46 protein-coding genes (2 of these 46 only partly in view) are annotated in these 57,671 nt (G+C 71.1%); 17 read left to right on the top strand and 29 right to left on the bottom strand.

The features are described from left to right. Both AC4F3Q_RS00490 and AC4F3Q_RS00485 read left to right on the top strand, forming a co-directional pair. On the top strand, window positions 1–843 hold the 3' portion of the coding sequence (locus AC4F3Q_RS00490) for an AMP-binding protein (protein ID WP_491038306.1). The gene continues 423 nt to the left of window position 1, outside the view; the window shows 843 of its 1,266 coding nt (coding positions 424–1,266); the start codon falls outside the window, past its left edge; its stop codon occupies window positions 841–843. A 43-nt stretch (window positions 844–886) separates the two neighbouring features. Continuing rightward, window positions 887–1,756: a 1,4-dihydroxy-2-naphthoate polyprenyltransferase gene (locus tag AC4F3Q_RS00485; RefSeq protein ID WP_491038305.1), complete on the top strand. Its 870-nt coding sequence runs from the start codon at window positions 887–889 to the stop codon at window positions 1,754–1,756. A gap of 18 nt (window positions 1,757–1,774) precedes the next feature. On the opposite strand, the gene AC4F3Q_RS00480 is transcribed toward AC4F3Q_RS00485, so the two are convergent. After that, on the bottom strand, window positions 1,775–2,032 hold the full coding sequence (locus AC4F3Q_RS00480) for a DUF4229 domain-containing protein (RefSeq protein WP_491038304.1): 258 nt from the start codon (window positions 2,030–2,032) through the stop codon (window positions 1,775–1,777). A gap of 32 nt (window positions 2,033–2,064) precedes the next feature. On the opposite strand from AC4F3Q_RS00480, the gene AC4F3Q_RS00475 reads away from it, so the two are divergent. Further along, window positions 2,065–2,520 (top strand): PLDc N-terminal domain-containing protein, encoded by a 456-nt coding sequence (locus tag AC4F3Q_RS00475; RefSeq protein ID WP_491038303.1) that lies wholly within the window; start codon window positions 2,065–2,067, stop codon window positions 2,518–2,520. Between the two features lie 95 nt (window positions 2,521–2,615). Here AC4F3Q_RS00475 and ccsB read toward each other — a convergent pair whose 3' ends face one another. From ccsB to AC4F3Q_RS00450, 5 genes are read right to left on the bottom strand one after another with little or no spacing between them, the layout of a single operon-like run. Then, complete coding sequence (gene ccsB, locus AC4F3Q_RS00470; RefSeq protein WP_491038302.1) at window positions 2,616–3,653, bottom strand: c-type cytochrome biogenesis protein CcsB; 1,038 nt, start codon at window positions 3,651–3,653, stop codon at window positions 2,616–2,618. Continuing rightward, the gene (gene resB / locus AC4F3Q_RS00465; protein WP_491038301.1) at window positions 3,650–5,353 is read right to left on the bottom strand and encodes a cytochrome c biogenesis protein ResB; all 1,704 of its coding nucleotides are present in this window, start codon (window positions 5,351–5,353) and stop codon (window positions 3,650–3,652) included. Before resB ends, ccsB begins: the two co-directional genes overlap by 4 nt. Beyond that, window positions 5,350–6,186 (bottom strand): cytochrome c biogenesis CcdA family protein, encoded by an 837-nt coding sequence (locus tag AC4F3Q_RS00460; RefSeq protein ID WP_491038827.1) that lies wholly within the window; start codon window positions 6,184–6,186, stop codon window positions 5,350–5,352. The genes resB and AC4F3Q_RS00460 overlap by 4 nt, the downstream gene beginning before the upstream one ends. Next, on the bottom strand, window positions 6,186–6,788 hold the full coding sequence (locus AC4F3Q_RS00455; protein WP_350308718.1) for a TlpA family protein disulfide reductase: 603 nt from the start codon (window positions 6,786–6,788) through the stop codon (window positions 6,186–6,188). The genes AC4F3Q_RS00460 and AC4F3Q_RS00455 overlap by 1 nt, the downstream gene beginning before the upstream one ends. Before the next feature lie 7 nt (window positions 6,789–6,795). After that, window positions 6,796–7,476, bottom strand: coding sequence for a histidine phosphatase family protein (locus AC4F3Q_RS00450; RefSeq protein ID WP_168446400.1), 681 nt, complete (start codon window positions 7,474–7,476; stop codon window positions 6,796–6,798). A gap of 163 nt (window positions 7,477–7,639) precedes the next feature. On the opposite strand from AC4F3Q_RS00450, the gene AC4F3Q_RS00445 reads away from it, so the two are divergent. Next, complete coding sequence (locus AC4F3Q_RS00445; protein ID WP_491038300.1) at window positions 7,640–8,185, top strand: YceI family protein; 546 nt, start codon at window positions 7,640–7,642, stop codon at window positions 8,183–8,185. Window positions 8,186–8,245: 60 nt separating this feature from the next. Here the strand turns inward: AC4F3Q_RS00445 and AC4F3Q_RS00440 are convergent, their stop codons facing one another. Further along, the gene (locus AC4F3Q_RS00440; protein WP_491038299.1) at window positions 8,246–8,872 is read right to left on the bottom strand and encodes a redox-sensing transcriptional repressor Rex; all 627 of its coding nucleotides are present in this window, start codon (window positions 8,870–8,872) and stop codon (window positions 8,246–8,248) included. Beyond that, complete coding sequence (locus tag AC4F3Q_RS00435; protein WP_491038298.1) at window positions 8,869–9,156, bottom strand: glutaredoxin family protein; 288 nt, start codon at window positions 9,154–9,156, stop codon at window positions 8,869–8,871. The genes AC4F3Q_RS00440 and AC4F3Q_RS00435 overlap by 4 nt, the downstream gene beginning before the upstream one ends. A 38-nt stretch (window positions 9,157–9,194) precedes the next feature. Here AC4F3Q_RS00435 and AC4F3Q_RS00430 point away from each other — a divergent pair, with 38 nt between their 5' ends. Beyond that, a complete protein-coding gene (locus AC4F3Q_RS00430; RefSeq protein WP_491038297.1) occupies window positions 9,195–10,091 on the top strand; it encodes an HAD family hydrolase in 897 nt (298 codons plus the stop codon). Between the two features lie 103 nt (window positions 10,092–10,194). On the opposite strand, the gene AC4F3Q_RS00425 is transcribed toward AC4F3Q_RS00430, so the two are convergent. From AC4F3Q_RS00425 to AC4F3Q_RS00415, 3 genes are all read right to left on the bottom strand, one after another. Next, the gene (locus AC4F3Q_RS00425; RefSeq protein WP_003792170.1) at window positions 10,195–10,293 is read right to left on the bottom strand and encodes a 30S ribosomal protein bS22; all 99 of its coding nucleotides are present in this window, start codon (window positions 10,291–10,293) and stop codon (window positions 10,195–10,197) included. Window positions 10,294–10,403: 110 nt separating this feature from the next. Further along, window positions 10,404–10,610, bottom strand: a complete 207-nt coding sequence (locus AC4F3Q_RS00420) for a helix-turn-helix domain-containing protein (protein WP_168446406.1) — start codon at window positions 10,608–10,610, stop codon at window positions 10,404–10,406. Between the two features lie 140 nt (window positions 10,611–10,750). After that, the gene (locus AC4F3Q_RS00415; protein ID WP_491038296.1) at window positions 10,751–11,935 is read right to left on the bottom strand and encodes an acetoin utilization protein AcuC; all 1,185 of its coding nucleotides are present in this window, start codon (window positions 11,933–11,935) and stop codon (window positions 10,751–10,753) included. A 115-nt stretch (window positions 11,936–12,050) separates the two neighbouring features. Between AC4F3Q_RS00415 and AC4F3Q_RS00410 the strand changes: the two genes are divergently transcribed. Both AC4F3Q_RS00410 and AC4F3Q_RS00405 read left to right on the top strand, forming a co-directional pair. After that, window positions 12,051–13,427 (top strand): TrkH family potassium uptake protein, encoded by a 1,377-nt coding sequence (locus AC4F3Q_RS00410; protein ID WP_491038295.1) that lies wholly within the window; start codon window positions 12,051–12,053, stop codon window positions 13,425–13,427. Continuing rightward, complete coding sequence (locus tag AC4F3Q_RS00405; RefSeq protein WP_168446409.1) at window positions 13,420–14,097, top strand: potassium channel family protein; 678 nt, start codon at window positions 13,420–13,422, stop codon at window positions 14,095–14,097. The genes AC4F3Q_RS00410 and AC4F3Q_RS00405 overlap by 8 nt, the downstream gene beginning before the upstream one ends. A 155-nt stretch (window positions 14,098–14,252) precedes the next feature. Here AC4F3Q_RS00405 and AC4F3Q_RS00400 read toward each other — a convergent pair whose 3' ends face one another. The 12 genes from AC4F3Q_RS00400 to AC4F3Q_RS00345 form a co-directional block, all read right to left on the bottom strand. Next, window positions 14,253–17,663: an immunoglobulin-like domain-containing protein gene (locus AC4F3Q_RS00400; RefSeq protein ID WP_491038294.1), complete on the bottom strand. Its 3,411-nt coding sequence runs from the start codon at window positions 17,661–17,663 to the stop codon at window positions 14,253–14,255. Window positions 17,664–17,773: 110 nt separating this feature from the next. Further along, a complete protein-coding gene (locus tag AC4F3Q_RS00395) occupies window positions 17,774–21,436 on the bottom strand; it encodes an immunoglobulin-like domain-containing protein (RefSeq protein ID WP_491038293.1) in 3,663 nt (1,220 codons plus the stop codon). A gap of 96 nt (window positions 21,437–21,532) precedes the next feature. Further along, window positions 21,533–26,221, bottom strand: a complete 4,689-nt coding sequence (locus AC4F3Q_RS00390) for an alpha-L-arabinofuranosidase C-terminal domain-containing protein (RefSeq protein ID WP_491038292.1) — start codon at window positions 26,219–26,221, stop codon at window positions 21,533–21,535. A 289-nt stretch (window positions 26,222–26,510) separates the two neighbouring features. Continuing rightward, window positions 26,511–27,569: an ABC transporter permease subunit gene (locus tag AC4F3Q_RS00385; RefSeq protein WP_491038291.1), complete on the bottom strand. Its 1,059-nt coding sequence runs from the start codon at window positions 27,567–27,569 to the stop codon at window positions 26,511–26,513. Next, window positions 27,569–28,708 (bottom strand): ABC transporter permease, encoded by a 1,140-nt coding sequence (locus AC4F3Q_RS00380; RefSeq protein ID WP_168446413.1) that lies wholly within the window; start codon window positions 28,706–28,708, stop codon window positions 27,569–27,571. Before AC4F3Q_RS00380 ends, AC4F3Q_RS00385 begins: the two co-directional genes overlap by 1 nt. Beyond that, window positions 28,708–30,252: a sugar ABC transporter ATP-binding protein gene (locus AC4F3Q_RS00375; RefSeq protein ID WP_491038290.1), complete on the bottom strand. Its 1,545-nt coding sequence runs from the start codon at window positions 30,250–30,252 to the stop codon at window positions 28,708–28,710. The genes AC4F3Q_RS00380 and AC4F3Q_RS00375 overlap by 1 nt, the downstream gene beginning before the upstream one ends. Before the next feature lie 114 nt (window positions 30,253–30,366). Next, a complete protein-coding gene (locus tag AC4F3Q_RS00370) occupies window positions 30,367–31,362 on the bottom strand; it encodes an ABC transporter substrate-binding protein (protein WP_491038289.1) in 996 nt (331 codons plus the stop codon). 199 nt (window positions 31,363–31,561) lie between these two features. Next, entirely contained in the window at window positions 31,562–33,067 is a 1,506-nt protein-coding gene (araA, locus tag AC4F3Q_RS00365; protein WP_491038288.1) for an L-arabinose isomerase, read from the bottom strand. 60 nt (window positions 33,068–33,127) lie between these two features. Then, window positions 33,128–33,841, bottom strand: a complete 714-nt coding sequence (locus AC4F3Q_RS00360; protein WP_168446417.1) for an L-ribulose-5-phosphate 4-epimerase — start codon at window positions 33,839–33,841, stop codon at window positions 33,128–33,130. Between the two features lie 32 nt (window positions 33,842–33,873). After that, window positions 33,874–35,469: an FGGY-family carbohydrate kinase gene (locus tag AC4F3Q_RS00355; RefSeq protein WP_491038287.1), complete on the bottom strand. Its 1,596-nt coding sequence runs from the start codon at window positions 35,467–35,469 to the stop codon at window positions 33,874–33,876. A 216-nt stretch (window positions 35,470–35,685) separates the two neighbouring features. After that, window positions 35,686–36,738: a LacI family DNA-binding transcriptional regulator gene (locus AC4F3Q_RS00350; protein WP_491038286.1), complete on the bottom strand. Its 1,053-nt coding sequence runs from the start codon at window positions 36,736–36,738 to the stop codon at window positions 35,686–35,688. A gap of 67 nt (window positions 36,739–36,805) precedes the next feature. Continuing rightward, window positions 36,806–37,474, bottom strand: a complete 669-nt coding sequence (locus AC4F3Q_RS00345; protein ID WP_491038285.1) for a hypothetical protein — start codon at window positions 37,472–37,474, stop codon at window positions 36,806–36,808. A gap of 106 nt (window positions 37,475–37,580) precedes the next feature. Between AC4F3Q_RS00345 and radA the strand changes: the two genes are divergently transcribed. Both radA and disA read left to right on the top strand, forming a co-directional pair. Continuing rightward, window positions 37,581–39,032 carry a DNA repair protein RadA gene (gene radA / locus AC4F3Q_RS00340; RefSeq protein ID WP_491038284.1) on the top strand — a complete coding sequence of 484 codons (1,452 nt, stop codon included), beginning with the start codon at window positions 37,581–37,583 and terminating at the stop codon, window positions 39,030–39,032. A gap of 17 nt (window positions 39,033–39,049) precedes the next feature. After that, window positions 39,050–40,135 carry a DNA integrity scanning diadenylate cyclase DisA gene (gene disA / locus AC4F3Q_RS00335; protein WP_491038283.1) on the top strand — a complete coding sequence of 362 codons (1,086 nt, stop codon included), beginning with the start codon at window positions 39,050–39,052 and terminating at the stop codon, window positions 40,133–40,135. A gap of 145 nt (window positions 40,136–40,280) precedes the next feature. Here disA and AC4F3Q_RS00330 read toward each other — a convergent pair whose 3' ends face one another. Beyond that, window positions 40,281–40,961, bottom strand: coding sequence for a hypothetical protein (locus tag AC4F3Q_RS00330; protein WP_491038282.1), 681 nt, complete (start codon window positions 40,959–40,961; stop codon window positions 40,281–40,283). Between the two features lie 147 nt (window positions 40,962–41,108). Here AC4F3Q_RS00330 and AC4F3Q_RS00325 point away from each other — a divergent pair, with 147 nt between their 5' ends. Next, the gene (locus tag AC4F3Q_RS00325) at window positions 41,109–41,984 is read left to right on the top strand and encodes an HhH-GPD family protein (protein ID WP_491038281.1); all 876 of its coding nucleotides are present in this window, start codon (window positions 41,109–41,111) and stop codon (window positions 41,982–41,984) included. A 29-nt stretch (window positions 41,985–42,013) separates the two neighbouring features. On the opposite strand, the gene AC4F3Q_RS00320 is transcribed toward AC4F3Q_RS00325, so the two are convergent. Next, the gene (locus AC4F3Q_RS00320) at window positions 42,014–42,529 is read right to left on the bottom strand and encodes an amino-acid N-acetyltransferase (RefSeq protein ID WP_168446424.1); all 516 of its coding nucleotides are present in this window, start codon (window positions 42,527–42,529) and stop codon (window positions 42,014–42,016) included. A 77-nt stretch (window positions 42,530–42,606) separates the two neighbouring features. Beyond that, window positions 42,607–43,578 (bottom strand): sugar-binding transcriptional regulator, encoded by a 972-nt coding sequence (locus AC4F3Q_RS00315; RefSeq protein WP_491038826.1) that lies wholly within the window; start codon window positions 43,576–43,578, stop codon window positions 42,607–42,609. Window positions 43,579–43,788: 210 nt separating this feature from the next. On the opposite strand from AC4F3Q_RS00315, the gene AC4F3Q_RS00310 reads away from it, so the two are divergent. The 3 genes from AC4F3Q_RS00310 (at window position 43,789) to glpK (ending at window position 47,999) form a co-directional block, all read left to right on the top strand. Then, a complete protein-coding gene (locus AC4F3Q_RS00310) occupies window positions 43,789–45,543 on the top strand; it encodes a glycerol-3-phosphate dehydrogenase/oxidase (RefSeq protein WP_168446426.1) in 1,755 nt (584 codons plus the stop codon). Between the two features lie 118 nt (window positions 45,544–45,661). Next, window positions 45,662–46,393, top strand: coding sequence for an MIP/aquaporin family protein (locus AC4F3Q_RS00305; RefSeq protein WP_168446427.1), 732 nt, complete (start codon window positions 45,662–45,664; stop codon window positions 46,391–46,393). 88 nt (window positions 46,394–46,481) lie between these two features. Next, window positions 46,482–47,999, top strand: a complete 1,518-nt coding sequence (gene glpK, locus AC4F3Q_RS00300) for a glycerol kinase GlpK (protein ID WP_168446428.1) — start codon at window positions 46,482–46,484, stop codon at window positions 47,997–47,999. A gap of 102 nt (window positions 48,000–48,101) precedes the next feature. Here glpK and AC4F3Q_RS00295 read toward each other — a convergent pair whose 3' ends face one another. Then, a complete protein-coding gene (locus AC4F3Q_RS00295) occupies window positions 48,102–49,250 on the bottom strand; it encodes a matrixin family metalloprotease (RefSeq protein WP_491038280.1) in 1,149 nt (382 codons plus the stop codon). 89 nt (window positions 49,251–49,339) lie between these two features. Between AC4F3Q_RS00295 and AC4F3Q_RS00290 the strand changes: the two genes are divergently transcribed. Continuing rightward, the gene (locus AC4F3Q_RS00290; protein ID WP_491038279.1) at window positions 49,340–50,650 is read left to right on the top strand and encodes an alpha/beta fold hydrolase; all 1,311 of its coding nucleotides are present in this window, start codon (window positions 49,340–49,342) and stop codon (window positions 50,648–50,650) included. Between the two features lie 287 nt (window positions 50,651–50,937). Then, the gene (locus AC4F3Q_RS00285; protein ID WP_491038278.1) at window positions 50,938–51,939 is read left to right on the top strand and encodes a hypothetical protein; all 1,002 of its coding nucleotides are present in this window, start codon (window positions 50,938–50,940) and stop codon (window positions 51,937–51,939) included. 220 nt (window positions 51,940–52,159) lie between these two features. On the opposite strand, the gene AC4F3Q_RS00280 is transcribed toward AC4F3Q_RS00285, so the two are convergent. Next, window positions 52,160–52,894 (bottom strand): hypothetical protein, encoded by a 735-nt coding sequence (locus AC4F3Q_RS00280; protein WP_491038277.1) that lies wholly within the window; start codon window positions 52,892–52,894, stop codon window positions 52,160–52,162. 109 nt (window positions 52,895–53,003) lie between these two features. Next, entirely contained in the window at window positions 53,004–54,431 is a 1,428-nt protein-coding gene (locus tag AC4F3Q_RS00275; protein ID WP_491038276.1) for a helix-turn-helix domain-containing protein, read from the bottom strand. Window positions 54,432–54,604: 173 nt separating this feature from the next. On the opposite strand from AC4F3Q_RS00275, the gene AC4F3Q_RS00270 reads away from it, so the two are divergent. Next, the gene (locus AC4F3Q_RS00270; RefSeq protein ID WP_491038825.1) at window positions 54,605–56,542 is read left to right on the top strand and encodes a phosphoenolpyruvate carboxykinase (GTP); all 1,938 of its coding nucleotides are present in this window, start codon (window positions 54,605–54,607) and stop codon (window positions 56,540–56,542) included. Between the two features lie 108 nt (window positions 56,543–56,650). After that, a protein-coding gene (locus tag AC4F3Q_RS00265) for a M66 family metalloprotease (RefSeq protein WP_491038275.1) crosses the window boundary here: on the top strand, window positions 56,651–57,671 show its start. 2,696 nt of this gene lie beyond the right edge of the window; the window shows 1,021 of its 3,717 coding nt (coding positions 1–1,021); it begins with the start codon at window positions 56,651–56,653; its stop codon lies off the right edge, out of view.

Genomic DNA, 57,671 nt, shown 5'->3' with positions numbered 1-57,671 from the left:
CGTCCCGACGCGTTCGTCGAGGCGGTTCGCCGCATGGACGACGCCGCCCCGATCGGGGGGCAAGCCCTGCTGCGCCTCACGTCGCTCGTCCCCACCCAGCTGCACCGGCTGCTCGACGACAGCACGCCCGAGGGCGACGCGGCGGTCGCGGCGCTCCGCTCGTTCGACGCAGTCCTCGTCGGAGGGGCGGCGCTGCACCCCGACCTCAGGGCGCGCGCCGAGGCCGCAGGCGTGCGCGTCGTCATGACGTACGGCATGTCGGAGACGTGCGGCGGCTGCGTGTACGACGGCGTGCCGTTGCGCGGGGTGCGCGTGCGCACCGACCCGACGGGTCGCGTCCTGCTGTCGGGCCGCGTGCTCGCGCGCGGCTACCTGGGCGAGGACGACGCGGACGGACCGTTCATCGACATCCACGGCGGCCGCTGGCTGCGCACGGAGGACCTGGGCGAGCTCGAGCTGTCCGAGGACACGATGCAGATCACGCTCACGGTCCTGGGCCGCGCCGACGACGTCGTCGTGACCGGCGGCGAGAAAGTCTCCACGGGCGCGGTCGAGGCCGCGCTGACCGGCTGGGGCGGCCTCGGTGAGGTCGCCGTCGTCGGGACGCCCGACGACCAGTGGGGGCAGGCGGTCGTCGCGATCGCGACCGCGCCCGGCGAGGCGCCGACGCTCGACGACGTGCGCGCCCACGTCCGCGAGGTTCTCGGCGCCGCGGCGGCGCCGCGCACGCTGCGCGTCGTCGACGCGCTCCCGCTGCGCGGCCCCGGCAAGCCCGACCGCGCCGAGCTCGCACGCCTCGCCGCCGAGGCGTGGGCCGCGCCGCAGGGCCCGACGCCCCCGTGAGGAACTAGGCTCGTACGGTCGTCCCGCCGACCTGAGGAGAACGATGGCCACCCCCCGCCAGTGGATCGCCGGTGCCCGCCCGCGCACGCTGCCCGCCGCTGCCGCGCCGGTCTTCGTCGGCACGGGTGCCGCCGCCCAGCTCGACTCGTTCCACGCGGGTGCCGCCGCGCTCGCGCTCCTCGTCGCTCTCGCGATGCAGGTCGGCGTCAACTACGCGAACGACTACTCCGACGGGATCCGTGGCACAGACGCGGACCGGGTCGGGCCGATGCGGCTGACAGGGTCGCTCGCGGCGCGCCCCTCCCAGGTGCAGGCGGCAGCGTTCGCCTCGCTCGGCGTCGGCGCGCTCGCGGGGCTCGGCCTCGTGGCGCTGTCCGGACAGTGGTGGCTGCTCGCGGTGGGCGCCGCAGCGATCGTCGCCGCGTGGTTCTACACGGGCGGCAAGCGTCCGTACGGGTACATGGGACTCGGCGAGGTGTTCGTCTTCGTGTTCTTCGGCCTCGTCGCCGTGCTCGGCACGACCTACACGCAGGCCGGCCGCATCTCGTGGGCCTCAGGCCTCGGGGCTGTCGCGATCGGCCTCATCGCGTGCGCGATCCTCATGGTCAACAACATCCGCGACATCCCGACCGACCACGTCGCGGGCAAGCGGACGCTCGCCGTCCGCCTCGGCGACCACCGCGCGCGCCGCGCCTACTGCGCGATGATCTGGGGCGCGATGCTCCTCGGCGTGCTGTGCGCGCTGACGACGCCGTGGGCGCTGTCGGTCGTGCTCCTCGCGTTCCCTGCGACGCTCCTCACGCTGCCCGTGCTCGCAGGCGCTCGCGGGCGCCTGCTCGTCCCTGTGCTCGGCGGCACGGGCCTGTTCGAGCTCGCGTTCGGGATGCTCCTCGGGTTCTCGCTCGCCCTCTGAGAACGGGCGGCGCCTGCCTCAGCCCTCGGCCTCGGCGTCCTCGTCGGCCTCGTCGCGCGACGGCTTCCCTGCTGCCGCGCGGCGGGCCTCGGCGCGCTCGGCGAGGTAGATCGCAGCGAGGTCCCGCGGCTGTCGCAGCAGCACGGGCGACGCGAGCAGCGCGATGATGACCGCCACCAGCAGGAGCAGCCAGCCGCGGAATCCCGCGACGGAGAGCAGGCCGACGCACGCCGCGAGGAGCAGGAGCCGGTAGAGGGAGTACAGGACGACGGGCATGCCTCCCAGCCTAGGCGTCTACCCTGGGAGGCATGCCCCGAGTACTTCTGACGCTCGCCGTGATCGCCCTCACCGTGTACGCGGCGACGGACGCGTGGAACGCGGAGGACGAGGACCGTCGCGGTCTTCCGCGCGGCCTGTGGCTCATCCTGATCCTCCTGCTCCCCGGCTTCGGCGCGATCGCGTGGTTCGCCCTGTCGAGCCAGACGCGGCGCGCGCGGGCCGGCGCGTCAGGTCCGCGGCGCCAGCCCGGCGTTCGCCCGACGGCCGCCCCGGGCGCTGCGCCGCGGTCCGGCGGGCCCGTGGCCCCGGACGACGACCCCGAGTTCTTGTGGCGGCTCGAGCAGGAGCGGCGTCGTGCGGCGCGCGAACGTCGGCGCGAGCACGGTCACGGACGTGGCGACCGGCACGGTCGCCCGTCGCACGAGACCGGCGGGGACGCGTCGTCGGCCGACGACGAAGACCCCGCAAGCCCGCAGGGCTCCTGACGCACCGCCGGCGAGGCTCCTGACGCACGGCCCGACGACGAAGCGCCCGGCTGGACCGTGAGGTCCTGCCGGGCGCTTCGTGTTCTGGCCGCCGCTCAGATCTGCGAGTAGCTGTGCATCCCGTTGAACAGGATGTTGACGCCGGTGAAGTTGAACAGCACGCACGCGAAGCCGACGACGACGAACCAGGCGGCGCGCCGCCCCGACCAGCCGCGCGTCGTGCGCGCGTGCAGGTACGCCGCGTAGACCACCCAGATGACGAAGCTCCAGACCTCCTTGGGGTCCCAGCCCCAGTACCGCCCCCACGCATCCTCGGCCCAGACGGAGCCGCCGATGATCGTGAAGGTCCACATCACGAAGCCGACCGCGTTGATCCGGAAGCTCAGCACCTCGAGCTGCGCAGGCCGGGGCACCGAGTCGAGCCAGTGCCACGACGCGAGCACCCCGGAGCCGTTCGCGCGCGAGTCCTGCAGGAGCTGCAGGACCGAGGTGGCGAACGCGACCCCGAAGACGCCGGTCGCGAGGATCGCGATGCCCACGTGGATGACGAGCCAGTAGGACTGCAGCGCCGGCTGCACGCCCGCTGCCGCGACGTGGAAGGCGTTGAGCGCGACCATGAGCGCCGAGACCGACAGGATCGTCACGAAGATGCCGAGGAAGCGCACCTCGAGACGCTGCTGGATCACGAGGAAGACGAGGACCGTGCAGAAGGCACCGACGAGCGTGAACTCGTACATGTTCGCCCACGGCGCGCGTCCGGCGGCGACGCCGCGGGTGACGATCGCTGCGAGGTTGAACAGGAAGCCGAGCCACAGCGTCGACATCGCGATGCCGAGCGGCTTCGAGCTGCGCCATGCGCCCCAGGGTGTGCCCTTGCCGCGGCCAGCGTTCGCGGACGCGCTCGTGCCGACCGTGGAGTCTGGTCGCGCGGACCACCCGGGGGTCGTGATCGACGTGGGCGTGGTCGCGGTGGATGCGACGCTCATCGCGGTGGCGAGCGCCGGCTGCGGGGCTGCTTCCTCGACGGGCGCGCCCGCGCGGCGCGCCATGTCGATCGCGAACGCGACCATGGCGATCGTGTAGGCGGTCGCTGCACCCCACACGAGGATGTCGCTGATCTCACCGATGGTCATCGGTCGGCTCCTTCGGAGTCGTTCGTCGTAGCCCCGGGGGGCGGGATCGCGGCCGACGCCGCGTCGAGCATCGCGTCGACCTCGCCAGGGAGCCCGGCATCGTCGGTACGGGCGAGGCCTGCTGCGCTCACCACTGTACGTGGCGCGCCGTCGACCGTCTCGGTCCAGGCGCGCAGCCACACGCGCCTGCGCGGCGTGAAGAGCGACAGCATGAGGCCGGCGAGGGAGGCGACGGCGAACGTCGCGATCCAGGTGAGCGCCGGGTCGTGCCGCAGGTCGAGCGCGACGAAACGGGGGACGCCCGTCGCGGTCTGCGTCGGGTCGTCGGGCAGGCCGCCCCGGAACGTGAGGCGGCCGAGGCCGTCAGGCAGGTCGACGCTCTGGCCCGGCGAGAGCAGGATCGTGGCCGGCTCGTCGCCGTCGTCCACCTGGATCATCGCGTCGGTGTCGAGCTCGTAGACGTTCTGCGGGATCCCGGAGTCGAGGCCCAGGTCGCCGCGCCACACGGTGAGCACGAGCACGGGGTTGCGCAGGTCCGGGTGGATCGAGCGAAGGCCGCCCTCGGTCATCTGCGCGGTCGGCAGGAGGTAGCCGACGAGGCCGATCTGGTCGCCCGACGTGACGTCGGGCACCTTGATGACCCCGCGCGACGTGTAGACGGCGTCCTCCGGGATGAACGGGACGGGCCCCGAGAACGCGACGTTGCCGTCGGCGTCGACGACCTCGACGTCAGGTGCGAAGCCGTTGCCCTGGAGGTAGACCTTGGCGCCGCCGATCTCGAGCGGGTGGTTGACCTTGATCGTCTCGGGGCGAGGCGCCTGCTCGTCGTCGCGGACGGTGACGTGCGCCGTGAAGTCCTTCGCGGCGAGGCTCGCGTCCTCGGTGAACTCCGCGTCGAAGTCGTCGAGCGTGATCGAGAACGGGTGCAGCGACTCCGGGTCGAAAGCCGTGCCGGACGAGAACGTGTCGTAGGCGCTGACCGAGTTGGCGAAGCCGCGGCCCTGCACGACGATCGCCTGCCCGCGGTACTCGAGCGCCTGGCCCACGCCGACCGAGACGAGCAGCCCGAGCAGCGCGAGGTGGAAGAGCAGGTTGCCCGTCTCGCGCAGGTACCCGCGCTCGGCGGAGACGGTGTGCGCGACGCCGCCGAGCGCGCCCGCAGGGGCGGGCTCGGTGCTCTGCTCGACGCGGAACCGCGGGAGCCAACGGGGCCCGCGCAGGTGCGCCGCCGCGGCGTCGGCCACGTCGGCGGGCGACGCGGCGACGACCCGCTCGGCGCGTGCCGGGAAGCGCTCGAAGCGTCGCGGCGTGCGCGGAGGCTTCGCGCGCAGGGCGCGCCAGTGGGCGCGCACGCGCGGCGTGATGCACCCGACGAGCGAGACGAACAGCAGTATGTAGATCGCGGAGAACCACACCGACGCGTAGACGTCGAACATGCCCATCCGGTCGAGCCAGGGGCCTGCGGTCGCGTGGTCCGCGAGGTACTGCTCGACTGCTGCGGGGTTCTGCGGGCGCTGCGGCAGCGCAGAGCCCGGGACGGCTGCGACCGCGAGCAGCATGAGCAGGAGGAGCGCGACGCGCATGCTCGTGAGCTGGCGCCACGTCCAGCGGATCCAGCCGACGACGCCGAGCGCCGGGAGGGGCGCGGACCCGTTCTCGACGAACGCGTCCTCGATGCCCTCGGGGCGGTAGCCGCTCACAGCGCCGTCTCGAATCCGCCGACGAGCCCAGCGAGCGACTGCGTGAGGGAACCCCACAGCCCGGTGACGAGCGCGATGCCGACGAGGACGAGGAGGCCGCCTCCGACGCGCATCACGGCGAGACGGTGGCGGCGCAGGAACGCGGTGAGCCGCACGGACGACTCGAGACCCAGCGCGACGGCGAGGAACGGCAGGCCGAGCCCGAGGCAGTAGGCGACCGCGAGGACGGCGCCGCGGCCTGCGGTGCCCTGGTCGAGGGCGAGCGCATTGATCGCGACGAGCGTCGGCCCCATGCAGGGCGTCCAGCCGAGGCCGAAGACGAAACCGAGGAGCGGCGCTCCCCACAGCCCCGCGCGGGGGGCGAGGTGGAAGCGGCGGTCGGTCTGCAGCGGTGCGAGGAGACCGACGAACGCGAGCCCCATGAGGATCACGACGACGCCGAGGACGCGGGTGAGCGTCTCTTGGTGCTCCCGCAGGAGCCCGCCGACGGAGCCGAAGAGGATGCCGTACGCGACGAAGACGACCGTGAAGCCGGCGACGAAGAGCCCGACGCCGGCGAGGACGCGGCCGCGGCCGGAGGTGCGCTCCTCGGTCTGCGCGGGGGCGGTCTGGTCGTCGGTCTGCGCGGTGCCGGTCGGTGCGGCGGCTGCCGCCCCGCGCACGCGCCGCGCGTCGGCGGCACCAGCCATGCCGCCCAGGTACCCGAGGTAGCCGGGCACGAGCGGCAGGACGCACGGCGACGCGAAGGACAGCAGCCCCGCGAGGACGGCGATGGGGAGCGCGAGGAGGAGGGAGCCGCTGAAGACCGTCGTCCCGGCGTCCGCGAGGACGATCACGTCTCGGCCAGGACGTCGTCGATGATCGCGGCGATCGTCGTCGCGTCGAGCAGCCCGAGGACGCGTGCGGCGACGCGACCCTGCCGGTCGAGCACGACCGTCGTCGGGGTCGCGGCGACGGGGACCACGCCCTCGAGGGCCGACGTCGCGGCGCCCGACCGGTCGTCGACCGACGGGAACGGGATCTCGTATGTGCGCTCGAAGGCCTGCGCCGCCCCGGCGTCGTCGGTGCGGTTGATGCCCAGGACGTGCACCCCCTGCTCGGCTCGCGACGTCGCGAGCTCGGCGAGGACGGGCGCCTCGACACGGCAGGGCGGGCACGCGGCGAACCACGTGTTGAGGACGACGACGTCGCCGCGCCACGCGGAGACGTCGACCGCCTCGCCCGTGTAGTCGGTCCCCGTGAGCTCGAGCGCGGGGCCGCGCTCGGCGGCGGCCCACGTGCGCACCGAGCCGTCGCCCGACTGGTAGCCCTGGTCGGCGATCTGGGTCGGCCCGTCGTCCGGTGCGGAGGAGCAGCCGGCGAGCAGCACGAGAGCGGCGACGGCGGCGGCGACCGCGCGTCGTGCGGCTCGGGCGGGGTGGGGGCGGGCGTTCACGGCCGGCTCAGGCTCCTGCGACCTTGGACGCGCCCGGCAGCAGGTCGGCGACGGGCTCGGAGTAGTCGAGGCCGACGAAGCGGTCGCCGTCGAAGCGCAGGGAGGTCACCGACGCGAGCGAGCACTCGCGCTTGCGCGGGTCGTGGAAGTACGGGCGGCCCTCGTACGAGGAGCGCGTGATCCACACGGGGAGCTGGTGGGAGACGAGGACGACCTCGTGACCTTCCGCGAGCCTCCGGGCGTCCTCGATCGCGGCGCGCATGCGGGCGACCTGCTGCTTGTAGGGCTCGCCCCAGGAGGGGCGCCACGGGTTGATGAGGCGGGGCCAGTGCCGCGGGTGGCGCAGCGAGCCGTCGCCGACGCCGAACGTCTTGCCCTCGAAGTAGTTGCCCGCCTCGATGAGCCGCTCGTCGGTGCCGAGCTCGAGGCCGAACGCGGCTGCGATCGGGGTCGCGGTCTCCTGGGCGCGCTGGAGCGGCGACGCGATGACGTGCGTGATGTCTCGCCGCACGGGGGTGGTGCCTGCCGGGGTCGACTCGCTCGTCTCGCCGGCGAAGTGCTTGGCCACGCGGGCGGCCATCTCGTAGCCGCGCTCGGAGAGGTGGTACCCGGGCAGGCGCCCGTAGAGGATCCCCTCGGGGTTGTGGACTTCGCCGTGGCGCATCAGGTGGACCGTGGTCTGAGGCATGGGCCTAGTGTCGCAAACTTCCCGCTCGCGCCGGGTGTGGCGCTCGTCTCTGAGCCGTGTGGTGGAGACCACTTGCGTTCCGCGCGGATGTGGTTGAAGATTAACTTGAAACGGCAATCAATGCAGCCGCATGAACCTCGTCGCACACCCCAGGAGACTCACCATGACCGCTCTGCCCACCGGCCTCGCCCCCGCCACCTACACGATCGACGGCTCGCACACGCAGGCCGGGTTCACCGTCCGCCACGCCGGCATCTCCAAGGTCCGCGGCACCGTCCCCGTCACCGAGGGCACCATCGTCATCGGCGAGGACGTCGAGAGCTCCTCCGTCACCGCCGTGCTCGACGCGACCGCCCTGAGCACCGGCGACACGAACCGCGACGCCCACCTCCAGAGCGCCGACTTCTTCTCCACCGACGTCAACCCGACCTGGTCCTTCACCTCGACCTCCGTCAAGGCCGACGGCAGCGACTTCCTCGTCACGGGCGACCTCACGATCGCCGGCGTCACGAAGCCCGTCGAGCTCGCGCTCGAGTACACCGGCTCCGCCGTCGACGCGTTCGGCGCCGCCCGCGCCGGGTTCGAGGCCTCCGTCACCATCTCCCGCAAGGAGTGGGGCATCACCTGGAACGCCGCCCTCGAGGCCGGCGGCGTGCTCGTGAGCGACAAGGTCGCCATCCTCCTCGAGGTCTCCGCCGTCAAGGCCTGATCCTCGTCACAGACCGAAGGCCCGGCGACCCCCTGCGCCGGGCCTTCGTCATGCCCACCCTCAGACAGGCGGCAGGTAGTACGACAGGATCTGCAGCTCGGCCGCGACGTCCACGCTCCGCAGCGCGACGCCGTCAGGCACCGAGAGCGCCCGCGGCGCGAAGCTCAGCACCGACCGCACACCGCTCGCCGCGACCGCGTCGAGCGCGTCCTGCGCGGCCCCGCCCGGCACCGTCAGCACCGCGAGCGACACGTCCCGCGCCACCACGAGCCGAGGCAGCTCCGCAAGGTCCGCGACCTCGACCCCGGCGACGGTCGTCCCGACCACCTCCGGGTCGACGTCGACGAGCGCGACCACCTCGAAGCCACGCGGCACCAGCCCGGCATGGCTCGCGACCGCCCGGCCCAGGTTGCCGACACCGACCACCACGACGCCGCGACGCCGCCCCACGCCCAGCGCGCCACGCACGTGCGCGCGCAGCTCTGCGACGTCGTACCCCACACCACGCTTGCCGTACGACCCCAGGTGCGACAGGTCCCGACGCAGCTGCGCAGGCTCGACCCCGGCCGCCGCCGCCAGCTCGACCGACGACGCCGTCACGACACCACGCCGCACGAGATCGTCGAGGACCCGGGCGTACACGGGGAGCCGCGTCAGCGTCGGCGGCGGCACCGCCGTCGACGTCATCGCGCCACCCCCGACGGCCCCCCGAGCGCACGGCGCAGCCGCCGCTCGTCGACCCGCCAGAACGCCTGCTGCACGCCGTCCACCAGGACGACCGGCACGTAGTCGGAGAACTGAGCGACGAGCTCCGCGTCGCCATCGACGTCCACCTCGACCCACCGCTCCCCCGCCTCGGCGCACACGGCCGCGACGACCACACGGGCGTCGTCGCACAGGTGGCAGGACGCACGAACGAGCAGCTGGACCCGCGGCGCTGCGCCGGCGGACGAGGTGGTCACCGGTTCCATACGGCAACAGTACGGACTGTCTCGCTAGAGTGGACGACATGTCGACCGCCCGCGAGCCCTCCGCAGACGAGTCGGTCGAGCCGGTTCCCGAGCAGTCGGCCGAGGCCGCCGCCGACGCGGCCCTCGACCTGGCCAGCCCCGTCGAGAGCACGACCGTCGACCCGACACGCATCGCCGCGTTCTTCGACGTCGACAACACGATCATCCGCGGCGCAAGCGCCTTCCACCTCGCGATCGGCCTGTACCGCCGTGACTTCTTCAAGATCCGCGACCTCGTCTTCGCAGCGCTGCAGCAGTGGCGCTTCATCGCGCTCGGCGAGAGCAAGGAGCAGATCAGCTCCGTGCGCGACCGCGCTCTCGGCATCATCAAGGGGCACACGGTCGCCGAGGTCACCGCGATCGGCGAGGAGGTCTGGGACCAGGTCCTGTCGCTGCGGATCTTCCCCGGCACGCGCAAGATCCTCGACGCGCACCTCGCGGCGGGCCATCAGGTGTGGCTCATCACCGCGACGCCCATCGAGATCGGCGAGCTCATCGCCCGGCACCTCGGCGCGACCGGGGCGCTCGCGACGATCGCGGAGCACAAGGACGGCGTCTACACGGGGCGTCTCGTCGGCGAGATGATGCACGGCGAGAGCAAGGAGGCCGGAGCGCGCGAGCTCGCGGACCGGCTCGGCCTCGACCTCGCCCACTGCTACGCGTACGGCGACTCGGCGAACGACATCCCGATCCTCAGCTCGGTGGGCCACCCGTGCGCGATCAACCCGGAGCCGCGGCTGCGGCGCCACGCGAAGGACGTCGGCTGGCCCGTGCGGGAGTTCCGCGGCAAGCGCCGCCTCGCGAAGCGCGGTGTGAAGACTGCGAGCGCCGCGGGTCTCGTGTGGTTCCTGACCCAGGTCGCACGGTCGGTCCGCCGCTCGATCGCCAAGCGGTGACGCAGCGCTGACGCCCGGCCGACGCGCGAGGCCACCACCAGGTACGGCAAGAGCCCCCGTCCCGAGGGACGAGGGCTCTTCGCAGAGAACGCCTGCGGCGTCCTTACTTCTTGTTGCGACGCTGGTGGCGCGTCTTGCGAAGCAGCTTGCGGTGCTTCTTCTTCGCCATACGCTTGCGACGCTTCTTGATAACGGAGCCCACGGGTCCTCGCAATGTCGATCGGTAGCTTGCACGGCACACCGGGAGGCACCGCGCTCGGAAAGTCCGTCCGCCAGTCTAACCCCTGCCGCACCCTGCCCGCGACACAGGTGTCAGGAGGACTTCAGGTCCCGCAGGTCCTGAGCCCCACCGAGGTACTGCTGCAGCGCCTCGACGGGCACGCGGAACGACTTGCCGACCCGGACCGCCGGGATCTCGCCCGAGTGGACGAGGCGATAGACGGTCATGCGGGACACACGCATCTCGTCGGCCACCTCGGCGACGGTGAGGAAGCGAGGCCTCGCGGCGGCGTCAGACATGCAAGCGCTCCTCGTGTCGAACCTGGTCAGGTGGGTGTGCGGACGCACAGCCTGGGCCGCGCGTGCAGCACACTCTAGGCCCTGCGCGACTCACGAGGGAAGATGCTTCACCCTCCCAGGAAGGACACCCCACCTGCCCGTCAGTACGGCTCGGGGTGCAGCCCGAGCAGCGGGAAGACCGCGGACCGCGTCGCCATGACGGCGCGGTCGACACCGTCGGCCGGGTCGTACCGGCCGGACCAGGACGGGTCCGCGTGCTGCTCGTCCCCGTCCTCGTCGATGACCGCGGGCGGCTCGGCGCCGACCTCCCGGCGCACGAGCTCACGCCACTCCTCGGGGAGCGGGGTGTGCGCGGGCACGGGCACGTGCGCGGCCTCGGCGAGGAGGCTCGCCCACACGCGCGGCACGACGTCGACGACCGCGTAGCCCCCACCTCCCAGCGCGACCCACCGGCCGTCGCACAGCTGGTGCGCGAGGGCGTGCATGCGCCGCACGGCGGCGCGCTGCGCAGCCGTGCTGACGCGCAGCGACGAGAGAGGGTCGTGCGCGTGGGCGTCGCAGCCGTGCTGCGTCACGAGGACCTGCGGCCGGAAGTCCATGAGGACCTCAGGCACGACGCCGTCGATCGCGCGCAGCCAGCCTGCGGGTCCCGTGCGCGCCGGGAGCGCGACGTTGACCGCGCTCCCGGGCGCGCCCGGCCCGCCGGTCTCGGTCGGGTAGCCCGTGTGCGGGAAGAGCGTCGCAGGGCTCTCGTGGACCGACACGGTCAGCACCCGCGGGTCGTCCCAGAACACCTTCTGCACGCCGTCACCGTGGTGCGCGTCGAGGTCCACGTACGCGACGCGCTCCACGCCGTCGTCGAGGAGCGCGCGGATCGCGACAGCGGCGTCGTTGTAGACGCAGAACCCCGACGCCGCGTCCGGCATCGCATGGTGCATGCCGCCCGCGACGCTCACCCCGTGCAGGGCGTCGCCGCGCCAGACGGCGCGGGCTGCCGCGCACGTGCCCGCGACGATGCGCGCGGCGGCGTCGTGCATGCCCGCGAACAGCGGGTCGTCCTGCGTGCCCAGCCCGCGGTGCAGGTCGCGCACGCCGCCCGACGCCGCGTGGACCGCTGCGACGTACTCGGGGGTGTGGACCGTCTCGAGGAGGGAGTCCGGCGCGATGCCGGCGTCCGCGACGACGACCCCGTCGGCGTCGAGCACCCCGAGGGCGCGCGCGAGCTCGATCGTCAGGTGCAGGCGCAAGGGCGCCATCGGGTGCCCCGGACCGAAGTCGTAGCCGAGCAGGTCCGCAGCCCACGCCACGTGCACCGTCGCCGCCATGAGCGTCACGCTAGCGCGCGCGGTGCTCGACGGCGCGGCACGTCCAGGTCCCCCACCGCGCAGCCGCAGAGGTGGCACCATAGGCCAGTACGCCGTACGGAGAGGGAGGTGACCGATGGCGCCGAAGCTGTCGGCACCGTTGTGGGCCGGACGGGAGCTCGTCGACCGTATCGCCCGCCGCTCCCCTGCACGCCTCGCGCTCGTGACGTTCGCCGGCGTCATCGCCGTCTTCACGGCCCTCCTCAACCTTCCCGCCGCAACCTCGACCGGCGTACGCGCCCCGTTCGTCGACGCGTTCTTCACCGCGACGTCCGCCGTGTGCGTGACCGGTCTCGTGACAGTCCCCACCGGCACCTACTGGTCGGTGTTCGGCCAGGCCGTCATCCTCGCCGGGATCCAGGTGGGCGGTCTCGGCGTCATGACCCTCGCGTCGATCCTCGGTGCGGCGGTCTCCCGGCGCATCGGCCTCACGCAGCGGCTCCTGACCGCGTCGGAGACGAAGACGACACGGCTCGGCGAGGTCGGCTCGCTCATCCGCGTCGTCGTCATCACGTCGCTCACCCTTGAGTCGGTCATCGCGGCCCTCCTCCTGCCGCGCTTCATGGCGCTCCACGAGACGTTCCGCGAGGCGCTCTGGCACTCCGTGTTCTACGCCGTGTCCGCGTTCAACAACGCCGGGTTCATCCCCACCGCCGAGGGGCTCGTCCCCCACGCGGGCGACTGGCTGCTGCTCCTGCCGATCATCCTGGGCGTGTTCATCGGTTCCCTCGGCTTCCCCGTCATCCTCAACATCGCGCGCGTCGGCCGTCGCGCGAGCCGGTGGAACCTGCACACGAAGCTCACGCTCACCGTGTCGGGCGCGCTCGTCGCGCTCGGCGCGGTCCTGTTCGCAGCGTTCGAGTGGCGCAACGACGAGACGATCGGCCCCCTCGGGTGGCCGGCCAAGCTGCTCACCTCCCTGTTCGCGGGCGTCATGCCACGCTCAGGCGGGTTCTCGGTCGTCGACACGGGCTCGATGAAGGAGTCGAGCTGGCTCATCACGGACGCGCTCATGTTCGTCGGCGGCGGCTCGGCGTCGACCGCAGGCGGCATCAAGGTCACGACGCTCGCCGTGCTCATGCTCGCGATCATCGCGGAGGCCCGCGGTGACCGCGACATCGAGGCGTACGGCCGGCGCATCCCGCGCGACACCCTGCGACTGTCGATCGCGGTCGCGTTCATCGGCGCGACGGCCGTCCTGATCTCGACGCTCGTGCTCCTCGAGATCACCGGCTGGTCCCTCGACGTGCTGCTGTTCGAGACGATCTCCGCGTTCGCGACGTGCGGCTTGTCGACAGGTGTCACCCATCTGCTCCCCGAAGAGGGCAAGTACGTCCTCATCGTGTTGATGTTCGTGGGCCGCACCGGCACCATGACTCTTGCTGCAGCCCTCGCCCTGCGCGACCGCCGTCGCGTCATCCGGCTGCCCGAGGAGAGGCCCATCATTGGCTGACAGGAACACACCGGCGAGCACCCAGGACGCGGGTGTCCTCGTCATCGGTCTCGGGCGCTTCGGCGCCTCTATCGCGACGACCCTCGACCGTCTGGGTCAGGACGTCCTCGCGGTCGAGCGCTCGGCCGCGCAGGTCCAGCACTGGACGGGGCGGCTGCCGCTCGTCGAGGCCGACGCGACCAACCCCGAGGCGCTCGAGCAGCTCGGGGCACGGGACTTCCCGGTCGCGGTCGTGGGCGTGGGCTCGTCGCTCGAGGCGTCCGTCCTCATCACGGGCAACCTCGTCGACATCGGCACGCCGCAGATCTGGGCGAAGGCCGTCTCCGCGGAGCACGGCCGCATCCTCCAGCGGATCGGCGCGCACCACATCGTGTTCCCGGAGGCCGACGCAGGCAACCGCGTCGCGCACCTCGTCTCGGGCAAGCTCATGGACTACATCGAGGTCGAGGACGGCTTCACGATCGTGAAGATGCGCCCGCCGAAGGAGACGCAGGGCTTCACCATCGAGCAGTCGAAGGTGCGCGCACGCTACGGCGTGACCGTGATCGGTGTGAAGCCGCCGGGGCAGGACTTCATCTACGCCACGCCCCAGACCCGCATCTCGGCGAACGACATGCTCGTCGTCTCCGGGCACGCCGAGCTGCTCGAGCGGTTCGCGGCACGCCCCTGAGGGCGCGAGCGAGGGTCAGGTCCGACCTTCGCCATGGTCGGACCTGACCCTCCCGGGGCCGCCGGTTCTCCACTCCGTCGACCCCGGTGCGGCGGGGTGGCACCCATGCGGCCACCCCGCCGCACCGGCGACCTCCGAGGAGGCCGCCGGTGCTTCTAGCGGCGGACGGTGAGGTTGGTGGTCGTCGCGGCCTTGTTCGCTGACGACGAGCCACCGAACGTGACCGTCACCTTGTAGGTGCCCTTGCCCAGCTTCGGCAGCCGCACCGACGCCTTGCCGTTCGCACCCACGCTCACGTTGCGCGTCACCACCGTGCGGTTCTTGCCCTTGACCTTCGAGGTGACCTTCACGCCCACCTTCCCGGCCCGCGAACCCACGCTCGTCACGCTCACCGCGAGCGTCGCCTTCGACCGCGCCGTCACCTTCTTCGGCGCCACCTTCACCGACACCTTCGAGCTCGCCTTGACGACCTCGAGCACCACCACGTCCGACGACCCCGCAAACCTCGCGTCACCGCCGTACGAGACCGTCAACGACCGACGACCCACCGCGACGTCCTTGACCAGACGCACCGTGGCACCACCCTGCTTCAACGTCGCCGACCCGACCACACGCGCACCATCGAGCACACGCACCTGACCCGACGGAACCCCGCCAGCACCAGAGACCCGCACCCGCACGCTCGCAGCCTTGCCGAACGACACCCGCTCCGGAGCAACCACCGCCACCGTCGCCGACGACGCCAGCACCACACCCGCACGAGGCACCACCACCGAGCTCGCCACCTCGACGTTGCCCGCACGATCCACGCCACGGAACTCCACCGTGACCTCACCCGAACCCACCACCACCGGACCCGAGTACGTCGTCCACGCGGTCGGGGTCGAGCCGGTGACGAGGCGGTACTCGATCCGGGCGACGCCCGAGCCGCCGTCCGCGCTGCGCAGCGTGACCGTGCGCGCCACCGCGTCGACGGTCGCGCTCGTCACGGGCGCGGTCGTGTCAGCCGGCGCCGGCACGACGAGCATCCCGGACGTCGAGCTGGCCCCGACCACGTCGTAGCCGAGGTACGCGGCGACGACGTCGACCGACCCGGCACGCAGGGTGTCGGGGAGCGTGACGCGCGCCTTGCCGTCGACGAGGCGGACCGTCGTCGACCACGTGTCGCCGACCGAGAGGCGCACGGAGCCCACGACCTGCCCCTTGTCGCTCGCGACGACCGTGACGTCGGCGCGAGACGCGGTGCCTGCCGGGGCCGGGGTGAGCGTGAGCTGCGTCGTCGACGTGACCGCTGTGGCGGGGTTGCCACGGACGGCGTCGAGCTCAGCCTTCGTCACAGGCGCGACCGTGCCGTGCCGCGGGCTCGTCGGCAGCGTGTACGGCGACGGGATGACCCAGGTCGGGTCGTCGAGGCTCGCCGAGTGCATCGGGATGAAGCCGCGGCCGCCGTACTCGTCGACGAACAGGTAGTAGCCGCCGCCGTTGACGTCACCCTCGTTGGCCTTGAAGATCGTCGGCCCCTCGAGCGCGCGGGTGCTGGCCTTCTGCCCGATGCAGTCGGTCACGTGCTCCCACTCGGACAGCGGAGCGGTGAGCGTGCGCGAACGCTCCTGGATGATGTCCGTGCAGCCGCTCGCCGAGCCCTCGTCCTTCGTGAACCGGTGGTACCAGCCGTCCTCCTTGAGGACGGTCGAGTCGATGAGCGACTTGCCCGAGTCCTGCCAGACCTTCGCCTCGCTGAACGTCACGAAGTCACGCGTCGTCGCATACATCATGCGGTTGTACTGGCTGCCCGTGTGGTCCGGGTCGTCAGCGGCGAACAGCTTGGACGCCCAGAACACGACGTACGCGCCGAGCTCGTCGTCCCAGTACGCCTCGGGTGCCCACGTGTTGCCTGCGTTGTCCGGGGACACCTTGACGTGGCGCTGCTCGGACCAGGTCTGCAGGTCGGTCGACTCCCAGACCTCGATGTACTGGCTGCCGTGGCGCTGCGCGACGTCCCAGTCGCCGTTGCGACCGATCGAGAGGTCGGTCGCGATGAGGTACCAGCGGTCGCCCTGCGGTGAGCGGATGAGGAACGGGTCGCGCAGTCCCTTCGTGCCCTGGGTGGACTCGAGGACGGGGGTGCCGGCGTTGAGCTCGTCCCACCGGAGGGCGTCGTTGCCGCGGCTCGCCGCGAGGTAGATCTTCTCGCCGGCGATCGAGTTGCCGGTGAAGTAGGAGAACACGTAGCCCTCGGTCGGCACCGCACGCGGCGCAGCCTTGACGGTGAGCCGGCGGGTGGACGTCGCGGTCGCGGCGCCGTTCACGACGTGCGCCGTGACGGTGACGACGACGTCGTCCTCGCCGTAGGCGGGGCGTGTCACCTCTCCCGTGGTGGTGACGACGTCGGGAGCGGAGCTGGTCCACGTGATGGCAGAGCCGAGCGGGCCGGTCGTCGGGAGCGTGATGTGGCCGCGGACGTCGTCCGGGGCGACGAGCTCGACGTGCTCGGCGTCCCAGGCGGCCTTCTCGGCCGGGGTGACGTCGGGCAGGACCGTCGCGGCGAAGGTGCGTGCCGTGGACGCGGTTCCCTTCGTGAGGGTCGCGGTCAGCACGACGTCGGACGGGTCGCCGCCGGAGGCGGGACGCGTGACGCGGCCTGTCGCCGAGATGACGTCAGGCTTGTCCGAGGACCACGAGACGGCGACGCCGCCGGCGAGCGCGGGGAGCGTCAGGTCCCCGCTGACGGCGGTCAGGTCGCCGAGGTCGAGGCTCGCAGCCGCGTCCGCGAGGACGTCGTCGATCACACGGTCGGCGAGGTCGGCGACGTCGCCCGCGGGGAGCGCGTGGTCGTAGACGCGGAAGTCGCGCAGGACTCCCTTGAAGGAGCCGTCGGCTGCGTAGGCCGAGCGCCCGAGGACGTTGCGCGTCGTGACGCCACCGCCGATCGAGCCGGGCGTCACGGAGACACCCTCGGTACGCCTCACCTCGACGCCGTCCTCGTAGAGGATGCCGGTCGTCCCGGTCTGCGTGTAGGCGATGTGCTTCCAGACGCCCTGCGTGAGGTTGCGACCCGCGGACGTGACGTTGCCGCCCTCGCCGCCCCACGCGCCCTGGCTGAGCGCGACCCGGTACGGGAACGCGGTCGTGAAGAGGTACCCGTTGCCGCTCTGCGGGCTCCCGACGGCGAGGTTGCCGAAGTTGTAGATGAAGTGGTTCCCCTGGAGCGCTGGGTCCACCCAGACGTCGGTCGCGACAGTGATCGAGTCGAGGCCGGCGAGGATGTTGTCCGGCATCCTGATGGCGTTTCCGCTGCTCGCGGAGCCGCCGGAGAACGTGAAGCCGTCGCGGTCGTTCCAGGTCGTGGGGCCGTCGACGGTCCCGTCGTTGCCGTTGCCGGACGAGTCGACGGCGACGGTGCCGGCGGTCTCGTCGAGCTTGTACCAGGCGACCATGCCCGCGGGTGCGGGGTCGGCAGCCTGCGCGGGCGCTGCCGCGAGGCCGGTGAGCGTGAGGGCGGCGATCGCCGACCAGGCGATCGCCCGGCCGGTCCGGGATGCCGCCCGGGTGGGTAGTGCAGTCATGTCACTCCTTCGTGGGGGTTGGGGTGGGCCCTGGGCAGGGCCCACCCCGGGGACGGCGCGCGGCGCCCGTGGGGGTGGGCGTCGCGCGCCGAGTCCTTCGGGGACCAGGCCTAGCGGCGGACGGTGAGGTTGGTGGTCGTCGCGGCCTTGTTCGCTGACGACGAGCCACCGAACGTGACCGTCACCTTGTAGGTGCCCTTGCCCAGCTTCGGCAGCCGCACCGACGCCTTGCCGTTCGCACCCACGCTCACGTTGCGCGTCACCACCGTGCGGTTCTTGCCCTTGACCTTCGAGGTGACCTTCACGCCCACCTTCCCGGCCCGCGAACCCACGCTCGTCACGCTCACCGCGAGCGTCGCCTTCGACCGCGCCGTCACCTTCTTCGGCGCCACCTTCACCGACACCTTCGAGCTCGCCTTGACGACCTCGAGCACCACCACGTCCGACGACCCCGCAAACCTCGCGTCACCGCCGTACGAGACCGTCAACGACCGACGACCCACCGCGACGTCCTTGACCAGACGCACCGTGGCACCACCCTGCTTCAACGTCGCCGACCCGACCACACGCGCACCATCGAGCACACGCACCTGACCCGACGGAACCCCGCCAGCACCAGAGACCCGCACCCGCACGCTCGCAGCCTTGCCGAACGACACCCGCTCCGGAGCAACCACCGCCACCGTCGCCGACGACGCCAGCACCACACCCGCACGAGGCACCACCACCGAGCTCGCCACCTCGACGTTGCCCGCCTTGTCCACCGCGCGGTACGCGAGCGTGGTCGCGTCAGAACCGACCGCGACCGGCGCTGTGTACGGCTGCCAGGCGCCTGACCCGACCCGCGTCTCGACGCGGGCCACGCCCGACCACTCGTCGGCCGCCACGACTGTCACCGTCCGAGCCTTCGTGTCCACGGTCGCGCGCGTCACGGGTGCGGTCGCATCGATGTCGACGTCGGCGACCGCGACCGCCGACACGTTGTCGGTCGTGTCGATCGCCCGTGCACGCACCTGGTGGCGGCCGTCGGCCGTCAGGGTGACCGTCGCGGTGGCGCCAGCAGTCGTCTGCCAGGCTCCACCGTCGACCGAGACCTCGACCGACGCGATGGCCGAGTCGTCCGTGCCGGACGCCACGACCGTGACCGGCGCGCCGGTCCACCAGCCTGCTGCGCCCGTGGGCGTGGACGGGTTCGTCGTGAGCGTGACCGTCGGGTCGACGGCGTCACGCACGACGACGGTGACGCTCGCCTCGACGTCCGACCCGGCGACCGGCGCCGCCGCGACGGTGAACGAACCGCGCGCAGCGTACTGAGCGGGGTCGATCGTCGGCCAGGTCACGGGCACCGCGCGGGTCGAGCCGTCTCGGTAGGTGACGGTCGCCGTCGTCGGCAGGGTGGGCGCGATGCCCTCCCTGGTCACGACGGTCTGCGCCGCGATCGAGTCGACGAGCAGATCAGGCTGGTATGCCGCGAGCAGGTTCTCGTACTCCGTCTGCGTGATCGGCAGGACGGTTCCGTGCCGGGGGCTCAGCGGGAGGTCCGCCTGCTCGGCGACGCTCGTCCACGTGCCCGACTCGAGGTCCGTCGAGGAGAACGGCACGTAGCCGCGACCGCCGTGGTAGCTCGGCTGGTCCTGGAACAGGTACCAGGTGTCCACGCCGCCCGTGTTGACATCGCCGTCGTTCGCCTTGAAGACGGTCGGGCCTTCACCGTTGGTGAACGCACCGCCCCAGCCGTTCGGCTGGCCGACGCCGACCGCTTCCTTGATGAGCTGCCAACCCGGCGTGCTCGTGGTGGTCGGCAGCGTGCCGTTGATCCGCGCGTGCAGGTCCGTCGACTTCTCCTGGCGGACCGTCATGGACGCCTCGTCCTTCGTGAGGCGGTAGTAGACGCCCTCGTGCTCGACGACGGTCGAGTCGATCATGCCCTTGCCGTTGGCCCGCTTGACGTCGATCCAGGTCTGCGGCTCCGTGAACGTCACGAAGTCCCGCGTGCTGACGACCATCATGCGGTTGTAGTTCGTCAGCGCGTTCCGACCCGTCGGGCTCGTGGAGTCGTAGATGTTGGACGCCCAGTACACGAGGTAGCTGCCCGTCGACTCGTCCCAGTGCGCCTCAGGTGCCCACGTGTTGCCGGCGTAGTCCGAGGAGACCTTGACGTGCCGCTGGTCGGACCAGTTCACCAGGTCGGTCGACTCCCAGATCTCGAGGAAGAGGCTGCCGGTCTGCTGCGCAGTCGTGAAGTTGCCGCCTGCAGCGATCTGCAGGTCGGTCGCGAGGAGGAAGAACTTGTCGCCCTCGGGCGAGCGGATGATGAACGGGTCGCGCAGGCCCTTCTCACCGTAGGCGGAGGTCAGGACGGCCTTGCCGTCGTTGAGCTCGTCCCAGTGCAGCGCGTCGTTGCCCTTGCTGGCCCCGAAGAAGATCTTCTCGCCGCCCGCCTGCTCACCCGTGAAGTACGGGAAGAAGTAGGCGGTGGGCTCCTCGGCGGCGCGTGCCGGGAGGACCCGCGTCTGGAAGGTGCGGGTCCCCGCGGCCGAGCCAGCCGCGACCGACGCCGTGAGCGTGACGTCGACCGGGTCGCCGTCGACGGCGGGGCGGGTCACCTCACCCGTGGGGGTGATGACGCCCGGCGCGCTCGACTCCCAGGTGACGGGTACGCCGCCGACCTGCGCGGGCAACGTGATGTTGCCACGCACCTCGTCGGCGTTCGGGATGCTCAGGCCTGCGAGCACCTCGTCGACCTGCTGCTGCAGCGAGCGGACCGTCACGACGAAGTCACGGCTGACGGACGCTCCTGCGAGCGTGACGGTCGCGGTGAGCGTGACGTCGACGACGTCGTCCACCGGGACGACCGCGCCCGACGCCGACACGACCGCGGGGTTGCTCGACTCCCAGGTGATCGCGGAACCGCCCCCTCCGCGGGCCGGCAGCGTCAGGTCGGTCCCGACCGAGCTGAGATCACCGAGGTCGATCGCCGCAGCGTCCGCGGCGCGCACGGCAGGCGCGTCGAGGAGGCCGTCGTAGACCTTGAAGTCACGGATCCGGCCCTTGAACGAGTTGTCCGGGTAGGCCGAGTGCCCGAGGACGTTGCGCGTCGTCGTGCCGTCGGGTTCGCCCAGGTCCTTCGGGGAGATCGTGAGCCCGCTCGTCGAGGCGACGAGCTGGCCGTCCTCGTAGAGGCGCGCGGCGCCCGGCGCCGCCGCGGACCCGCCGTCGACGACGTACGTGACGTGCTTCCACGTGCCCGTCGCCAGCCCGCCGGCCCGGGCTACCGACTGCTCGGTGCCGTGCCCGCCGGACGCGATGGTCGCGCGGAAACGTGAGCCGTCGTCCTTGCCGGTGACGAACAGGTACCCGGTTCCGGCGGGGTAGACGGCGGGGTTGCCGAAGTTGAAGATGAAGTAGTTGCCGCTGAGCGAGGCGTCGACCCAGACGTCGAAGTCGATCGTCACGTCATCGACGCCCGCGAGCATGTCGTTCGGCAACGTCACGGCGTTGCCGCTGTTGTTCGCGCCGCCCGAGAAGATGAACCCGTCGCCAGCGTTCCAGGTCGCCGCTCCGGTGACCGTGCCGTCGAGGCCGTTGCCGGACGAGTCCGCGGCGACCGTGCCCTCGGTCTCGTCGAGCTTGTACCAGGCGATGAGGTCCGGATCCGCGTCCGCCGCCTGGGCAGGCACTGCTGCGAGCCCTGTCAGGGCGACCGCAGTCGCTGCCGTCCATGCTGTTCCGAGCGCGAGCCACCGGCTGAGCGCTGTCCTGCGTGTTCTCATGTCACTCCTTCGTGAGGGGGTGGGGTGGGCCCTAGGGGGCGAGAGCCCACCCCGGGAGGGGACGCCGGGCGCGGCAGTGCGCCCTGCGCCAGGTCCTTACCTGCGGACGGTGAGCTTGACGGTCTTCGTGGCCTTCTCCGCCGACGACGACCCCGAATAGGTGACCTTGACCGTGTAGGTCCCCTTCTTCAGCTTCGGGAGACGCACCGTCGCCTTCCCATCCGCTGACACGCTCGCCTCGCGCGTGGTCACCGTGCGCGACCTGCCCTTGACCTTCGAGGTGACCTTCGCGCTCACCGTCGACGCCTTCGCGCCCGCACTCGTGACCGTCACCGCGAGCGTCGCCTTCGACCGCGCCGTCACCTTCTTCGGCGATACCTTCACCGACACCTTCGAGCTCGCCTTGACGACGTCGAGCACGACCACGTCCGACGACCCCGCGAACCTCGCGTCACCGCCGTACGAGACCGTCAACGACCGACGACCCACGGCCAGGTCCCGCGGCAGCACGACCGACGCACCACCCTTCGACAACGTCGCCGACGCCACCAGCCGCGAACCGTCAAGCACACGCACCATGCCCGACGGCACACCGCCAGAACCCGACACACGCACCCGCACGCTCACCTTCGACCCGAACGCCACCGAAGCAGACGAGACCACCGCCACCGTCGCCGACGGCGCCAGCACACCACCCGCCCGCGGCACCACCACCGAGCTCGTCACCTCGACGTTGCCGAGAGCGTCCACGCCGCGGAAGGCGACGGTCGTCTCGGCCGGGCCGACAGCCACGGGGGCCGAGTAGGTCATCCACGACCCCGATCCCACGCGGTGCTCGATGCGCGCGAGCCCTGCGCCGTCGTCGGCGCCGCGCAGGGTCACGGTGCGGGCCTCCATGTCGACGTGAGCCGACGTCGTCGGCGCGGTCTCGTCGATCAGGACGACCGCCGAGCGGGCCTGCGAGACGTTGCCGGCGTCGTCGACGGCCCGGATCTCCACCTCGTGCGCCCCGGGGGCGGAGACCGCCACCGTCGCGGTGGCGCCCGCAGCCGGGACCCATGCGCCGCCGTCGACCCGGGTCTGGACGACGACGCCCGGACGGTTGTCCGACGCCTTCGCCGTGACCGTCACCGGCGCGCGGCGCCAGCCGCGGACCGCCTCACCCGAGACGTCGACCGAGTCGACCGCCGGCGCGACGCCGTCCGCGGTGCGCAACCGCAGGAACGTCACCGACATCGGCGCGAAGTCGTGGACGAACTCGTTCGACACCCCCGTCAGCTCGCGGGTGGTCGGGACGATCGTGGTCGGGTCCGCCTTCGTGTTGCGGTCGCTCGCAGCGCCTGCAAGCTCCGTGAGGGTCGCCGTCGGCAGGACCGTCACGTCGCTCACGCGCACCGTCGTGCGCTGCGTCGACTCCGAGGTGTTGACGACCTTCGCGACGAGGTCGCCCGTGTCGGCGTCCCGCGTGACGACCTGGAAGACCTCCTCCGTCGCGACGACGTCCTCGTACTCGATCTGCAGCTCACCGTCGAGGAACAGCTTGATCGTGCGTCCCTCGACGACGACCTTGACCTGGTAGTCGCGGCCCGTCGTGATCGAGTGTCCCTCCACCGCCTTCACCTCGTTGGCCGTGGACCCGTCCGCCTTCTGCAGCACGGAGCGGGTGTTGTTCCAGCCGCCCAGGTTCCACCAGAAGAAGTTGTTCGCACCACCCGCGGCGAAGCCCACGAGGAAGCCCTCCGAGCCGGAGGTCTTCCGGGCGGTCAGCTCGAGCGTGTAGTCCTCCCAGTCCTTGGCGTACGCGTCCGCGACGATCGAGCGTGCGTCGGTGACCGTCGTCGACGACTGCGTGTACCGGCCGTCGACGACGGACCAGCTGCCCGTCTTCGGCTCCCAGCCCGACGCGTCCGTGAAGTCGTCCTCGAACAGGACTGCGCCGTCGGCGTTGCTCGTCACCCGGACGTCGTCGTACGACGCCGCGGTCGACCACGTCGAGAGGAAGACGCCGCCGTGGAGCGGCCGGGGCACGACCGGCGCACCAGCGAACGTGCTCGGCACGACCTCGTCGCCGTGGTTCTGCGCGAACATCTTCTGGACGTAGTAGTTCGGCGTGCCCCACGACTCGTCGTTGTCGAACCAGATCGCGTCCGGCGACCACTGGACGTACGACTCGTTCGACAGCAGCGGTGCGTAGGACGCGAGCCGCACGATGTCGGAGTTCCGCTCGAGCGCCGTCATGTAGGACGCCTCGGCGACGGCGTTCCACAACGTGTTGCCCCGGGAGGCGTACTCGCCGAGGAACACGGCGGGGCCGTTGCGGTCGTAGGAGTCATAACGGTGGTGGTTTGCGATGAACCAGGACGGGTCGCGGTAGTAGTGCTCGTCCACCATGTCGACGTCCTGCGCCCGGTTGAACGCCCACAGCGTGTCGAAGCGTGAGCCCGACGAGTCCGGGCCCGAGTTCGAGATGATCTCGATCTGCGGGTAGCGCGCGGCGATCGCGTCGCGGAACGCAGGGAAGTTCGCCTCGAACGTCGTCGTGTTCTCCTCGTTGCCGAGGCCGATGTACCGCAGGTCGAACGGCTCGGGGTGACCGAGCCCGGCGCGGATCGCGCCCCACTCGGTCGAGGTGTCACCGATCGCGAACTCGATCAGGTCCACCGTGTCGTCGACCCACCGGGCGATCGTCTCGGGGTCCTTCATCTCCGGGATCGTCGACCCGCAGCCGTTCGCACCGACCGAGACGACCGGGAGCGGGACCGCGCCGAGGTCTTCCGCGAGCTTGAAGTACTCGAGGTAGCCGATCCCGTACGACTGGTTGTAGCCCCAGAAGTTCCAGTTGGTCGGGCGCTCCTCGACCGGCCCGATGGTCTCCTTCCACTGGTACGTCCGCTGGCGGTCCGTGAAGCCCGACTCCTCGTAGGTCTTGAACGTCCCGACGTTCGTCACGCAGCCACCGGGGAACCGCAGGAACTTCGGCGCCATGTCGGCGATCTTCTCCGCAAGGTCCTTGCGCAGCGGGCTCTTGCCGTTGACCGGCCCGACCCAGGTGTCCTGCGGGAACAGGGAGATCATGTCGAGGCGCAGCGTGCCCGCGGCACCGGCGAGGACCGCGAGACGGCCAGCGTCTGTCGTCGCGGTCGCCGTGAGCGTCACCGCGTACTTCTTCCAGACGTCCGACCCGTCGATCGCGACCGCCCCGGCCGCGTACGTCTGCGTCGCTCCCACGTTCTCGACGACCACGTCGAGGGTCTGCGCGACCGCCGACCGCGCCCAGACGGTGAAGTCGTACTTCTCGCCCGCCTTGACCGGGACGCCCACGTTGTAGCTCGTGTTGCGCACGCCCGCGCCGGCCCCTGCCGCCTCGATCTTGAGGTAGTTCCGGTTCATCGCGTTGAGCCGCGCCGCGTCGTTGACGACGCTCGACGTCGAGCCCGCGCCGGGCCCTCGTGCGAGCTTCTCCCAGGACGTCAGGCCGTTGAACGAGCCGTTGTCCGAGCTGTTGAACTCGAAGGACCGGTTCCGGACGAGCTCGGCGTACAGGCCGCCGTCGGCCGCGTAGTTGATGTCCTCGTAGAAGATGCCGTACAGCTCGTCGGACGTCTCGATGCTCGTCGCGTCACCGTCGATGTCGAGGCTCGCACCGTCGACGAGCGAGACCGTCGTCAGGACCAGCCGCACCGCGTCCTCCTGTGCGCCCAGCACGAACGCGCCCGAGGGATCGAGTCCCACGTACCCCGCCGACGACGTCGCCGTCGCCGTGCGCAGCACGTGCGTCCCGCCGCCCGCGTCCGTCAGCCGCAGCCGCGCCGCCTCGGCGCCGACCTCTCCCATCGCCAGGCCCGCTCCCTGCAGCACGACCGGGTACCCGCCCGAGCCGAGCGTGATGACGCCCGGCTGGCCCGCGACCGCGGCAGCGGTCAGGGCGAGCGTCGACGTCGGTCGCTCCGCCGCCAGTCCGAGCACGCCGCCCGGGGCGGCCAGGTACTGCGCGTCGCCCGTGCCTCGCAGCGTGAACGTCCCCTCGGGAACCACGTCGTCGCCGTCGGCCACCGTCAGCGCGAAGTAGTCGAACGCAGCCGTGTGGCTAGTCCCGTCCTGAGCCGCGAGCGCGTACAGGCCCACCTGCGTGACCGGGAACTGCAGCTCGGTCGAGGCGGTCTGCTGCCACGCACCGTCAGCCCAGTAGCTCGTCGTGAGCGTGTCGCCCGTGCGTTGCAGCCGGATGATCTCCGACGTGGAGCCTGGTCGGCTCGCGAACGTCGAGCTGTACGCGGCTGCGACCTCGACGCCTGTCTCGAGGACCTCGGGGCTCGGGAACTCGTGCGGTGCGCTCGTCGTGAAGCCCACGTGGGCGAGCCCTGCGCGCACGTAGTTGTCGATGTCCTGCCAGGCCATCAGGCCGGCGCCCTGGTAGTCGAGGGTCGCCGGGGCGTCGAGCGCGGTCACCGCCGTGAAGTCGGCGTCCGGGACGTCGACCATCAGCAGGTTCGTCGCCGTGTTGGACGTCTGCCACGTGTCCCCGCCCTGCGAGGCGATCCGGGCCGCGCCCCCGGTCACCGTCACTGCGGAACCTGACGGGTTGACCGTCCGCCATCGCGCATCGAGTGCTGAGCCCTCGAACTCGTCGACCCAGGCGTCCACCGGGATCACGCCGTCTGGTGCGTTCGTCGGGGCGAGCGGAGCGGCCTGCACCGGTGGCGGCGGTGCGACCGCCAGCGTCGTGGCGAGCGCCGAGACCACCACGAAGGCGGTCGCGAGCGTGCGCGCGGAACTGAGTGTCACGATCTTTCTCCTCGTCGTTGAGCAGCAGTCGGACCCGGTTCTGGGCGCGCGCGGGCGCGCTCAGGCCAGGTCTGACCCGATCGGCGAATCCCGTCCCTCCCCGGGGGGAGCCGCTCGTCATGGACGGGTGAGCGGCAGTCACGGCTCGAGGCCGGGCTGGGCTTCCGCAGCACCGGGAGAGCAGGTCTCACGGTGCTGCGGAGCCGGTGAGCGGGGTGGAGTCCCGCGGGCGACTGTCAGGGGTGGGCGGGTGGACTGTTCGGGGGCGCGAGCGCGCCCGGGGACATGCCTATCTCTGGCGTCGCGTGACGATCACGCGCTGCAGGATGACGAAGCCGAGGAGGACGACGCCGATGAACACCTTCGTCCACCAGGAGTCGAGGCCTTCACGTGCGATGAGCACCTGGATGAGGCCGTAGACGAGCACGCCGACCCCGGTGCCGAGGACGTAGCCGCCACCGCCCGCGAGGAGCGTGCCGCCGATGACGACCGCGGCGATCGCGTCGAGCTCCATGCCGATGCCCGTGAGGTTGAAGCCGGACTTCGTGTAGAACGCGAACAGGATCCCGGCGATGCCGGCGCACGTCCCGGAGATCACGTACACCCATAGCTTGGTGCGTCCTGCCTTGAGGCCCATGAGCTGGATCGCGTTGCCGTCGTCGCCCATGCCGACGCCGTAGACCGTGCGTCCGAAGCGCGTGTAGTGCAGCACGTAGAACGCGAAGGCGAGCACGGCGAGCGCGACGATCATCGACAGGTTGATCTTCCAGATGTCGCGTCCCTCGCCGAACTTGATCGACCACGACGCGAGGGAGGCGAAGCCCTCGTCCTTGATCGCGACGGACTGGACGCTCACGACGTTGCACAGGCCGCGTGCGAGGAACATCGCGGCGAGCGACGCGATGAACGGTTGGATGTTGAAGTACTGGACCAGCACCCCGATGAGCAGGCCGAACGTCGAGCCGATGAGCACGCCGATCACGAGCACGACCGGGAGGGGGACGCCCATCGGCAGGAGGGTCGCGATGACGAGGCCGACGAGGGCGACGACGGCGCCGACCGACAGGTCGATCCCGCCGGTGAGGATGACGAACGTCATGCCGATCGCGAGGACGAGCAGGTAGGCGTTGTCCTGCAGGAGGTTGGAGAACAGCTTCATCGAGATGAAGCTGCGTTCCCCGCCGTACCGCGCTTGCCCGACGCCGAGCATGATCACGAACGTGAGGATCGTGCCGGCGATCGGCAGGAACTCCGGGGCCAGGAACCGGCCGAGCCTGCGGCGGACCATGGGCTTCTTCTCCGAGGGGCTGGGGGTGGACGTGCGCGGGGCGGGGGCGGTCGTCGTCATCACCGGGCCTCCTCCTTGGTCGGGGCCGGTACCGCGACGGCGGCCGCCACGAGCGACCTGCGGCGTCTCGGCGCGAGGTACTCGCGGAGCTTCGGCGACTGGGCGACGCAGACGAGGATGATGACGAGCGCCTTGAACAGGGGCGTGATCTGCGACGGGATGTGGAAGATGATGACCGCGCGCTCGATCGTCGAGAGGATGAGCGCGCCGACGACGGTGCCGGAGAGGTAGAACTTGCCTCCCGAGAGCGCCGTACCGCCGAGGACGACGCACATGATGGCGTCCATCTCCTTCATGAGGCCGATGTTGTTGGCGTCGGCCGCCATGGTCGGGGCGCCGTACACGATCCCGGCGAGGCCGGCGAGGACGCCCGCGAGGATGTAGACGAACCACGTGATGTTGCGGGACTGGACGCCCGCGAGGCGGCTGGCCTCGCGGTTGATGCCGATCGACTCGAGGAGCATGCCGAGTGCCGTGCGCCGGACGAGCACCGCGACGCCGACGAGGGCGAGCAGCGCGATGACGACGGGGGTCGGGACGCCGAGGACGAAGCCTGACCCGAGGTACTTGAACGGCGGGCTCGTCACGGTCGTGATCTGCCCCTTGGTGATGAGCATCGCGACGCCGCGACCGGCGACCATGAGGATCATCGTCGCGATGAAGGGTTGGATCCCGAGGACGGAGACCATGAAGCCGTTGAACGTCCCTGCGACGAGTGCGACGAGGATGCCGAGCCCGACCGCGACGACCACCGTGCCGACGCTCCCGGCGCCAGGGTTGCCGTCGAGGTAGGAGAGCGAGACGGCGAGCGAGATGGCCATGACCGCGCCGACCGAGAGGTCGATGCCGCCGGTCGCGATGACGAGGGCCATGCCGAGGGCGAGCAGGAGCGGCGTCGCCGCGTAGCGCGAGATGTCGACGAGCTGGCCGAACAGGTGCCCGTCGCGGATCTCGACGTCGAGGAAGACCGGGTTCTTGATGCCGCACGCGATCACGAGGAGGACGAGCGCGACGACCGGCCAGAAGAGCTGGTGGTGGACGATGCGGCTGACCACGGAGACCGGCGCGGTGCGGTAGGAGCCCGAGGGGGCAGCGGGTCCGGTCGGGTCGGCGGTGAGGGTCACGGTCGGGCCGCTCATCACGCCACCTCCTTCTTGGCGATGGCCTCGAGGATCGTGTCCTGGTCGACGTCGGGGCTGTTGGTGATCGAGTCGACGAACTTGCGGTCGCGCAGCACGTCGATGCGGTGGCTGACGCGGAGCACCTCCTCGAACTCCGAGGAGATGAAGACGACGGACATGCCGTCGGCGGCGAGCTCGGCGACGAGCTTCTGGATGTCCGCCTTGGCGCCGACGTCGATGCCGCGCGTGGGTTCGTCGAGGATGAGGATGGTGGGCGCGGTGGCGAGCCACCGCGCGAGGAGCACCTTCTGCTGGTTGCCGCCCGAGAGGTTCTTGACGAGCATGTTGGGGTTGGCGGGGTGGATGTTGAGGGCCTTGACGTACTTGTCGACGAGCTCGTCGAGCTCGCGCTTGGGCACCTGCTTCCACACGCCGCGGACGGTCTGGACGGCGAGGGCGATGTTCTCGCGGACGGTGAGGTCCCCGATGATGCCCTCCTTCTTGCGGTCCTCGGACGAGAACGCGATGCCGTGCTTGAGGGCCTGGAGCGGGTCGCTCAGCTTGACGTGCTTGCCGTCGAGCTGGAGCTCGCCCTCGCCGGGCTTGTCGGCGCCGCACAGCAGGCGCACGGCCTCGGTGCGACCGGAGCCGAGCAGCCCGGCCAGCCCGACGATCTCACCGGGGAAGACGTCGAGGTCGTACGGCTCGATCGAGCCGTCACGCCCGAGGCCGACGGCGTGCAGGGCGGGCGTGCCGTGCTCCTGCTTGGCGTCGAACGCCGCCTGGGCGCCTCGTTCGATCGCGTCGAGGGCTGCTCCTTCGCGGCCGATCATCTTGCCGATGAGCTCGCGGCGCGGCAGGTCGGCGACGAGGTGCTCGCCGACGAGCCTGCCGTTGCGCAGGACTGTGAGCCGGTCGGAGATCTCGTAGATCTGGTCGAGGAAGTGGGAGACGAAGAGGATGGCGACGCCTGCGTCGCGCAGCTCGCGGATGACCGCGAAGAGCTCGTCGACCTCGGCCTTCTGCAGGCTCGAGGTGGGCTCGTCGAGGATGAGGACCTTAGCGTCGACGACGGTCGCGCGGGCGATCGCGCAGAGCTGCTGCACGGCGATCGAGTGTGCCGAGAGCAGCGACGACGTGTCGATGTCGAGGTGGAGGCGCTCGAGGTACTCGGCGGCCTGCCGGCGCATCTTGCGCCAGCTGATGAAGGGGCCGGTGCGGGGCTCGTGGCCGAGCATGACGTTCTCGGCGACGGACAGGTTCGAGCACAGGTTGACCTCTTGGTACACCGTGCTGATGCCTGCCGCCTGGGCCTGGTCGGGCCCGCTGAAGCTGTGCTCGACGCCGTCCACGAGGATCGTGCCGCTCGTCGTCTGGTAGACGCCGGTGAGGGCCTTGATGAGGGTGGACTTCCCTGCGCCGTTCTCGCCCATGAGGGCGTGCACCTCACCGGGGAAGAGGCGGAAGTCGACGCCGTCGAGGGCCTTCACGCCAGGGAACTCGATGGTGATCCCGGTCATCTGGACGATCGGAGCTGCGGTGCTCCCCGCCGTCTCGGTCATTGCTGCCTTCTTCCTGGTCACGCTGGCTCGGCGCGCCGTCGCGCCCTGGCGTCCCTGCGTCCTCGCGGTGGCCACCCCCGCCCGGCCCTCCTCGGCCGGGCGGGGGTGCGCCTGTCAGAACGTGCGGGAGTCGACGAACTCCTGGGTGATCGTCTGGTCGAAGGCCTCGTCGACGACGATGGTGCTCTTCTCGACCTGCTCGCCGGCGGCGACCTTCTTGATCAGCTCGGCGAGCTGGTCACCGAAGGCGGGGTTGCACTCGACGACGTAGTTGAACTTCTTGTCGACGAGGGCCTGCAGACCGTCCTTGACGCCGTCCACGGTGACGATCTTGATGTCGACGCCGGGCTTCTTGCCGGTCGCCTCGATCGCCTCGATGGCGCCGAGGCCCATGTCGTCGTTGTGCGCGAAGATCAGGTCCATGTCGGGGTACGCGGCGAGCGCGGCCTCGGTCGCGGCCTTGCCCTCGGCGCGGGTGAAGTTGCCCGAAGCCTCACCGATGACGTTGTCACCGACGATCGAGCGGAAGCCCTCCTGGCGGTTGGTCTGCGCGCCGGAGCCCATCGTGCCCTGGAGCTCGAAGATCTTGGCGTCGGGGTGGTTGGCCTTGACCCACTCGCCGGCGGTCACGCCTTCCTTGGTGAAGTCGGCGCCGATCCAGGTGACGAACGGGTCTGCGACGGTCGTGTCGACGGTGCGGTCGACGAGGACGACGGGGATCTTGGCGTCCTTGATGTCCTGGAGCACCTCGTCCCAGCCGGTCTCGATGACGGGCGAGAACGCGATGACGTCGACGCCCTGGTCGATGAAGTCGCGGAGAGCCTTGATCTGGTTCTCCTGCTTCTGCTGGGCGTCGACGAACGTGAGGTCGAAGCCGTTCTCCTTGGTGAGGTTGAACTTCACGGACTCGGTGTTGGCGGTGCGCCAGCCCGACTCGGCGCCGAGCTGCGAGAACCCGACCTTGATCAGGTCGCTTCCTCCGCCGGCCTGGGGCGTCCCGCCACCGGTCGTGGCCGGGTCGTCAGAGCCGCCGCCGCAGGCGGCGAGGGTGAGCATCGAGATCGTGGCCGCCGCGGCGACCATGGTCCGCGTGAACGTGTTGCGTCGCATATCTCCTCCTTGAGACACCGGTCCCCCTCAGGTTCCGGTACGAGCGCGAGGTCGGCGTCGACCTCGTCACAGTGATGATGTTAGCGCTAACAAACGCTGGTGCCCAGAAGTTCTTGGGTCACCGTTGTGTCACGATTTGCCAGCCTCGCAGACCGCCCAGGAATCCCCCGGTGCGACCTGCGCCGAACGTGTCAGCACGTCACAAGCCCTGTGCCAGACGGTAGTAGACCTGGTTCCACCGGACCTGGTCTGCAAAACCCCGACGCGTCGTCGTCTCGTCGATGACGAGCAGCTCCGTCCGGGCGATCTGAGCGAAGACCTCGAAGGCCTCCACACCTGCTGCGGTCGACAGCACCGTGTGGTGCGCGCCGCCCGCCGTGAGCCACGCTTCCGCCGACGTCGTGAAGTCGGGTCGCGGCTCCCACACGGCTCGCGCGACCGGCAGGCTCGGCAGCGGCGGGTGCTCGACCAGGTCGACCACGTTCGCCGTCAGCCGGAACCGGTCCCGCATGTCCGCGAGCGACACGACGACACCCACGCCCGGGTCGGTGTCGAACACCATCCGAACCGGGTCCTCCTTGCCACCGATCCCGAGCGGGTGGATCTCCACCCGCGGGGTCGACGTCGTCAGCGACGGGCAGATCTCCAGCATGTGCGCGCCGAGGATCCGCTCCGCGCCGGGGGTCAGGTCGTACGTGTAGTCCTCCATGAGGGAGGCGCCACCCGGCAGCCCCGCCCCCATGACCTTGGCGGCCCGCACGAGCACCGCCGTCTTCCAGTCACCCTCAGCACCGAAGCCGTAGCCCTTCGACATGAGCCGCTGCACCGCGATGCCCGGGAGCTGGCGCAGCGCGCCGAGGTCCTCGAAGTTCGTCGTGAACGCCTTCGCGCCGAGCTCCGAGAGGAACCCCTCGAGCGCCACCTCCTGACGCGCCGCGTACCGCAGCGCCTCATGACGCTCGCCACCGCGGCGCAGCTCAGGGACGACGTCGTAGAGGTCCTCGTACTCGGCGACGACGCCGTCGATCGCGGCCTCCTCCACCGCGTCGACGGCCGCCACCAGGTCGTTCACACCCCACGTGTTGACGGAGACGCCGAAGCGCAGCTCGGCCTCCGTCTTGTCACCCTCGGTGACCGCGACGTTGCGCATGTTGTCGCCGAAGCGCGCGAGACGCAGCTCGTGCGTCGCAGCCCAACCGGCCGCGCCACGCACCCACGTGCCGACCCGGCGCGTGACGGCGGGGTTGGACACGTGCCCGACGACGGTCGTGCGCGAGACCCCGAGCCGCGTCTGGATGTACGCGTACTCACGGTCGCCGTGCGCCGCCTGGTTGAGGTTCATGAAGTCCATGTCGATGCTGTCCCACGGCAGGTCCGCGGCCGCCTGCGTGTGCAGGTGCAGCAGCGGCTTGCGCAGCGCGTCGAGCCCGGCGATCCACATCTTCGCGGGGCTGAACGTGTGCATCCACGTGATCACGCCGAGCACCTTGTCGTCAGCGCTCGCGTCGATCATCGCCCTGCGGATCGCGTCCGCATCGGTGAGGACGGGCTTCCACACGACCGGCGCCGGCACGTCGCCCGAGGCGTCGAGCGCGCGCGCGACCTCCTGCGACTGCTCGGCCACCTGCCGGAGGGTCTCCTCGCCGTAGAGGTGCTGGCTCCCCGTGAGGAACCAGATCTCGCGGTCCTGGTACGGCTTGTTCATCGTTGCTCCAAGATCTCTCGTCGTCGAAAGGTCGCGTGCGGGCGTCGTCGCGGCGCAGGTTCAGCGCTGCGCGGGCGCAGGCTGGCCGTACACGTTCTGGTACCGGGCATAGAGGCTGTCGATCGCGCGCTGGTCGATCGGTACGGGCTCCCCGAGCTGCCGCGCGACGTGGATCGTCCGCGCTACCTCCTCGACCATGACGGCTGCCTTGACGGCCGCCGTCGCGTCCCTGCCGATCGTGAAGGGCCCGTGGTTCTGCATGAGCACGGCCGGGCTGCGCGAGCCCGTGAGGGTCTCGACGATGCCCCGCCCGATCGAGTCGTCACCGATGAGCGCGAACGGACCGATCGGGACAGGCCCGCCGAACTCGTCGGCCATCATCGTCAGGACGCACGGGATCTCCTCGCCGCGCGCGGCCCACGCGGTCGCGTACGTCGAGTGCGTGTGCACGACTCCCCCGACCTCCGGCATGTTCCGGTACACGTAAGCGTGCGCCGCGGTGTCCGACGACGGGGCGCGCGTGCCGTCGAGCAGCTCGCCGTCGAGCGTGCACACGACCATCGACTCGGCCGTCAGGTCGTCGTAGGTCACGCCCGAGGGCTTGATGACGAACAGGTCCTCGCCGTCGTGCACGCGGACCCGCTGGGACACGTTGCCCGCGGTCCACACGACCAGGCCCCACCTCGGAAGCTCGGCGTGCAGCCGCGCGACCAGGTCACGGACGCGCGCGACCTCCGCGCGAACCTCGGCGCTCATCTCGTCCAACGTCACCATCGTCCGTCCCTCTGCTCGTCCCGCCCCGGCGCTCACCGGAGCACCTCGGCGGCCGTCCGTACGGCTGCCAGCCCTTGCTCGTAACCCTCGAGGTAGTGCGCGTACCCGGCGACGTCGTCGGCGTCGGGGGTCGCGACCGTGGTCGACGTCGCACGCACGTGCTCGTCGAGGAAGTCCACGAGGGTGAGCCCGCGCGGGTCGAGGCGGTAGGAGGCGAGGACCGCCATCCCCCAGGCGCCCCCCTCGCCAGCCGTGTCGCTCACGCTCACGGGGACGCCGACGGCGGCGGCGAGCATCCGCTGCGCGACGCCGGCCGTCCGGAACATGCCGCCGTGCGCCTGGAGCGAGTCGATCGACACGCCCTCGTCCGCGAGGACGCGCAGCCCGAGGCTCAGCGCCGCGAAGACGCCGTACACCTGGGCGCGGGCGAGGTTGGCGAGCGTCAGACGGCTGCCGGGGGTCCTCACGACGAGGGGCCGTCCCTCGTCGAGGCCCGCGATCGGTTCGCCGGACAGCTGGTTGTACGCGTAGACGCCGCCCGCGTCGGCGGCACCGTCGAGCGCTGCGCGCAGCAGCGCGGCGAACACCTGGTCCTGCGTCGCGGGCGTGCCGAGCGCGGTGGCGAGCTCGCCGAAGACCGCGGCCCAGGCGCCGAGCTCGCTCGCACCGTTGTTGCAGTGCACCATCGCGACGAGGTCGCCTGCGGGGGTCGTGACGACGTCGAGCTCTTCGTGGACGTTGCGGAGCGGGCCTTCGAGGACGACCATCGCGAAGATCGAGGTGCCTGCGGAGACGTTGCCGGTGCGCGGGCGGACTGCACCTGTCGCGACCATGCCTGTGCCGGCGTCCCCCTCGGGGGGGGCGACCGGCGCCCCCGGGCGGATCGCTCCGCTGGGGTCGAGCAAGAGCGCGCCCTCCTCGGTGAGGAGGCCGGCGTCGGCCCCGGCGGGGAGCGGGGTGGGCAGGAGGTCGCCCAGCGGCGTGGTGAACCCGCGCTCGGCGAGGAGCGTGTCGACGACGGCGAGGCGCGCAGCGTCGTAGCCGCCGGTCGTCGGGTCGATCGGGAACATCCCGGAGGCGTCGCCGACGCCGAGGACGCGGCGTCCGGTCAGCCGGTGGTGGACCCATCCGGCGAGAGTCGTCAGCGAGGCGACGTGCGCGACGTGCGGCTCCTCGTCGAGGACGGCCTGGACGAGGTGGCTGACGGACCAGCGCAGCGGCATGTTGAAGTCGAGCGCCTCGGTGAGGAGCGCGGACGCTGCTCCGGTCGAGGTGTTGCGCCAGGTGCGGAAGGGGACGAGGAGCTCGTCGGCCGCGTCGAGGGCGAGGTAGCCGTGCATCATCGCGGAGACGCCGACGGCGGCGACCTCGACGGGGCGCACGCCGTGGCGCTCCTCGGCGTCGTCGAGCAGTGCGGCGACGGCAGCCTGGACCCCGGTCGTGACGTCGTCGAGCGCGTAGGTCCACACGCCGTCGACGAGCTGGTTCTCCCAGCCGTGCCCGCCCTGGGCGAGCGGCTGGTGGTCCGGTCCGACGAGGACGGCCTTGATGCGCGTCGAGCCCAGCTCGATGCCGAGCACAGCGCGACCGTCCGCGAGGATGGTCGATCCCTGAGCAGCTTCCGCCATCGTCGGCGTCCTCTCCCGTACCTCCCGGGAAGGGTTACTTCCCAGGGCCCGCGCCGCCGTTGGCGCGGTTGCGTCGTCGTCGGGCCGCGGGGCCCGGCGGAGTGACGCAGCATCATGTTAGCGCTAACAATCGCGCGTCGGCAACACGCTTGTCCGAAGAAGTCCGATCTGACGCTCAGCCGCGCGCTTCCGCGGGACCTGCACCCCGACGTCGGCTCAGGGGCGCGGCGGGGCCGTGCTCGACCGCACCTGGAGCGTCGGGACGAGCGGCGTCACGACCGGCTCGCGACCAGCGAGCATCGTGCGCATCGCATCGATCGCCAGCCGACCGAGCGCCTGGAAGTCCTGCCGCACCGTCGTCAACGGAGGGATGAAGTGCGCAGCACCGGTCGCGTCGTCGAACCCAGCCACCGACACGTCCTCAGGCACCCGCACCCCCGACTCCCAGAACGCGCGCAGCATCCCCAGCGCCAGCTGGTCGTTCGCCGCGAACACCGCCGTCGGCAGTCCCTCGCGCACCATCCGCCGGCCCGCCGAGTACCCGCGCTCCGCAGTCCAGTCACCCGGCAGCGGGTCCTCCATCGCGAGCCCAGCACGCTCGACCGCAGCCCGCCAGCCCGCGACGCGCGCCCGTGCGTCGAACCAGTCCTGCGGACCTGCGAGGTGCACGACCTGCTCGTGGCCCAGCCCGATCAGGTGGTCTGTGACCGCCGTCGCACCCGCGACCTGGTCGACGCTCACCGAGCGGATCATGCCCGGACCGGGAGAACCCTCACGGATCCCCGTCGACGAGATCATGACCACCGGGACGGGAGCCGCCAGGCTCACGACCGCACGGGTCGCGTCGACCTGCGGCGCGATCATGATGATCCCCTCGACACCCTGACCGAGGAAGTGGTCCATGACCTGCCGCATCGACGCCGGGTCGAACCGCGTCACCGTCGCGACCGACACGTAGTACCCAGCCTCGCGCGCCGCGACCTCGATACCGATCGCCGTCGACGACGGGCCGTACAGCGCCGAGCCGGTCGAGACGACGCCGAAGATCCCTGACCTGTTCGTCGCGAGCGCACGCGCCGCGCTGTTGCGGCGGTAGCCCAGCTCGTCGATCGCGTCGAGGACGCGCGCACGCGTCTCCGGCCGCACGTTCGGGTGGTCGTTGAGCACCCGCGAGACGGTCTGGTGGGAGACGCCGGCACGCTCGGCGACGTCCGCCATCGAGGGCGCTCGAGACGCGCCGGGACGCACACCCACCTCGTCGAGCGCCATGTCGTGCTCCCCTGTCGATCAGGCGCGGCCGGACCGCGCGTGCGACAACTATCTCACCGGGGGAGCCTCACAGCGGGAACGCGCGGAAGAAGTCCTCGATGCCGTCCGCAGGCCCCTCGGCGTGGAACGCCACGGTCCCGTTCACCCACGTCGCCGCGCCCGTCCCCGCAGGCACGGTACGGATGGTCGCCTCCGACGTCTGCGCGCCGCCGATCACGACCGGGAGCACCGTCGCGGTGCCGTCCGGCGTCGCCTCCGCGAACGCCCCCGCACGCGCCCCGGCGGTCGCACGCGCCGCGTCGGCGTCGCGCAGCTGGTTCACCTCGAGCACGACGTCGCCACCCGCCCCGTCCGTGTACGTCACGCGGTACGACTCGAGGGCGTCGCCGGGCCCCTCGGCGTCCTCGACCCCCGCGAACGCCCACTGCAGGACCGTGTCGGGGAGAGCCGCGACGAGCGGCGTCGGCTCCTCGCGCGGGGCAGGCGCGACCGCGGCCGTGGGCACAGGGTTGGTGATCGTCACGGCGGGCGGCGTCACGGGCGCCGTCGGCTCCCGGTTCGCGAGCACGGCAGCCGTCACGCCTCCACCGACGAGGACGACCGCACCGACGATCCCCAGGACGAGGCCGCGCCGCCGCGGGCGGCTGCGCCCGTGCTCGGGCACCTGGCCTCTCACTCCCACCTTCACCGGCTCGGCCGGCTCGGGGACCTGGGTGGGCTCGGTGTGCTCAGACATCTCACGTCCTTCCGTCGATCTTCCCGAGCCTACGGGGACCGGGCGGGCCGCGTCCTGGCGTCCAGGGCGCGCGAGCGTGTCGGAAGGGGCAGATACCGTGTCGCCCATGACGCCTCCCGCCGCCACCCGCACCTCTGCGCGCCTGTCGCGCCCCGCGTTCGCGTGCAGCGAGTGCGGCTGGACCACGAGCAAGTGGGTCGGGCGGTGCGGCGAGTGCCAGGAGTGGGGAACGGTCTCGCAGAGCGCGGGGCCGACGGCGGGTCCGCGCACGGCGGCGACGTCTCCCGCGCGCACCCCGGCGCGTCCGATCGACCAGATCCCCGTCGACGCGGCTCGCGCGGTGCCGACGGGCGTCGCGGAGCTCGACCGCGTCCTCGGGGGCGGTCTCGTGCCGGGGGCCGTCGTCCTGCTCGCGGGCGAGCCGGGCGTCGGCAAGTCGACCCTCCTGCTCGACGTCGCGTCGATCGCCGCAGCGAGCGGCCGCACCGTCCTGTACGTGACGGGCGAGGAGTCGGCCGGGCAGGTGCGGCTGCGCGCCGAACGGATCGGCGCGCTCGACCCGAACCTGCTCCTCGCCGCCGAGACGGACCTCGGGACGGTCCTCGGGCACATCGAGGCGACCGACCCGTACCTCCTCGTGCTGGACTCGGTGCAGACCATCGCGTCGGCCCAGGTCGAGGGCGGGCCGGGCGGCGTCGCGCAGGTCAAGGAGGTCGCTGGCGCGATCATCGCGGCCGCGAAGGGCCGCGACATGCCGGTCCTCCTGGTCGGCCACGTGACGAAGGACGGCTCCGTCGCGGGTCCTCGCACGCTCGAGCACCTCGTCGACGTCGTCTGTCAGTTCGAGGGCGACCGCCACTCGAGCCTGCGCATGGTCCGGGCGGTCAAGAACCGCTACGGCGCGACCGACGAGGTCGGCTGCTTCGAGCTCACGGAGTCGGGGATCGTCGGCCTCGCCGACCCGAGCGGGCTCTTCCTGTCGCACACCGTCTCCGAGACTCCCGGCACGTGCGTGACGGTGACGCTCGAGGGTCGCCGTCCGCTCCCTCTCGAGGTGCAGTCGCTCGCTGTCCCGACGACGCTCGCGAACCCGCGCCGCACGACGAACGGGATCGACTCGAGCCGGGTCGCGATGATCCTTGCCGTCATGCACCGCTTCGCGGGCCTGCGCGCTGAACAGCTCGACATGTACATCTCGACGATCGGGGGCCTGCGCGTCGTCGAGCCGTCGGCGGACCTCGCGATCGCGCTCGCCGCGGCGAGCGCCGTGAGCCACCGGCCGGTCGCCCGCGGGACGATCGCGGTCGGCGAGGTCGGGCTCTCGGGAGACCTGCGTCCGGTGTCCGCGCTCGGGCGGCGTCTCGCCGAGGCTGCGCGCCTCGGCCTGCGTCGGGCGATCGTCCCGCAGGCGTCGTTCGAGACGCTCGACCAGGTGCCTGCCGGGATGACCGTCCTGCCGGCCGTGCACGTCGCGCACGCTGCGGAGCTCGCTCTCGGCCCGGCCGAGGATCACCTCGGCGCGGCGAACGGCGCAACGGCGGCGCTGCGAGGGGCCTGACGGCTAGGATCGGCCTCGTGCCTCCGTACTCAGCCCACCTGGACGACCAGCTTCGTGACACCCTCGCGGCTGTCGCGCCCGGCACCGAGCTCCGGGACGGCCTCGAACGCATCCTGCGTGGGCGCACCGGCGCGCTGATCGTCATGGGCATGGACGGCGTCGTCGACGACATCTGCTCGGGCGGGTTCGAGCTCGACGTCGAGTTCTCCGCGACCCGTCTGCGCGAGCTCGCGAAGATGGACGGCGCGATCGTCCTCGACCGGCACGCCTCGCGCATCGTGCGCGCCGCCGTGCAGCTCCTCCCCGACCCGACGATCTCCACGTCCGAGTCGGGCACCCGCCACCGCACCGCCGAGCGGGTCGCCAAGCAGACCGGCTTCCCGGTCATCTCGGTGAGCCAGTCGATGCGGATCGTCGCCGTCTACTCGGGTGGCTCGCGCCACGTCATCGAGGACACCGAGGCGATCCAGTCCCGCGCGAACCAGGCGCTCGCGACGCTCGAGCGGTACCGCGCCCGCCTCGACGAGGTGTCCGGCACGCTCTCCGCGCTCGAGATCGAGGATCTCGTCACGGTCCGCGACGTGTGCGCCGTCGTGCAGCGTCTCGAGATGGTCGGACGCATCTCCGAGGAGATCGCCGGCTACGTCATCGAGCTCGGCACCGACGGGCGTCTGCTGTCGCTCCAGCTCGACGAGCTGATCGGCGGCCTCGGCTCCGACCGGGACGCCGTCATCCGGGACTATGTCGAGCTGTCCCGCAAGGACCGCACGTCGGCCGACGTCCTCGCCGAGCTCGGCGAGCTCGACTCGACCCAGCTGCTGGACCTGTCGCAGATCGGACGGGTGCTCGGCCTGCCGGGTGGGGGCGAGGCGCTCGACGCCGCAGTCGCCCCGCACGGGTACCGCCTCCTGTCGAAGGTTCCCCGCCTGCCGGGCGCGATCGTCGAGCGGCTCGTCGTGCACTTCGGCGGCCTGCAGCGCATGCTCGCAGCGACGATCGAGGAGCTCATGAGCGTCGAGGGTGTCGGCGAGCAGCGCGCCCGCGCGATCCGTGAGGGTCTGTCGCGTCTCGCCGAGTCGAGCATCCTCGAGCGCTACGTCTGACCCTTCTCGCCACGCAGTGGGTCCCACACCCAGCGGACCCGCGCGAGGTAGCGGGTTCCACGCCAGACAGGCGCCTGCACGGCCCTACCTCGTGCGCAAGCCCCTACCTCGCGCACCCGCCCGGCTTGTGACGCAGGCGTCCGACTCAGGACAGGACGAGCACGACCTCGTCGGACGTCTTTCCGAGGATGCTCGCCGTCGCGCGGTAGGTTCCGGCCTTCGCCTCGACGCCCTTCGTCGGGCAGCCCGGCTCGGACCGCACCCGCTTCCAGGTGAGGGACGCTGCGTCGGACTGGCCCGCCGCGAGCAGCAGCATCCGGGGCTTCGGGTCGACGCAGTCGGCGCTGCCCCAGATGCGGGCGGGTCCCGACACGATCACGAGCTCGCGCGTCTTGTCGGTGACGTCGATCAGGCAGGAACGGTCGCTCGTGTTCGTCACCTCGAGGGCGAACTTCACGTTGCGCCCCTGGAACGTCTCGCCGTCGGCCGAGAGCTTGATGCCGACGTCCTCCTGCGCGCACGCGGGCACGTCGCCCGACCCCCCGGACTCGGCACCGGTCTTGACCGGCTCCTCGGCGCTCGGGTCGGCGGGCTTCTCGTCGGTGCCGCCCGCGGGCTGGCCGTCCTTGCCGCCGGAGCCTGACGGTTCGGTGGCCGCGGCTGACGGGGTCGGCTTCGCGGGGGGAGCGTCGCCGGCGCCCGCGATCTTGCTGACGGCGGCTGCGACGAGTGCGACCACGACGACGACCGCGGCGATCAGGAGGAGTCGGCGCACCCAGTACACGCGAGGGGGCAGCGGGCCCACGGGGCGGATGACAGTGCTCACGCTCCCACCTTCCCTGGGTCGACGTCGGCGGCGATGCTGCCCCCAGGCTACGAACCGAGCAGGCGCGGCGTCGCGAGGCGCGCCGCACCGCGCGCGCCGCGGGGCACGAGGTGCGCGTGGCGTGCCACGTCGCGCAGAATCGTCGTCGTGCCTCCCTCCCCCGCCCTGGTCCGCGAGCGCGTCTGCGCGTGGTTCGCCGGTGCGGCACGTGACCTGCCGTGGCGTGCGCCGGACCGTACGCCGTGGGGCGTGCTCGTGAGCGAGGTGATGCTCCAGCAGACGCCGGTCGTGCGGGTCGAGCCGGTGTGGCGCGAGTGGATGGCGCGCTGGCCTGGGCCGGCGGACGTGGCGGCGGCGCCGACGGCGGAGGTGCTGCGGGCGTGGGGTCGGCTCGGCTACCCGCGGCGGGCGTTGCGGCTGCAGGACTGCGCGCGGGCGATCACCGAGCGGCACGACGGTCAGGTGCCGCAAGGTTTCGACGAGCTGCTCGCGTTGCCGGGTGTCGGGGCGTACACGGCGGGCGCGGTGACGGCGTTCGCGTTCGGGCGTCGCGCCGTCGTCCTGGACACGAACGTGCGACGCGTCCTCGCACGTGCTCTCGACGGTGCTGCGCTGCCGCACCCGCACCAGACGGTCGCTGAGGTGCGGCGCGCGGAGGCGCTCGTCCCGCAGGACGACGCGGAGGCTGCGGAGTGGGCGGCAGCGTCGATGGAGCTCGGCGCGCTCGTGTGCACGGCGCGCTCCCCGCGGTGCGTGAAGTGCCCGGTCGCGGACCTGTGCGCGTGGCGGCTCGCGGGCTTCCCTGCGGACGAGCACGCTGCCCGACGCCGCACGCAGGCGTGGGCGGGGACGGACCGGCAGTGCCGTGGCCGGGTCATGGCGGCGCTGCGCGCGGCGGACGGGCCGGTGCCGCGCGCAGGCATCGACTGGCCGGACCCTGCACAGCTGGACCGCGCGCTCGCCGGGCTCGTGGAGGACCATCTCGCCGAGCAGACGCCGGACGGCTACGTGCTGCCGCGCTGAGCGCGGCTGTGGGCCCGCGCTCAGCGGCGTCAGAGGTGCAGGAGCATCCGGGTGTTGCCGAGGGTGTTGGGCTTCACGCGGGCGAGGTCGAGGAACTCGGCGACGCCGTCGTCGTGCGAGCGCAGGAGCTCGGCGTACACCTCGGGTGAGACGACCGTCCCCTCGATCTCCTCGAAGCCGTGCCGGGTGAAGAAGTCGACCTCGAAGGTCAGGCAGAACACGCGTGCCAGTCCGAGCGCACGCGCCCGGTCGAGGAGCGTCGTCAGCAGCGCGGAGCCTGCGCCCGTGCCGTTCCACCCCGGGGCGACGGCGAGGGTGCGGATCTCGGCGAGGTCGACCCACATCACGTGCAGGGCGCCACAGCCGACGACCGTGCCGTCGGCGTCGACCGCGACGACGAACTCCTGCACGGCCTCGTAGTACGTCACCTGCTCCTTGGCGATGAGGATGCGCTCGTTCGCGTACGGTTCGACCAGCTCGCGGATGGCTCGGACGTCTGCGGGCAGGGCGGGCCGGACGGTGAACTCGCGGGAGGCTTCGGGCACGCCCTGCACGCTACTACCCCGGCACCGCGAAGCGCTGACCTGCACAGGAAGTGGCTGCTGCGCAGCCCGCGCGGCCGTCACGACACCGTCGTGGCGTCGCGCAGCGCGGCGCCACGTTCGGCGGCCGCGCGCTCGGCGTCGTCGAGCTCGAAGAGGCGCAGCGCGGTCAGCTCGTCGATGACGAGGTGGGTGACCGCGCCGGCGAGGAGGGCGGCGCGCAGCGGGACGACCTTGTTGTCGCCTGCGACCGCGCAGACGCGCCGGGGAACGGCACGCAGCTGGGCTGGTGTGGGGCCGGTCGCGCGCGCGTTGAGGTCGATGTCGGAGTAGGTGCCGTCGGCGCGCAGGAAGACCGTGCAGACGTCGCCGACGACGCCCTCGGCCTCGAGGGTCGCGACGTCGTCCGGCTCGAGGTAACCGGCGGAGTAGACGTGGCTCGGGAGCTCGCCCTGGAGGGCTCCGACCGAGAACAGGGCGATGTCGGCGCGGCGCTGCACGTCGACGACGCGCTGCACGCTGCGCTCGCGCCACATCGCGTCGCGCGTCTCGGCGTAGTCGAAGAACGCGGGGACGGGGAAGTAGTGGACGTGCGCGCCGAAGGCGCGCCCGAAGCCGGAGATGAGGTCGCCGGCGTAGTCGACGCCGGAGGTGCGGGTGTTGGCGGCACCGTTGAGCTGCACGACGGCGGAGCCGCGCGTGGGCTTGTTCGTCAGGTGCCCGGAGATGGCGTTGATCGTGGTGCCCCAGGCGATAGCGAGGACCATCTCGGAGTCGAACCAGGACGTGATGAGGCGGGCGGTCGTCCGGGCGACCTGGTCGAGGCGGTCGAGCTGCGCGCCCGAGTCGGGGACGGGGACGACGAACGCCTCGATGTCGTAGTCGTCGCGCAGACGCTGCGTGAGGCCGGGTGCTCGGGAGTGCGTGGGGCGCAGGGTGATCTCGACGATGCCGCTCTCGCGGGCGTCGCGGATCATCCGCGAGACGGTCGAGCGGGATGTCCCGAGGTGCTTGGCGATGGCCTCCATCTTCATGTCCTGGAGGTAGTACATCGACGCCGCGGCGTACGCGTCGCGGCTGTGCCGCAGGGAACGCAGGTCTGAACGAATTGCCACGCTGCCACCTCCACGGACGTCCCAGAGGGTCTTGTCACCCGGGATCTTGGTCCTAGCGTTGCACATATGTGCAGCCCGGTTGCGCGGATGTTCTACCGATGTTTGGTTGAGACCGGAACAGCACCAACCTCCGGCGAAAGGCCAGCAATGTCAGTCTCCGGCACGTCAACCCGTCTGACCCCCAGCACCCGTGAGGCCTCGCTCGAGGCGCTCCGCCAGAGCGCGGCCACCCCGCTCGACGTCCTGGTCGTCGGCGGCGGCGTGACCGGCGCCGGCATCGCGCTCGACGCCGTGACCCGCGGCCTGAGCACCGCGATCGTCGAGGCGCAGGACTGGTCCTCCGGCACATCGAGCCGTTCCTCGAAGCTCGTGCACGGTGGCCTGCGCTACCTGCAGATGCTCGACTTCCACCTGGTCAAGGAGGCGCTCACCGAGCGCGACCTCCTCATCAACAAGCTCGCCCCGCACCTCGTCAAGCCGGTCTCGTTCCTGTACCCGCTCGAGCACAAGGTCTGGGAGCGCGCCTATGTCGGCGCCGGCGTCGCCCTGTACGACGGGCTCGCGACCCTCGCCCCCGGCAAGCGCGCGATGCCGTGGCACCGCCACCTCAGCCGCAAGGGCATGGACCGCCTGTTCCCCGACCTGCGCCACGACGCCGCCGTCGGCGCGCTGCGCTACTGGGACGCGAGCGTCGATGACGCGCGCCTCGTCTCGACCCTCGTCCGGACCGCCGCGGGCTACGGCGCCCACGCCGCGAGCCGCACCCAGGTCGTCGAGCTCACGAAGAACGCGCGCGGCCGCATCGACGGCGCCGTCCTCCAGGACCTCGAGACCGGCGAGAAGATCACCGCCAAGGCTCGCCACGTCATCAACGCCACGGGCGTCTGGACCGAGGACACCGAGGCTCTCGCGGGCGGCTCCGGCGGGCTGCGGGTGCTCGCGTCCAAGGGCATCCACATCGTCGTCCCGCGCGACCGCATCCGCGGCAAGGTCGGCCTGATCCTCCAGACCGAGAAGTCCGTGCTCTTCGTCATCCCGTGGTCCCGCTACTGGGTCATCGGCACGACGGACACCCCGTGGGAGCAGGAGCTCACGCACCCCGTCGCGACCTCGGCCGACATCGACTACGTCCTCGAGCACGCGAACGCCGTCCTCGCCGAGCCGCTCACGCGCGACGACATCATCGGCACGTGGGCGGGCCTGCGCCCGCTCCTGCAGCCGGGCACCAAGGAGGGCACGTCGTCGGCCAAGGTGTCGCGTGAGCACACTGTCGCCTCACCCGAGCCAGGCCTCACCGTCATCGCGGGCGGCAAGCTCACCACCTATCGTGTCATGGCTGAGGACGCCGTCGACTTCGCGCTCGGCGCGGAGGCGAGCCAGCTCCCGTCCGTGACGTCCAAGACGCCGCTGCTCGGCGCCGTCGGGCTCGAGGCCCAGCGCAACTGGGCGCGCACCCACGCCTCGACGTACGGGTGGTCGAACGCCATGCTCGACCACCTCTTCCACCGGTACGGCGCGCTCGTCGCAGACATCGTCCACCTGTGCGAGCAGGACCCGAGCCTCGCCAAGCCGCTCGAGCACGCGTCCGCGTATCTCCGCGCCGAGGTCTCCTACGCGGCGAGCCACGAGGGTGTCCTCCACCTCGAAGACGTGATGCTGCACCGCACGCGCCTCGTCTACGAGGAGCGCGACCGTGGGCTCGCCGCCCTCCCCGAGATCGTCGACATCATCGCGCCGATCCTCGGCTGGGACGACGAGCGCCGGGCGGCGGAGATCGCGTCCTACACCGCGCGCGCCGAGGCCGAGGAAGCTGCTTCCCACGACCTCGACGACGCCTCCGCCGAGGAGACGCGCCTCAAGGCTGCTGATATCAGCCCCATGACAACGCTCGGTTCTCACTGAGCGTCCAGGTCGGTGCTGGCGCCCGCCAGCACCGACCGGCCGCCCTCGGGCGGTCTGGCCCGTCCGCGAGGGGCGGACGGGTATCCACGACAACGAAGTCAATGAAAGCGGGCACACCATGACACTGACCGACATCTTCGTCTCCGAAGTGATCGGCACGGCACTCCTGATCCTCCTCGGCGCGGGCGTCGTCGCCAACGTCGTCCTCCCGAAGAACAAGGGATTCAACGCGGGATGGGTCGTCATCACGTTCGGGTGGGGGCTTGCCGTCTACGCAGGCGTGTGGGCGGCGTGGAAGTCGGGCGCGCACCTCAACCCGGCCGTCACGTTCGGCATCATCGCGAACAAGCAGGAGAACTACGTCGACGGCATCCCTGTCGACGTCACCAGCACCCTGGTCTACCTCTCGGGGGAGATGGTCGGCGCGTTCATCGGCGCTGTCCTCGCCTACCTCGCCTACAAGAAGCACTTCGACGACGCTGACGCCGACTCGGGCTCCAAGCTCGCTGTGTTCTCGACCGGCCCGGCAATCCGTTCCTACGGCTGGAACCTCGTCACGGAGGCCCTCGGCACGTTCGTGCTCGTGTTCGTCATCCTGCAGTTCGGCAACTCGCCGCACGAGCTCGGCCCGCTCGCGGTCGCGCTGCTCGTGGTCGGTATCGGCATGAGCCTCGGCGGGCCGACCGGCTACGCGATCAACCCGGCACGTGACCTCGCGCCCCGAATCGCGCACGCCCTCCTCCCGATCAAGGGCAAGGGCTCGAGCGACTGGGGCTACGCCTGGGTGCCGGTCGTCGGCCCGATCATCGGCGGTGTTCTCGCCGGCCTCCTGGCCACCGCCGTCGCCTGACCTTGTCTAGCGCGGAAGGCCGCCACGAACGGCGGCCTTCCGCACGCACACCTGACCCCCCGCACACGACGCGAAGGAAACCTGGACCATGACGAAGAAGTACGTCCTTGCGATCGACCAGGGCACCACGAGCTCCCGGGCGATCCTCTTCACCCACGAGGGCACGATCCACTCGGTCGGCCAGCTCGAGCACGACCAGATCTTTCCCCAGGCCGGCTGGGTCGAGCACAACCCGGAGCAGATCTGGAACAACGTCCGCGAGGCTGTCGGCATCGCGCTGACGCGCGGCAACGCCACGCACGAGGACGTCGCGGCGGTCGGCATCACGAACCAGCGCGAGACGGCGGTCGTCTGGGACAAGACGACCGGCAAGCCGGTCTACAACGCGATCGTCTGGCAGGACACGCGTACCCAGAAGATCGTCGACGAGCTGGGTGGCTCGGACGGCCCCGAGAAGTACAAGGACATCGTCGGGCTGCCGCTCGCGACGTACTTCTCCGGCCCGAAGGTCAAGTGGATCCTCGACAACGTCGAGGGTGCCCGCGAGGCGGCCGAGCGCGGCGACCTGCTGTTCGGCAACACCGACACCTGGGTGCTGTGGAACATGACGGGCGGCCCCGAGGGCGGCGTGCACGTCACCGACGTCACCAACGCGTCGCGCACGATGCTCATGAACATCGACACCCTCGACTGGAACGAGGACATCGCGAGGGACATGACGATCCCGATGTCGATGCTCCCCGAGATCCGCTCGTCGTCCGAGGTGTACGGCCACGGCCGTGCGCGGGGCATGGTGCCCGGCGTGCCGATCGCCGGCATCCTCGGCGACCAGCAGGCCGCGACGTTCGGCCAGGCGTGCTTCGAGGTCGGTACGGCCAAGAACACGTACGGCACCGGCAACTTCATGCTGCTCAACACGGGCACGGAGCCGGTCCGGTCGGAGAACGGCCTGCTGACGACGGTCTGCTACAAGATCGGCGACCAGCCTGCGGTGTACGCGCTCGAGGGTTCGATCGCGGTGACGGGGTCGCTCGTGCAGTGGCTGCGTGACAACCTCGGCATGTTCGACGACGCGCCGGACATCGAGCACCTGGCGAGCAAGGTCGAGGACAACGGTGGCGCGTACTTCGTGCCGGCGTTCTCGGGCTTGTTCGCGCCGCACTGGCGCTCCGACGCGCGCGGGGCGCTCGTCGGCCTGACCCGGTACGTCAACAAGAACCACATCGCGCGTGCTGCTCTGGAGGCCACGGCCTTCCAGACGCGCGAGGTGCTCGACGCGATGAACGCCGACTCGGGCGTCCCGCTCAAGGAGCTCAAGGTCGACGGCGGCATGGTGTCCAACGAGCTGCTCATGCAGTTCCAGGCGGACATCCTCGACGTCGAGGTCGTGCGACCGAAGGTCGCCGAGACGACGGCGCTCGGCGCGGCCTACGCGGCGGGTATCGCGGTCGGGTTCTGGGAGGGCGAGCAGGACGTCCGTGACAACTGGGTCGAGGGCGGCCGCTGGAAGCCGACGATCGAGCCGGAAGAGCGCGACCGTCAGTACCGCCTCTGGAAGAAGGCCGTCACGAAGACCCTCGACTGGGTCGACGACGACGTGAAGTAGGCCGCTCGGCCTCCTTCTCCACACACGGATCGCCCGTCTGCACACGTGGAGTGTGCAGGCGGGCGATCCGTGCGTCTGGGAGGTTGCGCGCCGCCGGGCCGGTCAGAGGTCCGGCTGGCACTCCCCTGAGCCGAGGACGGCGAGCCCAGCACGGTCGCCCGGACCCCACGACGTCCTCGTCGAGTCGCTCGGGTGCATGAGTGCGTCCGTGTCCTCGACGTGGTCCAGGCCGAGCATGTGGCCGACCTCGTGGCGCAGCACCTGCACGTAGCCCGGTTCCCCCGCGTACCGCGGGTAGTCGAGCATCGTCGTATCGATCGCGACGGCGCCTGTCACGTATCCGACACTGCCGCCAAACTCGAGCGCGGAGGAACCCCCGAGCCCTGCGATGGTGCCGGCGAGCCCCGGCATCTCCGCCTCGTCGGCGAACCCGATGATCACGGGAGCCCACCGCCCGCCGTACTGGTCCGGCTGGTATGCCTCGCGCTCGAAGCTGACCCGCTCGCTCGTGGTGCCGTCGAGGATGATCTGCAGGCCCGTCAGCTCGCTCGCCTCGGCGAGGACGTGGCTCACCCAGTCGACGAAGTCCTCCGGCGCACGCGCGGCGTCGACGACGACGCGCAGCGGCCGGCAGGGCGACCAGGTCACCGGCATCTGGTCGTGGTAGTTCAAGAACTCGTAGGTGCCGACGAGCCCTTGTGTGCTGACGGCGGGGAGCAGCCGCTCACGCTGCTCCTCGAACCCCGCGGGAGGGCGGAGCCGTGACGTGACCCGTGGCATGTCGGCGAGGTCGGACATGGGCACGGTCAGTGACGGGTCGACCCGGTTCGGGCCCCAGCGGCTGTAACCCGCGATGAGGGAGACGACGACGATCACGATGACGAGGAACCCGGTGAGCGGGCTGCTGTCCCGGCGGGGTGCTCGAGAGGTGGCCGGCGACGGGACGTGCCACGCTTCGGGCCGCTGGCGGCGGGTGCGCGGCCGGTCTGCCTCTCGCTCGTACCGGGCGAAGGCCCTCGCGAGGGACTCGTCGTCGCGGAGCTGTTGCTCCATGGCGGTCCACTGTGCGTCCACGTTCTCGGGCGTCCACGAGTCTTGTCCCCCGGTCCCGGGCGCGGGCACCCCGCGAGGCGGGACCAGCGGCTCCGGCGACCACGACTGTGGCTCGCGGCGCTCGACCACGCCGTCGTCGTCGCGCCCCGCGTCCCAGGGGTCGCTCGGAGGGATCGCGGGATCACCGGGCGTGGTCACCCCCACATCGTGGCGTATCGAGGAGCATCCGTCACGCATGACCTGCGCACCCATGACTGTCCTCCTCGCCCGGGTGGGAGCATGGGCTCATGAGCCTCCACCGCCTGCCCGGTATCCGTGCCGTCGACCACGTGGTGACGGTCCCGCTCGTCCACCACGACGGCGCGGACCCGCGCACGATCACGGTCCTGGCGCGCGAGCTCGTCTCGGCGACCCGTGCGGGAGACGACCTGCCTCTCCTCCTCTTCTTGCAGGGCGGCCCAGGCGGCAGGTCGCCGCGCCCGCTCGGGAGCGACGGCTGGTGGGCGGCAGCGCTCGACCGGTTCCGTGTCGTGCTGCTCGACCAGCGCGGCACGGGGCGTTCGACCCCCGTGACCGCGGCGACCATGGCGGCGCTCGCGGACGGCGCGGGCTCGGACCCGGCGGCCCGGGCCGCGGCGCAGGCGGAGTACCTCGCGCACTTCCGCGCGGACGCGATCGTCGCCGACGCCGAGGCCGTGCGTCGGCGGGTCTACGGCGGGCGGCGGTGGACGACGCTCGGCCAGTCGTACGGCGGCTTCCTCACCCTCACGTACCTGTCGCGGCATCCTGAGGCGCTCGACGCGTGCCTCGTGACAGGCGGCCTCGCGAGCATCCACCCGGACGCGACGGCCCTCTACACGAACACGTGGGCGCGCACCCTGGTGAAGAATGACGCGATGCGCCGTCGGCACCCGGGCGACGCCGAGATCCTCGCGCGCGTCGCGGACGTGCTCGACGCCGGCGAGACGCGCCTGCTGAACGGCGACGTCGTGAGCACCCGCCGCCTGCAGTCGCTCGGCATGGACCTCGGCATGCAGGCCGGCGCGGACCGCATCCACTGGCTGCTCGACGACGCGTTCCTGCCCGACGGCGCACCGGGCGCCGACGAGCGGCTCTCCGACACGTTCCTCGCGGGCCTCGAGTCCGCGACGGGCTTCCGCACGAACCCGCTGTACGCGGTGCTGCACGAGTCGATCTATGCGAGCGGCGACGACGTCACGCCCTGGGCCGCCGCCGCGACGATGCCCGCTGACTTCGCTCCCGGCGCTCGGCCGCTCCAGCTCACGGGCGAGATGATCCTGCCCTGGATGTTCGAGGAGATCGCCGAGCTACGACCGTTCCGGGCGGCGACCGAGGCGCTGCACGCGCGGACGTCGTGGCCCGAGCTGTACGACCGCGAGCGGCTCGCCGCGAACGAGGTTCCGGTCGTCGCGGCGGTCTACCACGACGACATGTTCGTGCCGGCGGACCTGTCCCTCCAGACCGCCGCCGAGGTCGGCAACGTGCGCACGTGGATCACGAACGAGCACGAGCATGACGGCCTGCGCGTGGGCAACGCGCTGCCGCACCTGCTGCGCATGATCGACGAAGGGTTGTAGCGCCGCGCCGTCAGTCGGGAGCGTGCCGCTCGAGGAAGCGATACACCTCGCCGCCGTCGACGCCAGAGCCTCAGGGGGTGCCTGGACGGCTCCCGGGATCGCCGGACGCGCCCCATCGTGGAGCATCGGCCGGGTCACGATCTAGAGTCGCCATTCACGCCGCGTGCAGGTTGCCGAAGACACTTCTCCAAGGATCCGAGGACAGAGGGTAGAAATTCTTCAAGTCCGACGCTAGGTTGATTCCGTGCGCTCCGCAGGGGGAGCGAGCCGGCCCTACGAGGGGCGACTTGAGAGAGAGAGAGATGACAACCTCTACCCGCACGACAATCACCTTCGCCACAGCTGCGGCGATTCTCATCAGCTCTACTGGCATCGCACAGGCCCGCGACGCAAACGCCGCCGCCAATGAAGTCGCCCAGAGCATCGCTGCTGTAGCGCCCGAGGTTGGCACATTGATCGATCCAACAGAAGTGGGCGATAAGTTCCGCGCGTCCAGCACTCACACCCGCATCACAATCCCCACTGAGGGCGACGGCCAGATCGAGGTTGCATCTACAGACCCATCAGTTCCTGAGATTGCCGTTGAGCTCCCAGATCTCGTACGATCAAGTTCCGGCAGCCAGGCTGGCGACGGAACTGTGGTTTTTGAAAGTGACGACAACGCCTCGATCGCCGTGCAGGGGATCGCTGACGGATCGTTCCGACTTCTTTCGGTGCTGGAGGGGCGAAGCGCAGAAGAACGGTACACATACCGTTTCGTGGGGGCCGATCTCCAATCGCAAGAGGACGGCTCTGTGCTGGTTCTCGGACATGGTGCGACGATTGGAACAATCGAGGCGCCTTGGGCGCGCGACGCTGACGGACGAGAGGTTCCGACTCGGTACGAAGTGAGCGGTGACAATCTGGTCCAGGTCATAGATCACAGGTCCGGCGATTTCACCTACCCGATCACAGCAGACCCTTACGCATCGATCGGAATTGGCGTCTACATTCACTTCACTCGCGCAGAGACTAAGACCCTTGCCAACTCGGTCGGCGGAGCATCTGGCATTGGCGCGTTCTGCACAGCATGGGCCATCAAGCTGGCGAAGACTCCCGCGAGTGCAGCTGCGGGTGCGGTCCTCTCAGGGGCATGCCTTGTTGGCGGGCTTCGATTGGTATACCACGCCGGCAAGGCGGAGAACTCTAGCCCCAAGAAGTGCCTCTATCTGCGATACATCGGCGTCGGCACGACGGTCGTGCCACAGTACCTCCACGTCGGCGAGTACCGGGACTCACGATGCAAGTGAGCGCCAAGACTCTGGCGATCTGCTGGTGGGCGGCCATGGTTACATGCGGCGCGATGGTTGTTGCCACCTTCCTCACCGTGGGATCCCCCGCGAATGGGTACTTCACGGCGGGCGCTCTCATATCGATGCTCATATCGGTCTTCTTTAGTGGAAGGCCACGGGGGCAGCGAGGTCCCACTGGGGACAAGGGGTCGGACTGACTGCAGCAGAGTCGTCACCACTACATGCCCCACTCGGGCGATTCACCATTGCTGGCGCTGGATCGCCCGGGTGGGAGCATGCCCTCGTGAGTGGGCCGCCGCGACGATGCGCGGCCCCAGAGGCGCACCGCCAGCCCGATGACGATGATCGCGAACCCCAGCGCGAGATGCCCCGTCGAGAGGTTGGCGACGGGTGACGACGCCCGATCGAGGTCGGCCATGACGGCGTCCAGCGCAGAGCCGACGTCCGTGCCGAGCACCCGGGCCGCGACGTCGGGCAGGACGCTGCTCGTGATCAGCGCAGCCGCGACGGTCGCTGCGACCTGCCACGCACCGACGATGATGAGCGTGCGCGCCGCGACCCGGCGGACGCCACGTCCGCGGGCGATGAGAACGAGCGCGGTCGATGCCGCAACGAGCAGCGCGGCAGGCCACGCGCGCTCGAGCACATCCGCGGTTGCGAGGAGCCGCGACTCCGTGTCGGTGAGTGCCACGTACGACATGCTCACGGTCTCGACGCCGGCGCCGATCGACTCGAGCCAGCCCCGGACCGGGAACGTCAGCGAGGCGTCGCCGGTCGCATGGTCGGCCAGGCTGGTGAGGGTCTGGAACGCGAGGAGGGCGAGCGCAGCCGCCGCGCTGACGAAGGCGACGCCCATCAGTGCCGCAGTGCGCGCGGGCGATCCGGTCCCGCGGCGTGACGCCGCGCTCTCGTCGATGTCCACGTCTGTGATGCCGCTTGCCTGATGCCTCATCCGCCCCCCCCCTGGGAACGGGGTGCGTCCGCGCTCGTCGCGGTGCCCCCGTGACACGTCACGCTAGCGGGGCGCCGCTCGCGAAGACAAGGAAGGTTGTGCGGAGCCGTCAGGCGGGGGCGTGCCGCTCGAGGAAGCGGTACACCTCGCCGTCGTCGACGCCCGGGAACGTGCCCCGGGGAAGGGCGGCGAGGACGTGGCTGTGCATCTTCGCGCTCGGCCACGCGGCGTCGCCCCAGCGCTGCGCGAGCCGCTCGGGCGGGCGCTGGCAGCACGCCGCGTCCGGGCACGTGGAGGTCATGCGGCGCGTCGTCTCGCGACCGCGGAACCACTTCACGTCGCTGAACGGCACGCCGACGCTGATCGAGAACTCGCCGCTCTCGGCGGTGCCGGTCTGCGTCGAGCACCAGTACGTGCCGTTCGGCTTGTCGGTGTACTGGTAGTACTCGCTCGCCCTGTCGCGGGACGCGAACGCCTGCCGCGCCGCCCACCGGCGGCACACGGTCTGCCCCTCGATCGAGCCCGTGACGTCGGCGGGGAAGCGCACGCCGTCGTTCTCGTAGCCGCGCATGAGCGTGCCGGCGCCGTCGACGCGCACGTAGTGCAGGTGGATGCCGAGGTGCGCGGTCGCGAGGTTGGTGAAGCGCTGTGCGGCGGCGTCGTGGGCGATGCCGAACGCGTCGCGGAAGTCCGCGACGGCGAGGTCCTTCTCCTTCTTGCGCGCGGTCAACCAGTCGACGCCCGCCGAGCGCGGGACGAGGCACGCGGCGGCGAAGTAGTTGATCTCGAGGCGCTGCCGCAGGAAGTCGGCGTAGGAGGCGGGCCGCTCGTGGCCGAGCACGCGGTGCGCGATCGCCTGCAGGGCGAGCGACCGCAGCCCGTGGCCGCCGGGGATGGAGGCGGGCGGCAGGTAGATCCGGCCGTTCGCGAGGTCGGTGACCGTGCGGGTCGACGACGGCAGGTCGTCGGTGTGCAGGATCGTGAAGCCGAGCTGCTCGGCGAGCACCGCGACGACGCGGTGCGTGAGCGGGCCCGACGTGTACCCGGCCTTGCGGACGAGCGGCTCGGCGAGCTCCTCGATCTGGGGCAGGTAGTTGTCGACCTCGCGCATCTCGAGGCGCAGCGCGGTGGTCGCGCGTCGTGCCTCCTCGGGTGTCGCGACGGCCTCCGCGTCGCGGCGTGCGAGCTCGCGGTGCAGGCCGACGAGCGTCTCGAGGACGGGCAGCGGGAGCTTTTGGCTGGACTTGACCTCGGGGAGGCCGAGCCGGCCGAAGGTGGTCGACCGTTGGGCATGGTCGAGCTCGATCTCGAGCGCCGCGCGGTGCGACGGCGGCTCGGTCGACAGGAGGGCGGGCACGTCGACGCCGAGCGCGACCGCGAGCGTCCCGAGCGCGCTGATGCGCGGCTCGCGCTTGCCGTTCTCGATGAGGGAGAGCTGCGACGGCGCGAGGCCGGTCGCCGCCGCGACGTCGTCGAGCGTGAGACCGGCGCTGGTCCGGAAGTGCCTGATGCGGCGCCCGAGCGTGATGAGGTCCATCGCTTGACGATAGCGAAAGATCGAGCGATCTTCACGCGATCCCGTTCGTGAATCGTGCGCTGAAGGGCGCAAGGGTGGAAGCAGGACGGGCTGCCGACGCCCGCCGCACACGACAGGAGCAACCGATGAGCGTCATCGACCGTCCCCGCCTCGAACTGCCGCACGCGCCGGGCATGCTGCCCTCCCCGCGCGACGCGCTCGGCCGTCCGCTCACCGCGGGCGAGTGGGTCGACGCCGTCGCCGCGTTCCTCGAGCCCGACCACGTCCTGTGGTGCGACGGCTCCGCCGAGGAGCGCGCCGCGCTCCTCGAGCACCTCGTCGAGTCCGGCACGCTCCTCCCCCTCGACCCGGAGAAGCGCCCAGGCAGCTACCTCGCCCGCTCTGACCCGTCCGACGTCGCGCGCGTCGAGTCGCGCACCTTCATCTGCTCCGTGCGCGAGGAGGACGCCGGACCGACCAACAACTGGTGCGCACCCGACGAGATGCGCCGCGAGCTGCACACCGTCGCCGCGGGCGCCATGCGGGGCCGCACGATGTTCGTCGTGCCCTTCTCGATGGGACCGGTCGGCGGGCCCATCTCCCAGCTCGGCATCCAGCTCACGGACTCGCCCTACGTCGTCGTGTCGATGGGCATCATGACGCGCGTCGGCGCGCAGGTCACGGCCCGCATCGACGCGGGTGCGCCGTTCGTCCCCGCCGTCCACACGGTCGGCATGCCGCTGCGTCCGCTCGTCGACGAGCCGGGCCTCGCGGACCTCTTCCCCGTCCCGCGGGACAGCTCGCGCCCACGCCACACGACGGCGTCGGGCATCCCCGCCCCGCACCCGGACGACGTGACCTGGCCCTGCAACGAGACGAAGTACATCGTGCATCTGCCGGAGACCCGCGAGATCTGGTCGTACGGCTCGGGCTACGGCGGGAACGCCCTGCTCGGCAAGAAGTGCTTCGCGCTGCGCATCGCGTCCGTCATGGCTCGTGACGACGGCTGGCTCGCCGAGCACATGCTGCTCATCCGGGCGACGTCGCCCGAGGGCCGCGCCTACCACCTCGCCGCCGCGTTCCCGTCGGCGTGCGGCAAGACGAACCTCGCGATGCTGCAACCGACGATCCCCGGGTGGACGGTCGAGACGGTCGGCGACGACATCGCGTGGTTGCGCCCCGGCCCGGACGGGACGCTGCGCGCGATCAACCCCGAGGCCGGGTTCTTCGGCGTCGCGCCCGGTACCGGTTGGTCGACCAACCCGACCGCGATGCGCACGATCGCTCGGGACACGATCTTCACGAACGTCGCCCTGACGGACGACGGCGACGTCTGGTGGGAGGGCATGACCGACGCCCCGCCCGCACACCTGACCGACTGGCGGGGCGAGGACTGGACGCCCGGCTGCGGTCGGCCCGCTGCGCACCCGAACGCGCGGTTCACGGTCGCGGCGTCCCAGTGCCCGTCGATGGCGGACACCTGGGAGGACCCGGCCGGCGTCCCGGTCGACGCGATCATCTTCGGTGGGCGCCGCGCGACGAACGTGCCGCTCGTTGCCGAGGCCTACTCGTGGGAGCACGGCGTCTTCCTCGGCGCGACCATCTCCTCCGAGCAGACCGCCGCCGCCGAGGGGACGGTCGGCGAGCTGCGGCGGGACCCGTTCGCGATGCTGCCGTTCTGCGGCTACGACATGGCCGGGCACTGGGCTCACTGGTTGCGCGTGGGTGCAGGGCTCGACGTGTCGACGAGGCCGCTCGTGTTCCAGGTCAACTGGTTCCGCAAGAGCGCGGACGGCCGGTTCCTGTGGCCCGGCTTCGGGGAGAACTCGCGCGTGATCGAGTGGATCGCGCGGCGCACGGACTCGCGCCGCGGCCCGGACGCGCCGGGTACCGTGCGCGGCGCGGTCGGTCTCATGCCACGGTTCGAGGACCTCGACCTCGCTGGCCTCGACATCCCGGAGCGGGACCTTGCCGAGCTGTTCGACGTCGATCCGCGCGCCGGGCTCGTCGAGGCGGCGTCGACCGAGGAGCTGTTCGACCGATTCGACGGGCGCGTGCCCGCCGAGCTGCGCGGGGAGCTCGAGTCGCTGCGGGAGCGTCTCGTCGCCGACATCCGCGGGGACGTCGACTGACCAGCACAGAGACGCTCGTCTGACATCTGATGTCTGCGCTAGGCTGCCGGATGCGGTCCCTCCCGGACCCCGTCCGGCCAGCCCACGACGCGCACGACAAGGACATCGATGTCACAGCCTGCCCCCGCGCCCCGACACGGCGGCGCACGCCTGGGCGCCATCGCGCTCACCGCGACCCTCTGCCTCACACCCGCAGTGACCGCGAGCGCCTCCCCGACGCCGCACCGTGCCCTCGCCGCGGCAGTCGCCTCGACGATCTCGATCGACGACGGCAGCCTCCCTGCCGCGGACATCGGCTTCCGCGACCTCGGTCGCGACGGAAAGACCCGCCCGCTGCGCAACGACCTCACCGGCACGCTCAGCGGAGAGGTCGAGCTCGCCCAGAGCAGCTCGGTCGCCCCGACAGGCAACTCCGCCGCCGAGATGCCCACGGTCGTCGCGGAGCGCACCGCGCTGCTGCTGTTCTCCCCGAAGCAGGAGACGTCGTCGGTCACGGTGCAGGTCCGCGTCGGCTCCGAGGTCCAGGGCACCCTGACCATGAACCACCCCCGCCGGATCCCCGCGACCGACCAGAGCTTCGACGCACGCGGGACCGTCGCCTACTCGCTGCGCGCCTGGTCCGTCGAGCTGCCGTGGAACTGGGTCCGCCCCGGCCTGAACCTCGTCTTCACCGACGCCGCCGGCCAGACCGGTTCCGTCCCCACGATCGAGGTCGGTGCGCCGACCGAGCTCGTCGTCAACAACATCCGCCTCGGCATGCTCACCGACGCCCCCGTAAGCAACGGCCACCGTTTCATCACCGACCCGGCCTGGAGCGCTTCGGACTACTTCGACACGACCCCCGTGTCCCGCCTGGTCATGGCGCAGTACGAGGCCGTCGAGCTCGACAAGGTGATCGTCGCCTCGGGCGCGATCTACACGAAGGACTCGCCCAGCCCCGGAGAGGGCGGCGTCTACTCCGGCGACATGCGGGAGAACGTCGGCAAGGCTCAGGTCTCGACCGGCATCAACCTCGCGACCTTCGGCATCACGAGCTCCCCCATGAACCAGTCGCAGCCCGGCATCACCAACCAGCGGGTCATTCACCACTCCGCGGGGCTCTACGCCAACGGCCGTCACAACCACGGCC

The organism is Flavimobilis sp. BM9, assembly GCF_058313055.1.
This window is presented reverse-complemented; position numbering and strand designations above follow the sequence as displayed.

Coding starts and splice junctions, on each gene's coding strand:
- AC4F3Q_RS00435 (WP_491038298.1), bottom strand. CDS start 9,156: ATGGAACCGGTGACCACCTCGTCCGCCGGCGCAGCGCCGCGGGTCCAG.
- AC4F3Q_RS00430 (WP_491038297.1), top strand. CDS start 9,195: ATGTCGACCGCCCGCGAGCCCTCCGCAGACGAGTCGGTCGAGCCGGTT.
- AC4F3Q_RS00370 (WP_491038289.1), bottom strand. CDS start 31,362: ATGCGACGCAACACGTTCACGCGGACCATGGTCGCCGCGGCGGCCACG.
- AC4F3Q_RS00475 (WP_491038303.1), top strand. CDS start 2,065: ATGCCCCGAGTACTTCTGACGCTCGCCGTGATCGCCCTCACCGTGTAC.
- ccsB (WP_491038302.1), bottom strand. CDS start 3,653: ATGACCATCGGTGAGATCAGCGACATCCTCGTGTGGGGTGCAGCGACC.
- AC4F3Q_RS00420 (WP_168446406.1), bottom strand. CDS start 10,610: ATGTCTGACGCCGCCGCGAGGCCTCGCTTCCTCACCGTCGCCGAGGTG.
- AC4F3Q_RS00415 (WP_491038296.1), bottom strand. CDS start 11,935: ATGGCGGCGACGGTGCACGTGGCGTGGGCTGCGGACCTGCTCGGCTAC.
- AC4F3Q_RS00395 (WP_491038293.1), bottom strand. CDS start 21,436: ATGAGAACACGCAGGACAGCGCTCAGCCGGTGGCTCGCGCTCGGAACA.
- AC4F3Q_RS00440 (WP_491038299.1), bottom strand. CDS start 8,872: ATGACGTCGACGGCGGTGCCGCCGCCGACGCTGACGCGGCTCCCCGTG.
- AC4F3Q_RS00350 (WP_491038286.1), bottom strand. CDS start 36,738: ATGGCGCTCGACGAGGTGGGTGTGCGTCCCGGCGCGTCTCGAGCGCCC.
- AC4F3Q_RS00480 (WP_491038304.1), bottom strand. CDS start 2,032: ATGCCCGTCGTCCTGTACTCCCTCTACCGGCTCCTGCTCCTCGCGGCG.
- AC4F3Q_RS00400 (WP_491038294.1), bottom strand. CDS start 17,663: ATGACTGCACTACCCACCCGGGCGGCATCCCGGACCGGCCGGGCGATC.
- AC4F3Q_RS00305 (WP_168446427.1), top strand. CDS start 45,662: ATGACACTGACCGACATCTTCGTCTCCGAAGTGATCGGCACGGCACTC.
- AC4F3Q_RS00310 (WP_168446426.1), top strand. CDS start 43,789: ATGTCAGTCTCCGGCACGTCAACCCGTCTGACCCCCAGCACCCGTGAG.
- AC4F3Q_RS00290 (WP_491038279.1), top strand. CDS start 49,340: ATGAGCCTCCACCGCCTGCCCGGTATCCGTGCCGTCGACCACGTGGTG.
- AC4F3Q_RS00410 (WP_491038295.1), top strand. CDS start 12,051: ATGGCGCCGAAGCTGTCGGCACCGTTGTGGGCCGGACGGGAGCTCGTC.
- AC4F3Q_RS00375 (WP_491038290.1), bottom strand. CDS start 30,252: ATGACCGAGACGGCGGGGAGCACCGCAGCTCCGATCGTCCAGATGACC.
- AC4F3Q_RS00385 (WP_491038291.1), bottom strand. CDS start 27,569: ATGACGACGACCGCCCCCGCCCCGCGCACGTCCACCCCCAGCCCCTCG.
- AC4F3Q_RS00280 (WP_491038277.1), bottom strand. CDS start 52,894: ATGAGGCATCAGGCAAGCGGCATCACAGACGTGGACATCGACGAGAGC.
- glpK (WP_168446428.1), top strand. CDS start 46,482: ATGACGAAGAAGTACGTCCTTGCGATCGACCAGGGCACCACGAGCTCC.
- araA (WP_491038288.1), bottom strand. CDS start 33,067: ATGAACAAGCCGTACCAGGACCGCGAGATCTGGTTCCTCACGGGGAGC.
- AC4F3Q_RS00275 (WP_491038276.1), bottom strand. CDS start 54,431: ATGGACCTCATCACGCTCGGGCGCCGCATCAGGCACTTCCGGACCAGC.
- AC4F3Q_RS00345 (WP_491038285.1), bottom strand. CDS start 37,474: ATGTCTGAGCACACCGAGCCCACCCAGGTCCCCGAGCCGGCCGAGCCG.
- AC4F3Q_RS00380 (WP_168446413.1), bottom strand. CDS start 28,708: ATGAGCGGCCCGACCGTGACCCTCACCGCCGACCCGACCGGACCCGCT.
- AC4F3Q_RS00315 (WP_491038826.1), bottom strand. CDS start 43,578: ATGTACTACCTCCAGGACATGAAGATGGAGGCCATCGCCAAGCACCTC.
- AC4F3Q_RS00445 (WP_491038300.1), top strand. CDS start 7,640: ATGACCGCTCTGCCCACCGGCCTCGCCCCCGCCACCTACACGATCGAC.
- radA (WP_491038284.1), top strand. CDS start 37,581: ATGACGCCTCCCGCCGCCACCCGCACCTCTGCGCGCCTGTCGCGCCCC.
- AC4F3Q_RS00485 (WP_491038305.1), top strand. CDS start 887: ATGGCCACCCCCCGCCAGTGGATCGCCGGTGCCCGCCCGCGCACGCTG.
- AC4F3Q_RS00360 (WP_168446417.1), bottom strand. CDS start 33,841: ATGGTGACGTTGGACGAGATGAGCGCCGAGGTTCGCGCGGAGGTCGCG.
- AC4F3Q_RS00355 (WP_491038287.1), bottom strand. CDS start 35,469: ATGGCGGAAGCTGCTCAGGGATCGACCATCCTCGCGGACGGTCGCGCT.
- AC4F3Q_RS00450 (WP_168446400.1), bottom strand. CDS start 7,476: ATGCCTCAGACCACGGTCCACCTGATGCGCCACGGCGAAGTCCACAAC.
- AC4F3Q_RS00270 (WP_491038825.1), top strand. CDS start 54,605: ATGCTGCCCTCCCCGCGCGACGCGCTCGGCCGTCCGCTCACCGCGGGC.